Here is a 57,671-nt window from a genome sequence, read left to right on the forward strand (position 1 = left end):
TCCTTCCACCATAGCCCTTTTAAACTGTTGAAACGTCCAGGTGCCCATACCCGTGTCGTGTGGAGTTAAGTTTGCCGCATATGAAACTCCCCAGGAACCCACAAAAGCAGTTAAATCCTGGTTCATTAGTATCTCACTTTATCACCTGATTTTACAATCAATCTTTTATATTCTCTATTCGGTTATAAGCTACCTTAGTTTAGGATAAGTAGCTTTAAACTTTTTGATGTTTTTTAATATGGCGAGAATATCCAGTTTATGATATCAATAGGGCCAATTTTTTGTGTATATTCGAAGAAATGATGCTATTCCTATATATTTTTATTGAAAACGATTAAAAACATTATTTGTCTGCTAATTTTATTCAGTTTTGTGCTCTTAGAGGACTTAGCTGCTCAGGATATTACGAGAAAGGATATATATATTCAATTTGATAAGCTTATTGGGATCGAAAACTCTGATCTATATAATGGTATTGCATATAATGAATTACATCAAATAGATCCTGAGGAAAATAAGTTTCTTTTTCCCTATGAAATGCATCCGGGTGATATAGTATATGATGGTAAAACCTACTATAACATATTACTAAATTACAATATATATAATGACGTTGTATTGGTGAAATTAAAAAATGACCTAGCTACTCATGTCTTTCAACTAATAACCGATAAGATTGAAGCTTTTGAAGTAAACAACTCAAAATATAAGCGAATTTCAGGAAATCAATTAAAGAAGATTCCTTCAGGAATTTACAAGATCTTGTATACTGATGAGAATCGAGATATCGTATTGATGGAAAAACATAGGTTAAAGGAAAGGAAGAATCTGAATGATAAGGTTACTGTTTATATGTATAAGAAACAAAAAAGCCACTTTGTTTTAAGAAAATATGGCGAACTTTTCTTTTTACAGGATAAAATAGATTTTCAGAAGGTATTTCCAGGTTCTAAAAAAGAGATTGTTAACTTTTATAAGGAGTATAATTCTTTGCGGAAATCCAATCAAAGTGAGTTTATGACTAAATTGATCGAACTTTTAATTTTAAAAAAATAATCGGGTTGAAGCAACAACTATTATTTCTTTCTTTTATGATTATTCCTTTTGTTTCGTTCTCTCAGGAAGAAACATTTTCTATTAATGCGGAAGGTATTACACTAAAAGAAATTCTTTTAGAGATTGAATCTCAAAGCAATTATACTTTTTTCTTTGTAGATAGCTGGTTGGATGCCGATCCTATTTCAGTAAACTTTCAGAATAAACCTCTAAATACAATTCTCACAGAAGTTTTTAAGGATACTTATTTGAATTATTATGTTTACAAAAATCAAATTATTCTAACTCCTAACAATTTGGTTTATGATGCGTTGCCCGAAGGATTTTTCGGGAGTGTAAATGATACTATAGGTAATAGTTTAACGTCTGGAGACAAAGCCGGGAAAAGGAATATGGAAAATATTAGCCCTATTTTTTATAAAGGAATACAAAATAGGAACTTAAATAAACCCATAAAAACCCTAAGTATCGGAAAAGAAACTACCGCAAAAAGTAACAAGAAATATTCTCTAAGTGGAGTGGTTACAGATAAGGTAAGTGGGAAGCCTATTTCTAATTTAGCCATTTTGGTTAAATCTAAGAATATTGGTGCTATAACCGATAGTCTTGGATACTATGAAATTAAATTGCCTCAAGGTGCAAATCTTCTCGAAACCCAGTCATTAGGTTCTGAAAACCTCAGAACTAGGGTGGTAATGTATAATAATGGAAAGCTTGATATTAGCTTAAATGAAACCTATGAAGAGTTAGGCGAAGTTTTTTTAGAAACAACTAATAATAACAATGTTTCTGATGCTATTGTAGGGTCTGAAACAATTAATGTAGAACAAATAAAGAATATTCCATTGGTATTAGGTGAACGTGATATTTTGAAAGTGGCCACTACTTTACCGGGAATTACAAAGGCAGGAGAGGGTGCGGCAGGTTATAATGTTAGAGGAGGGAGGGCAGATCAAAACCTTATTTTACTTGATGACGCGGTGCTTTATAATCCTTCACATTTTTTCGGGATATTTTCTGCTATCAATCCTTTCACTTCAGGAGATGTAAATATTTATAAGGGAAGTATTCCGGCTAAGTATGGAGGCCGGCTATCATCGGTTTTTGACATACATACCAAAAATGCCAATACACAGAAATTTAGTGGAGAAGCAGCAATTGGACCGGTTACTAGTAACTTATCTTTAGAAGTTCCGGTAGTAAAGAATAAATCTGGGCTTATAATTGGTGGACGTGCAACCTATTCAAACTGGATATTGAAAAATCTTGATGAAGAATCCCTTAATAATAGTGAGGCTTCTTTCTATGATATTATTGGCAAATACCACCATAGTTTTTATGATAAAAATAAAATTCAGGCTACAGGATATTTTAGTAAAGATAAGTTTAGTCTTACTTCCGATTCTTTATTCAGTTATCAAAACAGGTTAATGTCCATAAATTATGAACACAAATTCACCGAAGCCCATAAGGCAAATATCATTTTCTCTAACAGTGATTATAAATTCGATATAAGTTACGAAAACGACATTAGGGATAATTTTCAATCAGGATATAATATTAACGAGAGTGAATTAAAAATGATACTTGATTATGAGTTAAATGAAAATCATAACTTTATTTATGGATTATCCAGTAAACTCTATGTGGTAGACCCCGGGGAAATAAAACCTATAGGAGGGGAATCAGAAATAACTAAATTAAAAATACCCCGGGAAAGGGGACTGGAATCTTCAGTGTTTATTTCAGACGAGTTTAAAATAAGTGAGAAATTGCTCTTAAATGCTGGGGTGCGATATTCTATATATGCTGCATTGGGAGAAAGAAGTCAGAGAATTTATGAAACCGGGCTCCCAAAAAGCACAGCTACTGTGCTAGATACTTTAAATTATAAGAATAATGAGGTGATTGAAACCTATGGAGGGGCAGAGGCCCGCCTATCGGCTCGTTACTTTCTAAAGCCAAATTTATCAGTAAAAGCTTCCTATAATAATACTTATCAATACATTCACACATTAACAAACAATACTACCATCTCTCCTACAGATATTTATAAATTATCAGATTTAAATATAGCCCCTCAGAAAGCAAATCAATACTCTTTAGGTCTTTATAAAAATATAGATAATAATTTGTATGAATTAAGCGCGGAAGCTTACTATAAAAGGTCTAAGGATTTATTGGATTTTAAAACCGGCGCAAAATTATTTTTGAATGAAAATGTAGAAACCGAAGCACTTCAGGGAGTTGGTAAATCTTACGGTATCGAGTTTCTTGTTAAGAAAACAAGAGGTAAATTAAATGGATGGCTGGGGTATACTTACTCCAGGTCCCTAATTAAATTAGATAGTGAATTTAACGAGCAGATTGTAAATGCAGGAAGATATTTCCCTTCAAATTTCGACAAGCCACACGATGTAAGTTTGGTAGCCAATTACAAGATTACTAAAAGGTTTAGTTTTTCGGCTAATTTTGCTTATCAAACCGGTCGCCCGGTCACTTACCCTATTGGTCAATATGATTTTAATGGCGCAGAATACGTTTTTTATAGTGACCGAAATAAATATAGAATCCCAGATTATTATAGACTGGACTTAAGCTTTAATATAGAGGGAAATCATAAAATTGATAAGCTGGCACATAGCTTTTGGAATATCTCTATTTACAATGTATTAGGAAGAAATAACCCATATTCTGTATTTTTTGTAACTAAAGATGGAAAAGTCGAAGCTTTACAAAGTTCTATTTTTTCTGTGCCTATTCCCACAATCACTTATAATTTTAAATTTTAAGTAATGAGAAGTTATGCTATAAAATACATAGTGGTTTTTAGTCTTCTCATAAGCGTTTTTGGCTGTGTAGAGCCGTTTGATATAGAAACTGAAAACCTGGAAAGTGCTCTGGTAATTGAGGCAACCATTACTAATGAATATAAGAAACAGGAAATTAAACTTTCCCGAACTTATGCGCTTGGTGATGAAGGTCCAAATCCTGAATCTGGGGCTCAGGTGAAAGTTGTAAACCTATCTGGAGATTTGTATCAATTTCAGGAAGAAGAACCTGGAGTTTATAGATCATCTCAAGAATTTTCTGTTGAGAATAATAGTTCATCTTATCAATTAGAAGTTATTACCAGTGACGGAAAAACCTATGCCTCAGAACCTGTAAAACTCGATGCCTCTAGTGAAATTATGGAAATGGATATTGTGAAATCAACACAACCTATTAACGGTGTGGAAAAAGAAGGTTTGGCACTAACCGTAAACTCTGGAGAAAATGATTCGAAATTTTATCGTTATACTTATCAGGAAACCTATGAGTTTCGTTCACTTTATAGAATACCATTTAAGTTTATTCTTGAGAACGGGGTTATAGATACAGCTCCCAAAACAGAAGAAGAATATCTTTGTTATGTTACAAGAGATTCAGAAAGTATCATAATTTCCAGTTCCTCAAATATAGTTAATGAAGCTGTAAGTGATTTTCCTGTACGATTTCTAAGTAAGGAAAATCCGGCTATTTCTTACAGATATAGCTTACTTGTTAAACAATATAGTCTATCCAGGGAAGCTTATACTTTTTACGAAGTTCTAAATGAATTATCTGGTTCTGAAAGTCTTTTTTCACAAAATCAGCCGGGTTTTGTGAATGGAAATGTCTTTTCGGTAGATAATCCTAACGAAAAGGTGCTTGGTTATTTTAGTGTTTCTGCCGTAGATTCACATAGAGTTTTCTTCAATTTTACAGACTTTTATGATAGGACAGAAAGACCTCCGTACCCTTATAATTGTACGATTACCAGGCCAGAATATCCTGTTCTTTTAAATGCTGTTGAAAATGATGCAGTAAGCCTTATAAGCCAGGCTAATGGCGGTGCCGATAGTGAAGGAATGGGGCCCTATAGAGTGGTGCCGAAGCCTTGTGTTGATTGTAGGGTTTTTGGAGTTAATGTTAAACCCGATTTTTGGGAAGATTAAACTATGGGAATGAAAACAATTTATTTCTCACTTTTATTTTTATTCTTAGCCTCTTCTGCTTTTGGTCAGAAACCTGAGGCTAAGTTTAAAGAACAGCAGTTTAAACCAGAAGAGAAAGTTTTTGTGGACTACAATTCTTCTCTTGTTTTTCCTGGTGAATATCTTTATTACAAAGTTTACGTGCTTAACGATAAAACCAATAGAATAAGTTCTTTAAGTCAAATAGCTTATGTGAAAATGGTGAGCGAAAATGGAGAAACAATTTTTACTCATAAAATAAATACAGCTTCAGGCACAGGCAATGGTGATTTTTTTGTGCCCACAAATATTGCCTCTGGGACTTATAAATTAATTGCATTTACAGATTGGATGTATAACAAAAGTGACACCAACTTCTTTAGTGGGACTGTATTTGTTATTAATCCTTATACCACCAAAGGCGAAAAAAGTTTAAAACGTGTTGCTTCGGCTCAAGTAGATGATATAAATACAATTTCAGAAAAAGAAAATTCAGCAACAGGAATTATTAAGTTATCAAATAAAGCAATATTCAATAAAAGAGAAGAAGTAAAGCTTCTTTTAGATTCATTAAAACTTAAAGAGGGGAACTATTCCCTGTCTGTTTATAAAAAGAATAAATTAAAACTTCCCGATAAACTGAATATTTCTAATTTTCAGAAGATATATACAAAGGAAGATAACTATTCAAATTCTACTTCAAGTCAACCTTATCTTCCAGAACTTCGGGGGGACTTATTTAGGGGAACGATATCAACAACTAATAAAAATCTTTCTGTTTCAAACCAAAGTTTGGCGGTCTCAGTGCCCGGAGATAATTTTCAGCTTAAAATAAGTAATACTAATGAAGAAGGGATGTTTTATTTTAACCTGGATGCCAGCCAGAGTGTAGATAATTTAGTAGTTCAGATGATGGGAGAAAATGCGCACGACTTTGAAATTGAATTAGATTCGCTTCCAAAATTTAACTATTCTTCACTTTATTTTCCACCATTGGAGATAAGTCCTGATATGGAATCGGAAATTGTAAAGCGTAGTGTATTTAATCAAATAGAGAATAGCTATTATAGTATTAAGCCCGATACATTAAAGACTCAGGGAAAAAAGGAACCATTTTTTGGCTCTAAAAACATAGCAGTTTATCCTTTAGATGACTATACCAGGTTTCCTACTGTTAAAGAGACTTTTATAGAAGTAATTAGTGCTGCTAAGATTAGAGAAAATAAAAAGGGCGAGAGTGTATTTGGAGTATACTCCAGAAATAGTGATTTAGAATTTATTAGTAGTGCACTTCTTCTTGTAGACGGACTTTATATAGAGAATACTGAAGCTTTAATGAATTATAGCGCAAATAAAATAGATGTAATTAAAGTGGTGAGGAATGAATATTATTATGGTTCTAAAATTTTTGGTGGAATAATCTCTATCGAAACCAAAGAGAATGATTTTGTAGGTAGCTACCAATCAGGTTCCTTGAAAAAATTTGATATAATACCAGTAAGAGCTGCCAAAAATTATTATGTGGTTAATTATAAGAAACAGGAGCTTGATAGGATTCCCGATTTTAGAAGGCAATTATTATGGGAGCCTAGGCTTACTAATAATTTTCAAAATATAAGTTTCTTTACCTCAGATGTTGAGGGTGATTATATAATCACGCTTCAGGGTATTAGTAACGATGGACGTATAATTTTTGATCAAATATGCTTTGAGGTGGTAGATTAAAACTGTATTTATTGGCACCGCCAAAGGCTGTAATACCCTGAGGTAGTTTACTAGTAAGTTAAAATGTTAATTAGGAGTATGTTAGAAATTGTATTTATAAATTATAAAGCTAATATTTTAGCGCTTAAGGCAATCTTTTGTTTGCTTATCTTATTACTTAATTAACTGAACAAAATATTATATTTCTTCTAGTCAAAAACAGCCTTTACTATTGTCATTATTCCTTTAAATAATAAAAGCATAGCCGCGATTAAGGCTATGATTCCCAGAATTAAAACCGGGATATAATAGGGGTGTTCCTGGTTATTAAAGGCCGTGAAAAGCACAGAAGGGCCTATTAATATTAATGGAAGTGCAAAAGCCAGGTATTTAATTCCTTTACCAAGTATTTTTTTATCGGTGTGTTTCATCATTGCACAATATAAGTAGTAGAATCTGCTTCTGAAAGTCTAAAATAACCAAAAGGATAATTTTCTGGATTGGATTGGTTAATAATATTTCCTTTTACCGTTGCGGGTTGAGACTGGAAAGGCCCCCCGCCGTTATCTCCACCTTGAGAGCGTAATATAAATAAATAGTTATAAAATGCTTTAGATATCCCTTCCATAGTGATAAATACTTCATCACCAGGCACCAAATCTTCGTCGGAATAGGAAGCTGAAAACTGATTACCGTCTGTAAATTTATCTTCGTAAATTTCCAGGGAAAGTTTAGAAATTGAGAAATCTTTAAAAGTAAAAAGATAAAAATTTTCTTCACCTTTTGGATCAGTAAAAAAAGGTTCAATCTCCAGGTCTTCGCGGGTAAAGCCACCTTCGTTATTCTGTTCAATAAAGTCTATTCCAGAAACAGGTACAAAATTGGAACTGGCGGTATATATTTCTTCTTTATACTTTATTTCTAAAGTATATTCTTCTTCAAGTTTGGGCTTGAAACTAGTATTGGTGTAAATGCCCTGTTCCTGATGTTTAAAAATAAATTCTTCTCCATTTTTGGATCTAATAATAATTTCGGCATCACTCACGGTTGCTATTTCGTCTTCATAGTAACCAGTAGTTTCTGTTAATATAATTTTCTGTTCATTGCCAGGGGTGTCCATATACCAAAGCAAGGATGCATCTACTACAAGCCTGGGGGAGCTTTCTTCTAAATTCAACTCTATAACTTCCTCGCAAGAAATTAAAACTGAAGTAAGGAATAAGAGGCTTAAATACTTTATTGGCAGCACCAAAGCGTATAACACCCCAAGGCTTGCCTCTAAATTAAAAATTTGTTTCCAACGTATGCCTCTTAGGCTTGCCCCTAGGTAGTTTACTTTTTTCATCTTAAAATTTAAAATTATAGGTCACAGATGGTATGATTCCGAATAGGCTTAATTTTGCTGCTTCATTACGTCCGGTTTCGTCATTCTCTCTAAAACTTATAGAATTGGCGTTTTTTCTATTGTATACGTTGTAAATTCCAAAATTCCAGGACGATTGCAAGCCATCTTTTTTATTTGGTTTGGGTACGTAGGTTGCAGAAAGGTCTAACCTATGGTAGGCAGGTAATCTATTGCTGTTTCTATCACCGTAAACCGGTACATTTATTCCGTTAAAGTTATATTGCCCGGTAGGGTAGGTAACCGGTAAACCTGTTTGAAACGCAAAATTTAGGCTAAAATCCCATTTAGAATTGTAATCGTAGGTGCCGGTTAGGTTTATATCGTGGGTTTTATCATAACTGGTAGCATACCATTTTCCATTATTTATGCCGCTTTCAATGGGGGTTCTACCGGGAGTTTGTTGTTCAGATTTAGATAAAGTATAGGCTAACCAACCGGTTAGGCGGCCTTTGTTCTTTTTAGCTAAGACTTCTAAACCATAGGCCCTGGAGCGTCCGTTTAAAATAATAGTTTCAATATTATTGTTCGCAATAAGATTTGCGCCATTTACATAATCTATTCTATTTTGAATGTCTTTATAAAAAACTTCAGATTCTAGGGTATAAGTTCCCTGTTGAAATTTACGAAAATAGCCTAGTGCATATTGGTCTAAAATTTGAGGTTGAATAAAAGGACCACTTGGAGCCCAAACATCAAGGGGAGTAGGGGAACTGGTGTTGGAGATTAAATGCAGGTATTGAGCCATTCTGTTATAACTGGCTTTTATCGATTGGGTAGCGTTGAAATTATAGGCTAAGGCAAGTCGGGGTTCTAAATTAGAATAAGTTTTTATTACTTCAGATCGGGAATATGTTTTTTCATTCATAGGTTCTGCTTCCTCATATATATCTAAACTTTCATTATAAATAATAGGGTTGTCGTCCCGGTATTCGTTGAAGCTGTCCTGCCCCAATCTAAAGAAGTTGCTAAACCTTAAACCATATTCTGCCGAAAAACTATTAGATATTTTGTGCTCTACAGAAAAGTAAGTGGCATTTTCAAAAGCATATTTATTGGTGAGTTTAAAATAATTAATTCCTGATTTTTCATCTATAGGTTCAATCTCACCGGGGTTAAATTCGTGGTAAGTATTATGAATGCCATATTCCAGTTGAAACGTATCGTTTAAATAGTGATTAAAATCGTATTTGATATTTAGATTTTTAATGCCACTATCCCAATTGAATCCTACAAAATCAAGGGTAAGTCCATAATAGTAATCGCTATAAATTAACGACAAATTGGTAAAGATATCATCTGAAACCAGGTGATTCCATCTAAGGTTAAAAACCGAATTTCCGTAGGTATTTATAAAATTCTGATTTATATCAAACACATCACGACCAAAATAACCTGAAAATAATAATTTATTATCGTCATTTATGGAGTAAGTAAGTTTTGCATTTAAATCGTAGAAGTAAGCTATGTTTGGATTATTGGCTAATTTTAGAAATAAATGTGCATACGAACTACGGCCACCAACCAGGAAGGAACCTTTATCTTTTACAATGGGTCCTTCGGCCAGTAATCTACTTGAAATAACGCCAATTCCCCCCTGGGCCTCAAAAGTTCTGCTATTGCCATCGCGTTGATATATGTCTAGTACAGAGGAAACCCGGCCGCCATATTTTGCAGGAATTCCTCCTTTATATAATTTAAGGTCTTTAATGGCATCAGGATTAAACACCGAAAAGAAACCAAAAAGATGAGAGGAATTAAAAATAGTGGCTTCGTCAAGCAAAATAAGGTTTTGATCTACCGCCCCACCGCGAACATTAAAGCCTGAAGCTCCTTCTCCTGCATTAGAGACACCCGGTAGTAATAAAAGCGATTTTATAACATCTACTTCCCCAAAAACTACCGGTAACTTTTGAATACTGTTTATAGAAAGCTTGTTAACACTCATCTCCGGATTTTTTAGATTAAAGCCTTCGTTGGTAGAAGTTATTACTACTTCATTTAAATTTTCTGAACTCGCAGTAAGTGCGGTGTTAAATGTGGTATCGCCATCTATACTAATCGTCTCTTTAATACTTTGAAAACCCAAATATGAAATCTCTATAGTATAGGTGCCTTTAGGTAATTTTATGGAATAGAAACCATATTCGTTGGTAATTACGCCTTTTTTCTCTTCAGGAATAAGAATGTTAACCCCAATTAAAGTCTCATTGTTGGATGTATTGCTAATTGTTCCTTTTAGAGTGTACTTTTCCTGAGCATTTAAACCCAGGCTGATAAAAAAGAAAACTAATATTAAAGAGGAGGGAAGTGAGAGTTTCAATTTTTTAAGTAAATATAGTGTAGAAGCTTATTATTTAAAAGCTTAATTACATTATTAAGAATTGTTGAAGGATTGCGGTTATAAAAATAAAGCCGGAAAACACTTTCCGGCTTTAAATTCAATCTGTTCAATGTTAAAGAGGTTGAAACTTCAAGGCCTGGAGCCGAAATTCCATTTTCTTTTTTTTATAGCTAGTGGATATACCGTGAGCATATAAAATTAGAAAAAAACTACCCTAAAATATCGTTCAAAAGCTTACTTGGTCTCATAGCTTTAGAAGTAAGCTCTTCTTCGGGTTTGTAATAACCTCCAATATTTACCGGAGATCCCTGTGCATCTATAAGCTCTTTATTAATTTGCTCTTCATTTTCTTCTAACTTCGAAGCAATAGTTTTGAAATGTTCTTTTAGGTCGGTGTCTTTATCCTGAGCGGCTAAAGCTTGTGCCCAATATAAAGCCAGGTAAAAATGACTTCCGCGGTTATCAAGTTCATTTACTTTTCTGGATGGAGATTTACTATTCTCCAAAAATTTGTTAGTTGCTTCATCTAAAGCTTCAGAAAGAACAAGGGCTTTTTTGTTTTCATATTTTTCACCTAAATGCTCTAAAGAAGCCGCCAGGGCAAGAAATTCGCCCAGCGAATCCCAACGTAAGTGGCCTTCTTCCAAAAACTGTTGTACGTGTTTAGGGGCAGATCCACCGGCACCGGTTTCAAACAAACCTCCGCCATTCATTAATGGAACTATAGAAAGCATTTTGGCACTGGTTCCTACCTCTAGAATCGGGAAAAGATCGGTTAAATAATCTCTTAAAACGTTTCCAGTAACCGATATGGTATCTTTTCCGGCTTTTACACGTTCTAAAGTATATTTAGTAGCTTCAGCAACCGACATTATTTTAATCTCCAAACCTTCGGTATCGTGGTTTGGTAAGTAATGATTTACTTTTTTGATAAGTTCTGCATCGTGAGCACGGTTTTCGTCTAACCAGAAAATAGCCGGCCATCCGGTTGCTTTTGCTCTGTTAACTGCTAATTTAATCCAATCCTGTACGGGTGCATCTTTAACCTGGCACATTCTCCAAATATCACCTTCTTCAACCACATGTTCTGTTAGTACTTTTCCACTTTCATCTACTACACGAACAGTTCCGGCAGCCGGAATCTCAAAAGTTTTGTCGTGAGAACCATACTCTTCAGCTTTTTGAGCCATTAGCCCTACGTTTGGAACAGTTCCCATAGTGGTAGGATCAAAAGCACCATGTTTTTGGCAAAATTCAATGGTTTCCTGGTAAAGAGGAGCATAACTACTATCTGGAATTACCGCTTTGGTATCCTGGGTTTCGTTATTTTTATTCCACATTTGGCCAGAGGTTCTAATCATTGCCGGCATAGAGGCATCAATAATAACATCACTTGGTACGTGAAGATTGGTAATTCCTTTGTCAGAATTTACCATCGCTATATCGGGCCCTTGTTCAAGGTTAGATTCAATTTTAGACTCTATAGCGGCTTTTTTATCGGCAGGAAGTTTTTCAATAGCGTTTAAAATATCTCCCAATCCGCTGTTTGGATCACCACCTGCATTTTTAATTTCTTCGCCATATTCATTAAAAACGTCTTCAAAAAATACTTTTACCGCATGGCCAAAAATAATGGGGTCAGAAACCTTCATCATAGTAGCCTTCATATGCAATGAAAAAAGGATTCCTTTTTCTTTGGCGTCTTTTACCTGTTCCCTAAGAAACTTTAAAAGAGCGTTTTTACTCATTAGGCTGGCATCAATAACTTCACCTTTAAGTAGCTGCAGGTTATCTTTAAGCACTTTTTTATCACCACTTTCTGAGGTGAATTCAATTTTTACACTAGTATCTTCGCTAAGGGTTAAAGACTTTTCGTTGGCCTTAAAGTCTCCACCATTCATAGTAGCAACATGAGATTTGGAGCTTGAGCTCCATTTACCCATAGAATGAGGGTGATTTTTAGCGAAATTCTTTACTGCTTTAGGAGCTCTTCTATCAGAGTTCCCTTCACGAAGTACCGGGTTTACGGCACTACCCTTAACCTTGTCATAGGTAGCCTTTATTTTCTTTTCCTCATCATTAGATGCTTCGTCTGGATAATTAGGTAGTTTATATCCCTTCTCTTGAAGCTCCTTAATAGCCGCCTTAAGCTGCGGGATAGAAGCACTAATATTAGGTAGTTTAATAATGTTGGCCTCAGGCTTCTTGGCGAGCTCTCCCAGCTCGGTTAAATCATCGCTTACTTTTTGTTCTTCTGACAGGTATTCAGGAAATTGTGATAAAATTCTACCGGCCAGGGAAATATCTTTGGTTTCCATACTAACGTTGGCCGCTTTGGTATACGACTTTACGATTGGGTAGAAAGAGTAAGTGGCTAAAGCAGGGGCTTCATCTGTTTTTGTATAAATTATCTTGCCAATTTGTGTCATTATGTAATTTTTATAGCTAATTAATTATGAAATGTCTAAATTCACTGAACGCCCAATTTTTACTGGGCGTTCGAGTACTGCGCAATATAATATTTTTCAAGCTTTTATCATAGCTGAAGCAACATGAAAGCTTGTTAATTATTAGTAAAGAAACATAAAAAAGCCATTTCATCTTAATAGCTAAAATGAAATGGCTTCAACTGAAATAATACATGCTCACTGAATTTTCGAAATTCTTTAAGGAAAAAATCCCGGTGTGTACTATTTCAATGATTCAAAAATAAAAACTCAAAACAGTTATATTCCTGAATCTAAAGGTTCTTATCCTTCAAACTTCTTTTGACCTGGCAAAAATGAGCGTTATATAGAAGATAAAAACCATAGGTAAAGGTTTTTAAGCTTTACCGGGAATTCGTTGATTAGAAATCCTTTTGTCATTTCTTTTTTCGACCAATTCCTAGATTAAATATACAAACAAATATAAGTTTCTGCAAGAAATTTAACATTTTAATACACAGTTGTTTACGTGGTTTTTTGCTTTGATTTTAATTTTTTAAAAAGAAGCTGTCTGAAAAGGTTCTAAACCCTTAGCTTGAAACAAGCTAAGCTTGAGGAAAGTACACTTTTTTGGGCAGCCCCTTTAATTTTTAATAACTACCTACTCTGTTACTGCACGATAGGCGTTTATTCTTCCTTTTCCAAAGTATAAGCTCTTGCCATTTCCATCAATCTTGTCGGCTGTCTTTTCAATTTGTTTCTGAACTTCTTTAGGGCTCATTTTTCCGTTTTTAGCAATAATTAATGCAGCGATCCCTGAAACATGTGGTGCAGCCATGCTTGTTCCTGCACTCCAGTATGCGCTGTTGTTATTACCGGTACTTAGAATCATATCTTCAAGAGCAACGTCAAAATCACCTCCTGGAGCAGCAACATCTACTAAAGATTTTCCATGGGTGGTATAACTGGCCGGAATATCAAAGTTGGTATAATCTGCTGTTGCATCATAACCATTAGGTGCGGTTGCCGATACCGTAAGCACATTATTAAGTCCTCCTGGTATTTTTATATAGGCTGAATTCCCATCATAATTAATGCCATCATTTCCTGCAGTGGCTATTATGACACTACCTTGTTTTGCAGCGAAATTCAGGGCTCGTTGTTGGGCATTTACAATTTCCATAACGTATTTACCCGGTATTTTGAAAGGTACACCATTGGCGTCAATCAGTTTTCCATTTTTATTTAAGGTTGCACCCAGGCTCATGTTAATTACATCTGCTTTATTGGCACCGGCATAAATAATACCTGCGTTAATAGAACTAAAAGCACCTCTACCAGTAAACTCAGAAAGCACTTTTACTGCAACAAGTTCAGCGTTTGGTGCAACCCCTATAAGTCCTAAACCATTTTGGGCGGCAGCAATAGTTCCTGCTACGTGCGTGCCGTGGTTGTTAAATGGGGTGCTTTCTAAAATATTCCAGTCTTCTCCAGGTACAAATGAAGCCGAAAGTGTTGTGTTTAAATTGGGAGCCAGTTCTACATGTTCAGCATCTATCCCCGAGTCAAGCACAAATACGTTGGCCCCGCTTCCCGTAAATCCGGCATTCCAGGCTTGTGGTGCATCAATCGCCTCCAGGCCCCATAGGTAATCGTAGTAATAATAGGGCTCTGTGCTTCCAATGCTTGGCGTAGCATCAGGGAGGTTAGATTCTATATTTTCAGAAGTTGGTATCCAGGCTATTTCATAATCTGGAACAACAGAAGTAACGTTTCTTTTCTTTATGGTATTCTGAATGAAATTTGCATCTTTTGAGCTTACAATAGAAATTCCAATTTCAGGAATTGAACTTACAATCTTCCCGCCGCTTTTTGTAAGATCTTCCTCCACACTTTTTGTTGAATTGCTTGAATTTGAAATAACCATGTAATTTGTAAATGGAGGCTCTTTTAGTTCTGTAAAAGCATTTTCCTCCTTATTAGGTAAATTCTCTTCTTTTTCACAAGCGCTAAATAAAGCTCCAAGAAAGAAAATACATGCCAGTGTTCTCCATACCTGAATTGTTGTTTTTTTCATAATATATGTTTTAGTTTTTTAATGCGCTTTAAATTACATGATTACATGTGTTTAATGAAATATTAGTAAAATATTTTTAGTTAAAATATCTTAAGGGTTAGGTTTTTATTGTTTTGTAGTGTAATTATTGATAAAAACAAAATATCAAGGCATTGTGTGAAAATAGGTGTGAAAAAATATAAATAAAAAAAGCCCCGAATTCTCGGGGCTTTCTATAAATTTAATAAGATGCGATTTATCTTTTAGCTTCCTTAATACGGGCTTTTTTCCCGGTAAGTTCTCTAAAGTAATAAATACGAGCTCTTCTTACTTTTCCTCGCTTGTTCACTTCAATTTTTTGAATTGCAGGAAGGTTTAGAGGGAAAATTCTTTCAACACCTACAGTACCACTCATTTTTCTAATGGTGAATGTTTGTGAAGAACCGCTTCCTCTTTTCTGAATTACAACCCCTTTAAAAAACTGGGTACGGGTTTTTTGACCCTCTTTAATTTCGTAATACACAGTAATGGTATCACCTGCAGAAAATTGAGGTAAATCTTTTCTTTCAACGAATTCGTCTTGTACGTACTTAATTAACGATTCCATAATTGTCTTTATTAATATAAAATCTAAAACAACATACACGGACCTCGCCAGAGGTTATTTTAGAACGAGTGCAAAAGTATTAATTTTAATTTATAATGCAATTGTGAAATTGCAATTATTTTTCTGTTTCATCCAAAAGATCAGGTCTTAAGCGTTTGGTTCTTTCCCAGGCTTTTTCCTCCCGCCAGGCTTCTATCTTTGGAAAATTGCCAGAGGTTAATACTTCCGGAACTTTCCACCCTTTATATTCGGCCGGCCTTGTGTAAACCGGTGGCGCTAACAGGTTATCCTGAAAAGAATCGGTTAAGGCCGAAGTCTCATTGCCTAGTACCCCGGGAATTAACCTGATAATGGCATCACAAACTACGGCAGCACCCAGTTCTCCACCAGAAAGCACATAATCACCAATAGATATTTCTTTGGTAATAAAGTGATCACGTACTCTTTGGTCTACACCTTTGTAATGCCCACACAATATAATAAGGTTTTCTTTAAGGGAAAGTGAATTAGCTGTTTTTTGGTTAAAACGTTCTCCATCAGGACTCATATAAATCACCTCCTCATAATCCCTTTGGCTCTTAAGATTGGAAATACATTTGTCTATAGGCTCTATCATCATTACCATTCCGGCACCACCCCCAAATTGATAGTCATCTATTTGTTTGTAATTATCGGTTACATAATCTCTTAAATTATGCAAGTGGATTTCTACATGGCCGCTATCTATGGCTCTTTTTACAATAGAAGCATCAAAAGGGCTTTTAAGTAAATCTGGAACAACGGTAATTATATCTATGCGCATATTTTAGTATAAAATGCAAAGATGCTAATTAAATATTAAGCTGAAGAAGAATTATTCTTTAGCTTTATTTTTCTCATCTTGTAGCATACGGCCTAAACGTTGTTCTTTTTCCAGGGCTTTCGCACGATAGGCGTCAAATTCTTTTTCGGTTTCGTTTAGCCTATGTCTAGCTTCTTTGGTAGTGGCATTAGAGTTTTTAAACTTATAAATAAAGAAAAGAAGAGCAAGGATTAAAAAACCTACTATTCCCCACATCATGGCCATATAGCTACCTTTGCTAAAAGGCATTCCCAGAAATTTTATCGCGTCCTTTTCTTCGTTTACGCGCTTTAGGTCTTCCTGGGTAGCAGCTAATTGATTTTTAAGGTTTTCAATTTCTTCACTTTGGCTCTCTATTGTGCTTTGCTCTTGCTGTAACTCGTTTTTTAAATCTTGTACGTGACGTTTTGTGTTGTTGCGCAGCTCGATTAAAGCGTCATAATCTACCACTTTATAGCCCTGGTAGTTATTTGATGATTCGATAAGATTATCGAATTCATCTTCAATAAAATTAGATGTAGCTAAAGAATCTTGAGCGGTTAAAGCACCAACTGAAAATATTAAAAGTAAACTTGAAAAAATAATGTTACGCATCATTTGGGTTTTTCTGGTTGAGAATTTATATGCTTGAACGCCTGCATTTTCTACTTATTGTATTGGCCTTCAATATTTTGAAATTTATTTGCTAAATTCCTTTAAATTAATAATTTGAGCGCGCAAATGTAACGTATTTCAACTTAAAAACCCACCGTCTAAGGGTGGGTTTTTTTGTAAAGTTTTGGTCAATAAAGCGAAGCTGCACCAAGTAGAAAGATTTTTGAATATTTTGGAAGCCTTAGCTTTATTGAGATTGCAAATACCTTCTAAAGTTTATAAGCTCTAGTAATAGGTAAACCTCCTTACTTTTGCAATATACTTTGCCAGTCTTATTAATTGATGGCTGTAACCGTATTCATTATCATACCATATATACAGAATAACATTTTTTCCATCTGCAGAAACTATAGTTGCTTTACTGTCATAAATTGCCGGAGCATTAGAACCAACTATATCTGAAGAAACCAATTCATTATCTAACGAATATTTAATCTGCTCTACAAGTTCACCTTCCAGCGCATATTTTCTTAAAACCTGGTTTATACTTTCAACACTTGTTTGGGCTTCTACTTCAAGGTTTAAAATAGCCAAAGAACCATTAGGTACGGGGACTCTAATTGCATTAGAAGTTAATTTACCTTCAAAAACGGGTAATGCTTTGGCTACGGCTTTACCGGCACCGGTTTCGGTAATAACCATATTTAGTGCAGCCGCGCGGCCCCGACGATATTTGCTATGCATATTGTCTACCAAGTTCTGGTCGTTGGTATAGGCGTGAATAGTTTCTAAATGCCCGTGTATAACTCCAAGTGTATCCTGAACAGCTTTTAAAACTGGAGTGATTGCGTTGGTAGTGCAGGAAGCTGCTGAGAATATCGAAATTTTATCTGGGTTATATTCTTTATGGTTTACACCGTGAACAATATTAGGAACGCCCTTTCCCGGAGCAGAAAGTAAAACTTTTGCCGCTCCTTTTGCTTTTAAATGCCTACTTAATGCCTCTTTATCCCTAAAAGCGCCGGTGTTGTCTATAATTAATGCTTTGTCTATTCCGTATTTTGTGTAATCTATATCTTCAGGTTTATCTGCCGATATTACATTTACCGTGGTGCCATTTATAATAAGGGCCTTGTGCTCTTCATCTACGTTAACCGTTCCGGAAAAAACTCCGTGAACCGAATCATTCTTTAGTAAGGAAGCACGTTTCTCCAGTACAGTTCTATTTACCGCTCCGCGCGTAACAATGGCTCGTAACCTTAGTTGGTTACCTTTACCGGTTCTGGCCATAAGTTCTCTGGCTACCAAACGACCAATGCGTCCAAAACCATAAAGTACTACATCTTTAGGTACTATCTTCCCATATTTTTTTGCGTCTTTTAATTTGTCGGAAACAAAAGCCATGGCGTTAAGGTGCCCCTGGTCTTCTAAATGATATTCGTAGGTTAGTTTTCCTATATCCAGTTTTGCAGGTGGTAGATCCATATCCTGGATTGCTTTTGCAATTTCTACCGAATCAAAAATTGAAATAGGCTTCCCTACAAATTCTCCTGCATATTCATGAAGATCAAGAATATCACTAATGTTTCTATCCAGCAATTGATTCCTGAAAAGAACAAGTTCAATAGACTTGTTGTACCAAAGATCGCTAACGATGTTAATGAATTCTACGGTCGTTTTACGCCGATTTGCCTGAAAGGAAAGTTCTTTTTCGTAAACTTTGTTAAAGTTCATGTGTGGTTTGTGTTGTTTTAATCCCTCATAGAGGGCTTAATTCATCGAGACTTATCTCGAATATTTAAAATTATTTTCTATTCATACCTCGTTTGTTTGCATCGAGGTTTTCTGATTAATGCCGCAAAAGTATATATTTCAAACGTTTTCGTAAAGAAAAATTTGTATAAAAAGAGGTTGTCTGAAAAGTTCTTAAAATTGTCATCCTGAATTTATTTCAGGGTCTAAAATATTGATATTCAAAACATCTTAGAAGCTGAAACAAGTTCAGCTTGACGAAACTAGACATTTCAGACAACCTCTTTCCTGTTTTATTAATTCAAGCCTAACGCCAAACCATATGTTGTTTTTGGCCGTTTTTATCAACGATACTGATAATAATTTCTTCCGAAAGATTTTTTCGTCTAAAAATTCGTTCTACATCACCAACATTAGAAACTTTCTTATTATCTATAGCAGTTATAATGGTTCCTACTAGCTCTGAAGCTGGTAGCCTTGGAGATAAAGTTTTGTGAATTTTAACACCATGGTCAATGTTTAAAGCTTGTAGATCTTCCTTGGTGGCATTGGTGACTTCAATTTTTATAGGTTCAATTACATAAGTTTCAAACTTACTGAGTTTTACCTTTACCTGCTTTTCGTCTCCGGATCTTAAGAAGGTAACTTCAACTTCATCATCCGGGCGTTTTGTGTAAATATAACCGGTAAGATCTGAGAATTTATTAATTTGTATGTTATCTATTTTCTTGATTACATCACCTTCCTTTAAACCGGCTTTTTCGGCACCGCTGCCACTGGTAACTTCTGCTACCAGAACTCCCTGGGAAGTTTTTAAGTCTAATTCTTCAATAGCAGTTTGGGTAACACTTCCACCTCGAATGCCTAAAATTCCTTTTTGAACATCACCATACTCCATGATATCCTCTACTATTTTTCGGGTATTGTTGGAAGGTACGGCAAAGGCATAACCTACATAACTACCTGTTTGGGAGGTGATAGCAGTATTAATTCCTACAAGTTCCCCATTTATATTAACTAAAGCACCTCCACTATTTCCCGGGTTTATAGCCGCATCAGTTTGAATAAAAGATTGTGGAGTGTTATCAAAGGTGTTTAAGTCTCTTGCTGTAGCACTAATAATACCTGCAGTAACCGTACTTTTTAAGTTAAAAGGGTTTCCAACAGCTAAAACCCATTCTCCAAGCTTTACATTGTTGGAATCTCCAAATGGAATATAGTCTAAATTTTCAGCATCAATTTTTAATAATGCGATATCTGAAGTTTCATCGGTACCAATAATCTCTGCTTTATAGGTTTTGTTGTTGTTTAAAGTAACTTCAACTTCGTTTGCCTCTTTAATCACATGGTTGTTGGTTACAATATAACCGTCTGGAGAAATAATAACCCCAGAACCTGCTCCCTGTAGGGCTTTTCCGCCACTGTGGTTGCCATAAATTAGGTCTCTCATAGTTCTCGGGCCTCTGTAAATAGCAACATTTTTAACGTGAACCACACCATTTACCGTATTTTCAGCCGCTTTGGTGAAATCGGCATTGGTGCCGTAAAGATTTTTGGCATAATTCGCTGAAATTACTTCAGCACCTGTATTGGAAACCGGTGGTAAAGTAGGAGGCACTTCCTCTTCAAAAAATATCTTATAACTCCCTAAAGTTAGGGCGCCTCCAAGTATAGAAACGAGAAGTAGTTTTGATAAATTTTTCATTTTGTAAAACGTGTTTTTGTATAATTCAACTTTAAAATTATAATATTAATATTTTCAGTTTTTAACTTTAACGGCCATTTAACAACCTAAAAAATCGTCTATTTTATAGTATCTTTGTAGCCCTTAAAATTTACGTAATGAAAATTCCATTTTACAAATATCAAGGTACGGGAAACGATTTTGTGATGATTGATAACCGTCAAAATCTAATATCCAAAAACAATACCAAATTAATAAACAGGCTTTGTGACCGAAAATTTGGCATTGGGGGGGACGGGTTAATACTTTTAGAAAACCCTGAAGTGGCCGGAGACGATTTTAAAATGGTGTATTTTAATGCAGATGGTAATGAAAGTAGTATGTGTGGTAATGGAGGTAGGTGCCTTGTTGCTTTTGCTAAATTCCTTGGAATTATTGAAGATAAAGCAACTTTTACTGCTGTAGACGGGCCGCACAAAGCAACAATTACCGGCGATGAGGTAAGTTTGCAAATGCAGGATCTTACCGAAATAAAACAATCGGGAAATATGGCATTTCTGGATACCGGGTCACCGCATCATGTTGTTTTTACAAAAAATGTAGCTCAACTAGATGTAAAAAAAGAAGGTGCAGAAATTAGATATTCTGATGCTTATATAGGTAACGGTGGCACCAATGTAAATTTTGTAGATATGCAGGAGAATAACACCTTTCTTGTGAGAACCTACGAAAGGGGGGTGGAAGATGAGACGCTTTCCTGTGGAACCGGTGTAACTGCCGTTGCCCTTGCGGCACATGCCTCGGGAAAGGCAAATAGCAACACCGTAAAACTTATTGTTCCGGGTGGGGAACTGTCGGTTTCTTTTAAAAAGGAAGGCGATACCTATAGGGATGTTTGGCTTACCGGCCCGGCAGAACAGGTTTTTAAAGGGGAAATAATATGCTAAGTTTAAAAGGAAATAAGGTTTATTTGCGAGCACTTGAGCCTGAAGATCTCGACTTTGTTCACAGGATTGAAAATACTGAAGAGTTTTGGGAAGTAAGTGCGACACAAACTCCTTATTCCAGGTATATGATTAAGCAATATCTTGAAAATGCACATCGGGATATTTATGATGTGAAGCAATTGCGGTTGGTAATATGTGATCTTCAGAAAAAAGAGGTGGGTTTAATAGATATTTTTGATTTTGAGCCAAAAGATCGCCGTGCGGCCATAGGTATATTAATAGCCGATGCAGCAGACCGCGAAAAAGGCTATGGTGCTGAAACGCTTAATCTTATTTGTAGTTATTGTTTTAAACATCTGGCCCTGCACCAGGTATATGCGAATATTACCCAGGGAAACGAAACCAGTATAAAGCTTTTTGAAAAGCAGGGGTTTCAAAAAGTTGGGGTGAAGAAAGATTGGACCTATTCTCAGGGGCAATTTAAAGACGAAATTCTATATCAATTGATCAATAAATAATGTACATAAAAAAAATTCTCCTTGCCATAGCCATTCTTGGGCTGGTGGCTCTTTCTATTTTTAGTTATTATATCTATAACAGTATCTTTTCTGCCAATACTTCTTTTTCAGAAGACAAATTGGTTTATGTGCCTACCGGTGCAAATTATCAAACTGTAATAGATAGCCTGCAACCTTTTGTTGAAGATATGAATTCTTTTGATTTGGTAGCCAGAAAAAAAGGCTATGCTTCAAATATTAAAGCAGGTAGGTTTGCGATTAAACCCGGTATGAACAACAATGAGTTGGTAAACGCTTTACGACGTGGCAATGTGCCGGTTAAATTAACCTTCAACAATCAGGAGCGTCTTGAAGACCTGGCAGGAAGAATCGCTCAGCAAATTGAAGCCGATAGCATTGCTTTAATTAAAGCATTTAAAGATGAAGATTTTTTAACTGAAAACAATTTTACCGAGGCTGATGCCCTGGCTATGTATATTCCAAACCAGTATGAGGTGTATTGGAATACCTCTGCTGAAGAATTTAGAAGTAGAATGAAGCGCGAATATGAACGTTTTTGGACAGAAGAGAAAAGAAAGAAAGCCAGAGAAATTGGGTTGAACCCTAAAGAGGTGTCTACTTTAGCTTCAATAGTACATAAAGAGACGGTTAAAGTTGACGAGAGACCAAAAGTAGCAGGAGTTTATATGAATAGGTATAAAAATGGCTGGAAGTTGGATGCCGATCCTACCGTAATCTATGCCCTTAAGAACAAAACCCAGAAATGGGATACTGTTATAAAAAGAGTGCTGTATAAAGATTTAGAACTCGATTCGCCTTACAATACATACAAATTTAAAAACTTGCCTCCCGGCCCGATTTTTATGGCAGATATTTCTGCAATAAATGCGGTACTTAATTATGAAGATCATGATTACTTCTATTTTGTAGCCGATGTAGAAAATTTTGGCTATCATAAATTTGCTAAAAATCTGGCGCAACATAACAGGAATAAGCGTGAATATGTGCGTTGGATTAATAAGCAGGGTATAAAAAGATAAATTAAATTTTTAGGTCCTGGGCTTAAGGTTTATCTAACACTTTGAATAGCTGTTTCTTATAGCGATGTTAAGTAGGGGTGAAACTTTATAAATTGCTTAACAGGCTGGTCTTTAGATTTTTAAAATTTGTTGTACATTTGCACGGCGAAATTGAAAGGGGTGTTAGCTATATTATTTAGCCAAAACCATTAACCTTTCAGAAACAAAATCTAATGAGAAAGAAAATTGCAAAATTTTCAATCTTGCCTGTTTTTGCAGGCTGCATGTTTTTCAGTTTTTCGACCAGAGAAGCAGCGAATTTGGAAATTGAAGGTTATTCAACTTCCAATCTTGAACTAAATTATACTGTGGCTCTTTTAGAGGAGAGCGAATTAGTAGAAGATTTGAGCCTAAAAAGGCCTTTGCCTAAGCTAGGTAAGTCTTATGACGGATTCAAAGAAGCGCTGGGATTTAAAGAGTCTCGCGGAAATTACCAAAGTGTGAACGAGTTTGGCTATATGGGAAAATACCAGTTTGGTATTGGAACATTAGAATTGTTGGGAATATACAATGCTGCCGAATTCCTTAACTCTCCTGCTTTGCAAGAAGCGGCCTTTTACACAAATTCATCAAGAAATAAGTGGATCTTAATTCGTGATATTGCTCGCTTTGAGGGTAAGGTGATCAATGGAGTAAAAGTAACTGAATCTGGTATTCTTGCGGCTGCCCATCTTGCCGGTCCCGGAAGTGTGAAAAAATATCTGAGAAGTTGGGGTGCGCAATCTTTTAGCGATGCTTTTGGAACTTCAATTAGAAATTATATGAAAAAGTTTGGCGGTTATGATACTTCGTTTATAAAACCGGAGCAAAACCCCAGGGTAAATATAAAAGCCTATAGAGCTTAAATTTCTTTCTGAAATACAAAAATAGCAGGCCTCTTGTGGAGGTCTGTTTTTGTTTTCTTCCATTCCGAAGCCGGTTTGGTTACAATGTATTCTGTAGGCAGGGTAATGTCGCAAGCTATACATAGCCTTGTTGTGGGGTGTAAAAACTGAAGCAAATCTTCAAGTAATTTGTTGTTACGGTATGGGGTTTCAATAAAAATTTGAGCTTCGTTCTTTTCAAAGGAAAGCCGCTCTAAATCTTTTATTTCCTTTTTACGTTCTTTTTTGGCTATGGGTAAATATCCATTAAAGGTAAAACGCTGCCCATTCATGCCGCTGCCCATCATTGCCAGTAAAATTGAAGAAGGTCCAACTAGTGGGATTATCTGTATACCTTCAATATGGGCAATTTTTACAATTTCGGCACCCGGGTCGGCAACACCGGGGCATCCGGCTTCACTTAATAAACCAATATTTTTTCCTTCTTTACAATCTTTTAAGAAAGAAGGAATTTCACTAGCTTCGGTAAACTTGTTTAGGCTGTAAAACTTTAAAATAGACTGCTGCTTTTCTGGAAGTAGTTGTTTGATATGCCTGCGGGCTGTCTTTTCATTTTCAACAATATAAATATCCAGCTCCTGCATAATTTCTTTCACCTGAATGGGTAAAACCTGCATTGGGTTTGCCGCTCCCATGGTAGTAGGGATAAGATAAAGTTTTCCGGAGTATTTAAAGCCTGGCATTATGCTTTCTGTTCTTCCTTTAATTGTTCAGCTATTTTATCGCAGGCCTCATCAAGCATTTGGTATACGTTTTCAAAGCCGTGGTCGCCGCCGTAATATGGGTCGGGGACGTCCACATTTTCAGCGGGGAAAATTTCATCCAGAATTAATTGCACCTTTGTGCGATCGTCGTCGTTTCTTGCCAGGGAAATTACATCTCTAAAGTTGGAATTGTCCATAACATAAATAAGATCGAACTTATAGAAATCTTCTACTTTAAATTGTCTTCCGCGTTGATAAGTGATATCCAGCTTATTCTTTTTTGCTATGGCAATAGACCGCGGATCGGGAGTATCGTTAATATGATAACCTGCGGTTCCAGCCGAATCTACAAAAACCTGAGATTCATCTACTTTAGACTTTAAAATTCCCTCAGCAAGCGGTGATCTGCATATATTGCCAAGGCACACCATTAATACCTTAGTTTTCATAGATACTTTTTATATAGTAAGTTTTTTGTTGAGGTCTTCAACAAATTTTTTGAATTGTTTGTCGGTGGTAGATAAGTTATCTACGGTTTTGCATGCATGTAAAACAGTGGCGTGGTCACGTTTGCCAATTTGAGATCCAATACTGGCTAAAGAGGCTTTGGTGAATTTTTTAGCAAAAAACATAGCTAGCTGTCTTGCCTGTACAATATGTCTTTTACGAGTCTTAGATTGTAAGGTTTGTATATCCATTTGGAAATAATCGCTTACTACCTTCTGAATATAATCTATAGAAACTTCTCTTTTGGTATTTTTTACGTAGTTGTCTACAATTTTTTTAGCGAGTTCTAAGGTGATATCCTTTTTGTTGAAAGAAGAGTGGGCTATAAGCGAAATAATCGCCCCCTCCAATTCGCGAATATTCGTTTTAATATTATTGGCTAAAAACTCAACAATCTCCTCAGGCATCTCTACACCGTCTCTGTAAAGTTTGTTTTTAATAATAGAAATCCTGGTTTCAAAATCTGGATGTTGCAGTTCGGCAGAAAGCCCCCATTTAAACCTGGAAAGCAGGCGTTGCTCAATATCCTGCATATCTACCGGTGCCTTATCACTGGTTAAGATAACTTGTTTACCGTTTTGATGTAAATGGTTGAAAATATGGAAAAATACATCCTGGGTTCCCGCTTTACCTGATAACAATTGAATATCATCAACAATTAGAACATCAATAATTTGATAAAAATGAATAAAATCATTTCTATTATTTTTCTTGACTGATTCTATGTATTGCTGGGTAAACTTTTCAGCCGAAATATATAGAACGGTCTTTTCGGGATATTTATCTTTAATTTCAACCCCAATGGCATGTGCTAAATGGGTTTTTCCTAATCCTACCCCGCCAAAAATAAGCAGTGGGTTAAAAGAAGTTCCTCCCGGTTTATTGGCCACAGCCAGTCCGGCCGATCTTGCTAAACGGTTAGAATCTCCTTCCAGAAAATTTTCGAAATTGTAGCTCGGGTTTAATTGTGATTCAATTTTTACATTTCTAATTCCCGGGATTATAAATGGGTTTTTTAATTCTGGGTTTTTATTCTTTATAGGTACATCTACTTCCTGGGAAGTCATATTACTGCGCTGTGTACTCGGAATCTTTTCGGTAAACGGCATTTTGTTTCCGTAAGTATTTTCCATCTTAATCACATACACCAATTTTGCTTTTTCTCCAAGCTCTTTGGTAAGTGAAACTTTTAAAAGCTTTACGTAGTGCTCTTCCAGCCACTCATAAAAAAACTTTGAAGGCACTTGAATACTTAGGGCACAGTCTGTAAGTTTTACTGCTTGTATGGGTTCAAACCACGTTTTATATGCCTGTGGAGTAATATTATCTTTGATAAAAGCCAGACAGCTATTCCAAACTGATTGCGCAGTTTTTGACATGCTTTGTGTTGTATTATTTTAGGTTAGTAGTGGTTTATTTGTAGTTAAAAAGATATAGGGGTCTCTTAACTTAAGTGGAACAAATATGTGAACAAATTATCTAATAAAAAAACCAGTTTGGGCTTGACTTTTAAGAAAAATTTACGCATACTTAATTCCGCCAATGAAAATACAAAACCTCATTCACATTACCTGTTAAATTCAGTATGAAAAGTCATGTCTCTTATGTTAAAGTCCGTTATGCAGAAACCGATCAAATGGGGGTGGTGCACCACGGAAATTATGCTCAATACTTCGAAATAGCACGTCTTGAGTGGCTTATGGCCTTCGGGATTTCGTATAAAAATATGGAAGAAACCGGGGTGATGTTACCTGTTTATGAGCTTCAAACAAAATTTTTAAAGCCAGCCGTTTTTGAAGATGAACTTAAAATTGAAGTAAAATTGAAAGAACTTCCGTCTGTGAAGATAACTTTTGAATATGTAATTTATAATCAAAATAAAGAACTACTCACAACCGGGGCTACTACACTTGTTTTTATGGATGCTATTTCTAAAAAACCTATTCGATGCCCAAAATATATTTTAGATAAGTTGAAATAATAATTAAACAAATTCTTATACTTTTAGACCTGTAGGGTTTGCGCGATTAAACGTCATTTAAAATGATTTTAGGAATGTATGCTGTTTAAATTTTAATGCTCCATTCTTTTTATTCCTACCTTGTAGGTTGAATTGAATTTTTCAAAAATTGCATCTGCTTCTTTTTTTCTAACAGAAATATAAATTTTGCAATCCAGGGCCAGTTTTTGCTCTATAACTGTAAGGTTATTTTCCTTTATTAAGCGCATTACAATATTCATTTCGGGATAATCAAAACTAATCTCAAATACTTCGTCTATAGTGTATGTAATTATATTGGCTTCTTCCAGAGCCATTTGTGCGGCGGTTTTATACGCATTTATAAGTCCGCCAACACCAAGTTTTACACCACCAAAATACCTTACCACAACAATTAAAATATTGGTAACTTCAAACGACTGGATTTGCCCGTAAATGGGCATTCCGGCAGAATTTGAAGGTTCTCCATCGTCGTTGGCCCGATATTGAAAATCAGATTTTCCTAATTGCCAGGCATAACACCAATGCCGGGCTTTGTGGTGTTTCGATTTTAATTCTTCTAAATGAAGATTAGCTTCGTCTTCAGTTTTGACCGGAAAAGCATAACCGAAGAATTTTGAGTTTCGGTCTTTAAATAAAACTTCGGGAGAAGCTTTGGTTATGGTTTTATAGGTGTCTTTCATTTTAAATTGTTTTTAGGCCTAAAGTATTTGAAACCCACGAAGCCTTCTTCTTGATAGATTTATTGGCAACGCCAAAGGGTGTACCCCGAGGCTTGCCCCGACTTAGTTTACTGACTACTTGCCACCAGGATAATACTTAGCACAGCCAGTGCAATACCAATCCAGTTTTTCTTCAGTAAAACTTCTTTAAATAATACAATTCCCAAAATAGTAGAAGCCAAAACAATTCCTACATGGTTTAATGTAAAAATCACCGAATTTTCAAATCCCGGAGAACGGAGGGCCATTACTAAAAAATAGATCGAAAAATAATTGGGAATTCCTAATGCGATTCCGCCGGCAATGTTTCTCCAGGTAATTTTTAATTTTCCTAAAAATGCCTGGCCAATTAAAATAAGTGTCCCAATTATTCCTGCAATACCAAAAATACTGGACGAAAAAAGTCCTACATCATTTTCTGAAACATAAAAGTTTTCCAGGTAATTTATAGTGGTATCAATAACTCCACTTCCAATAAAAACCAGTAAGGGAAATATGAGGTTTTCTCTTTTTATACTTATGCCTTTTTTTGTTTTTATTGAGCTTAAGTATACCGCCAGCAAAGCAAGGATAACCCCCGTAATTTTTAAGAATCCCAGACTTTCATTATAAATAAATATTCCGCAGAAAACCGGGATGGCAAGCGACATTTTGGTAGCTACCGAAACCACCGATAGCCCGCTGCGCTGTGTGGTGATAGCTGCAAGATTAAATACAGTAATAAACAGGGCACCTAAAATGATAATACCCATAAACCATGATTCAGAGGGAATCCTTATCAGGTCTTCCGTACTTTCAATATACCCAAAAAAGCCTACGGTACATGCTATAAAATAATTAATAATTATAGCCTGTAGTGTGTTTACACCATATTTTTTATAAAGTCTAAAGACTACAAAAATTATGGTAGAAGAAAGAATGCTTAGCAGTAGGTAAATCAAAACAATTCCTTTCTGGCAGTAAATAAATCTATAATGTCTTCCTGCTGCGGATTAATATTCCAGGTGTGTAGCCCTAAGCTTTTGGCGGCTTCGGTGTTTTCTTTGGTGTCGTCTATAAAAAGGCATTCCCCGGCTTCTAAATTATGCTCTTGTAGTACAAACTCATAAATCTCGGTATCGGGTTTTCTAAAATTTATTTCGTGCGAAAGATAAAATGCATCAAAACAAGCTTTAAAATCTTCAAAAAACGCTACATTTTCTTTTATCCAATCTATATGAATTTCATTGGTGTTGCTTAGAAGAATTAACCGGTAATTTTTTTCTTCAGAAAGTTTCTTTAGAAATCGGTAGCGGTATTCGGGGAAGTCTATTAAAATGGCATTCCAGGAATTTTTAAACTGGTGTTCCTGAAGCTTAGGATATTCGGTTTGGTAAGATTTTATAAAAGCTTCTGATGAAATAAGCCCCTTTTCATATTGCTGATTTACTTGCAGTAAATTTTCTGAAAGTGCTGGGATTTGATGTTTACTCATTTCACGCATAGTTGCCGGTTTGTCCAGGTTTACAAATACGTCTCCAAAATCGAATATTAGGTTTTTAATCATTTTTGTAAATTTTTAAAGTATCTCGTTCCAGGTTGGTTTTTAAAATTGTCTTGCCTGAAAATCCCGGTGCTTTTACACCTTCATGAAACTCTGAAATTCCCGAAAAAACCCTGGCTTCGTCCCAAAGATTAAAATTTATAAATTCCTGAAGCGTTTTTGCTCCTCCTTCAATAATAAGCGACTGTAAGTTGTGCCTGTGTAGCACCTCGCAAATTTGTGCCGGGAGCTGTTCCTTAAAATTTAAGGTTTCAAATACTAAATTAGGGGTAGATGTTTCGGTTTTTTTGGTGAAAACAATAGTTTTTATACTACTATCAAATAAAGCTGAATTTTCTGGAATTTTTAATTCCCTGTCTATCACTACCCGCACAGGATTTTCGCCTTTCCAAAGTCTTGTGTTTAATTTAGGGTTATCTGCAATGGCAGTGTTTGTACCTACTAAAATAGCTTGTTCTTCACTACGCCATTTGTGTACCAATTGCTTAGAATATTGATTGGTAATCCAAACCGGCCCCCTTGTTTCCTGAATTTTTGGAGCGATAAAACCATCGGCGGTATGGGCCCATTTCAAAACAATATAGGGGCGCTTTTTTTGATGAAAGGTGAAAAAGCGCTTGTTGAGATCCCGGCATTCTTTCTCTAAAACCCCAATTTGGACATCACAACCTGCTTCCATCAATTTCTTAATACCACGCCCGGCTACCTTAGCAAAAGGATCTATGGTGCCAATTACCACCTTTTTAATACCTTTTGCAATAATTAAATCGCTACACGGAGGAGTTTTTCCATAGTGGCTGCAAGGCTCCAGGCTAACATATATTGTGGCGTGCTTTAAAAGCGATGTGTCTTTAACAGAATTTACCGCGTTTACTTCAGCATGGGCTTCCCCTGCTTTTTGATGCCAGCCTTCACCAATAATTTTATTTTTATGAACAATTACGCTGCCTACCAATGGATTAGGGTAGGTGGTTCCCAGGCCATTTTTGGCCAGTTCGATACAACGTTTTATGTATTTTTCGTGTATATTCACACCGCTAAAATAGGATTATTTACCAAGAATGAGCATACTAAAAATACGCGAGATTCAAAAGGAAGACAACCAGCAAGTTGCCAAAGTGGTGAGAAAGGTTTTATTAGAAATGGGCGTTCCCAAAGTTGGTACTGCCTATGAAGATGAAGCCCTGGACAATATGTTTGCTACATATCAAAAGCCACGAATGGCCTACTTTGTGGTAGAAGAGAAAGGAGAAATTCTTGGTGGTGCGGGTATTGCCCCACTGGTGGGACTGGAAGAAAACATCTGTGAATTACAAAAAATGTATTTCCTGCCCGAGGCCCGTGGCAAAGGTTTAGGAGCAAAAATGATGGATGCCTGCCTGAAATTTGGTAAATCCCAGGGTTTTAAACAATGCTATATTGAAACTTTGCCTTATATGCAAGACGCAAGAAAACTTTACGCCCGTAGCGGATTTAGATCTTTAGAAAAACCGCTGGGAGAAACAGGTCATTATAATTGTACAATGTGGATGATTAAGGATATTTAAAAGTGAAGAGGAGGTGTTAAATACTTTTCCTAACCCACAAACAGAAATAACTGAAAACTTACACAGGAGAACTGATAACTCATAAATTTAAATGAAATTAAAAGCACAAAAAGAACTTTTTCTAGAAACGCTGGAAAAAGATTATCCGGTTGAAGAAGTGCTTTCATTTTTCTTTTTGCTCACTGAAGCATTTTTGGGAGTAAGGCGCTTAGACCTGGCTTTAGATCCGGATCTTGAAATAGAACCTGCTAATATAGGTAGGTTTGAAAATGCTTTAGCAAGGTTAAAAAATCATGAGCCTATTCAGTATATTATTGGGGAAACCGAGTTTTTCGGATTAACTTTTAGTGTAGATAATAATGTGCTGGTGCCAAGACCGGAAACAGAAGAACTAGTGCAATGGGTTTTAGAGGATTTTGCTCTGGAAGAAAAATCATTGAAAATTTTGGATATAGGGACCGGGAGTGGCTGTATTGCGATTTCCCTGGCAAGACATCTTCCTAAAGCTAAAGTTTCGGCCCTGGATATTTCTGATAAAGCCCTGGAAATTGCTAAAGCCAATGCAAAAAATAATGAGGTGGAAATTAGTTTTATTCAGCAGGATATTTTAAAAACCGAAACATTATCGGGCCATTGGGATATTATAGTATCTAACCCACCTTATGTGCGCGAGCTGGAAAAAAAGGAAATGCAACGAAATGTTTTGGACCATGAGCCTGAAACAGCTTTATATGTTAAAGATCAAGATCCTTTACTTTTTTATAATAAAATCACGAAATTAGCTAAGAAGGCCCTTAATCCTAAAGCAAAACTTTACTTTGAGATTAATCAATATCTCGCCGAAGAAACCAAAACAATGATGCAGAAGCAGGGTTTTATCTGTGAAAAGCGAAAAGATCTCTTTGGGAATTTTAGGATGTTAAAGGGAGTTGCATCAACTAATTAAAGTACTATGAGAAAATTTATTGGTTTGCTCATTTGCGCCTTTATCATGAACTCGTGTAACTTGTTTGAAGGAACCGGTGTTGATTTTGAAATAAAAAATAATACTAATGTTGTGTTACATAACGTACAGCTTAAAACAAACAAAGGTTCTAAAACTAAAATTTTTAATAGACTCGAGCCCGGTAAATCGGTTTCGGGTTTTTTGAAAATGAAAAAGGGCAAAGGTAATGGGGGTTATGTTCTGCAATATGAAAGGGAGGAGGAGAAAGCTGAGAAAATCATCAACGAAAAATTTTCTGATGGAAACGCCATGAGCCATAAATTGATTTTTGAGATCGAAGCAGATACTGTATATCTTGATATAGAGCATTATTATTAGTAATACCCTTGAGGCTTATTTCTATTAAATTGGGATGAGTTTACGCAAGGCTTTTGGTTGGGAAGGTTAGAAGTTTATCCCGGTAATTTTTAAACAAGAAAACATTTATTTTGGAAAAAAGCACTAAAAATAATCTTAAGAGTATTGCCGTTTTTTGCGCAAGTAGCGACGGAAATGATGAAAAAATATATGCCGAATCTTACCGCCTGGGCAAAACTTTAGCTCAAAAAAACATTCAATTGGTTTATGGAGGAAGTAAACTTGGTTTAATGGGGCAGGTAGCTACCGGCGCATTACAAAATAACGGAAAAGTAATTGGGGTGATTCCAGATTTTCTGAAAACAAAAGAATTGGTGCACACAGGTTTAAGCCGGTTAATTACCACGCGCGATATGCATGAGCGCAAGCTTAAAATCCATGAACTAAGCGACGGTTTTATAGCTCTTCCTGGTGGTTTTGGTACTTTTGAAGAACTTTTTGAAATTGTTACCTGGGCGCAGTTAGGACTGCATCAAAACCCCATTGGCTTATTAAATATCGACGGATTTTATGATGATTTAATAGCTATGCTTAAAACTATGGTTAGAAAAGGTTTGCTTAAAAAAGAGAATTTTGATCTTCTGATAATTGCTGAAAATACTGAAGAATTGTTGGAAAAAATGTACCACTTTAAGCCTATGCCTGTGCCTAAATGGATGCGTAAAGACCAGACTTAAAAAGGATTCTTAGAAATGAAAATCCAGAAGCTTCAAATATATTTATAATGTAGCTAGACAATTGCTGTTTTATAGGGAGCTATCAAATTTGAAACTTGCCGAATATAGATGATGGATTTAAAAGGAGATGCTTGGCATGTTTTAAGCTTTCCTGTCTATAGCTAAAAATCGATTAATTTCTGTGGTGGCGCCACTTTAGTGTAACAATCACTTTTCTTAATCGTCTTTAACAAAAACATAATTTATGAGGAAAATATTATTTTTCGTGCTTTTAATCATTTCTGTAGGCCAAATTAACGGACAGGAAAAACCTAGTATCTCGGAAATCATTAACGAGGCTAATACGCTCTATAAAGAGAAAAACTACAAGACCGCCAAAGACAAATATTTAAAAATAGTAGAACTAGCAGATTTTGAGTGGCAAAAAATGAATGCTACTTACAATGCTGCCCGTTGTTTAGCTTTGCAAAAAAAAGTAGATAGCGCTTTTGTTTTACTAGATGATGTTGTGAAGTATGGGTTTAAATATAAATCTTACCTTATGAAAGATTCCGATTTAGCTATTTTGCATAAAAATAAAAAGTGGGAAAAATTAGTAGATAAAATCCCTGAACCTAATTTGCCTAATAACGACCCAAATCGTGCTCAAATTGTTACGAGTGATATTCATAATTTTTGGCAAGCCTATAATTTAGTGCGAGAAGACTCTTTAAATGCAAAGAATATTTACAAAAAATACTATTTCGAGAAGGCTAGTGATGGTATGCAAGATTATATGGGTGTAAAAGTAAGTTCCATCGATTATTTTGTAAAACACGTTGAATCACATCCAAGATTATATAAAACGATAAAAGAGAACACTTTGATGGTCGATGAATATAAAAAAGGCATTCAAAGCAGTTTTAAGAATCTTAAAGAAATATACCCCAAAGCAATATTTCCAGATGTATATTTTATAATTGGTGCGTTTACAAGCGGTGGAACAGTTACACCTACAGGTTTGCTAATTGGTGTAAATCAAATGAGTGATGGAGAGGGAGTGGATACAGGAGAACTTGATTTTGGCGATAAATTATTGATGAATAAATCTAAATACCTCCCTAATGTGGTTGCTCATGAATTAATTCATTTTCAACAGGACGGAATGAAAAAAGATACAACCACTCTTGGATATGTAATACAAGAAGGGATGGCCGATTTTATTGGTGAATTGATTAGCGGGGAGACGCCCAATCGCAAAATTTTTGAATGGGCAAAAGGGAAGGAAAATAAAATATGGAGTGAATTTAAAAAGGATATGTATTATGATAGATACAATAATTGGATAGCTAACTATAAAACAGCTTCTGAAGATAGTTATCCAGATTTGGGTTATTGGGTTGGTTATGAGATTTGTAAATCTTACTATGAAAAATCAAAAGACAAAAGGCAGGCAATAAACGAAATGCTGAATATTCAAGATTATAAAGAATTTTTGAAGGACAGCAAATGGGAACACAAACTGAAAATAATAAATCAACGCGAAGAGCGTATATAAGAAATAGTGGTTTAAGGGCTTAAAATAAGGAGGTTTTGGTGAATATATTGCCAGTGCCAGGGCTGAAATTCACGCCAGGAATCTGCTGCTTTTTATTTACAATTAGGAATAAGGATAAAATATAATTGAATTTACCTCTTGCTAGGACTTCCGTAAACCTAAATCGGCCATTTTCTCGAATAAAAATTTTTTTAGTATTAGTGAAGTTTGACTTGCACCTAAAAATATTCAGAGGAAATTCAATTTTCTAAATATTAATTGTAAACTTGATATATGTGATGGCAGTTTTAAGCTGTTTTGTGTAGTTGGTGAAGATGAAAGCTTGTCTGTAGGTATTTTTCAAAACCTTAAAAACTGGTTTCCCGCCAAAAGTCCCAATGGTAAATTTCAATTTGAAATAAAATTTACACAGCATGGAAAAAAACATTGCCTTATTTTTGAAAACGATAAACTAAAAACTCAGCAATAATTTAGCAGTTCTCCTTTTTATGACTATCCAGGAAAAGATTAAACAATTACGAGAAGAATTACATAGGCACAATTACCTATATTATATTGAAGATAAACCTGAAATAAGCGATTATGACTTTGATATGAAGCTAAAAGAGCTTCAGCAACTGGAAGAGCAGCATCCCGAATTTGAGGATAGCAACTCGCCAACAAGACGTGTAGGGGGCGCGATAACTAAAAATTTCAATACTGTTGTTCACGATCATAGAATGTATTCGCTTTCCAATTCCTATTCGAAGGAAGAGTTAGAAGACTGGGAAAAACGTATTGAAAAAGCTATTGGAGGGAAAGTGCAGTATGTTTGCGAGTTAAAATATGATGGTGCTTCCATTAGTCTTACCTATGAAAATGGTATGTTAAAACGTGCTGTTACACGGGGTGACGGTTTTCAGGGAGACGATGTTACCAATAATATAAAAACAATAAAATCTGTACCCTTAAAATTAAAGGGCGATTTCCCTAAGAAATTTGATATTAGGGGAGAGATTGTTTTGCCGTATGAAGGTTTTGCGAAGATGAATGCAGAAAGAATAGAAGCAGGCGAAGAACCTTATGCTAACCCCAGGAACACCGCCTCTGGAAGCCTGAAACTTCAGGATAGTGCCGAGGTTGCCAAAAGACCTTTGGATTGCTTGTTGTATAGCCTGGTAGCCGATAGCTTACCGGTAAAATCTCAATTTGAAGGCCTTGAAAAAGCAAGGGAGTGGGGTTTTAAAGTTCCGGCTGAAGCGGAATTAAAAAACAGTATTGCCGAGGTACTGGAGTATGTGAATTACTGGGATCAGTACCGCCACGATCTTCCTTATGAAACCGATGGCGTGGTGGTAAAAGTAAATAGTTTTGATCAACAAGACGAGCTGGGGTATACAGCTAAATCACCTCGTTGGGCCATGGCCTATAAGTTTAAGGCAGAGCAAGAAAGTACAAAACTGAATAAAATTACCTACCAGGTAGGCAGGACAGGTGCAATAACCCCCGTGGCTAATCTCGATCCGGTGCAATTGGCGGGAACTACGGTAAAGCGGGCTTCTTTGCACAATGCCGACCAGATTGAAAAATTGGACGTAAGGGAAGGGGATATCGTTTTTGTAGAAAAAGGAGGTGAAATTATTCCAAAAATTGTAGGTGTAGATTTTACACAAAGAGATCCGGCAACCCCCGAAACCCAGTATGCTGAAACCTGCCCTGAATGCGATAGCGAGTTAGTTAGAAAAGAAGGGGAAGCACAACATTACTGCCCTAATTATCATGGTTGCCCCCCGCAAATTATTGGGAGGATTCAACATTTTATTTCACGAAAAGCAATGGATATTGAAGGCCTGGGCGGGGAAACAGTTGCTTTATTAGTGAATGCTAATTTAATTGCCAATTACGCCGATTTATATACGCTAAAAAAAGAGGATGTTCTTCCCCTGGAACGAATGGCAGAGAAATCGGCTGATAACCTAATTAATGGTATTGAAAAGTCTAAAGAAATTCCCTTTGAACGTGTTTTGTTTGCTCTTGGTATTAGGTATGTAGGGGAAACAGTAGCTAAAAAACTGGCGATATATTATAAAAGTATAGATGCATTAGCTTCAGCGAATATCGAAGACCTTACCTCAGTTGATGAAATAGGGGAACGCATTGCACAAAGTGTCACCGACTTCTTTGCTTCAGAAGAGAATAAAGTAATTATTGAGCGTCTTAAAGATTACGGGCTTCAATTAGAAATAGCTGTTGAGGAACTGGAAAACCAGAGTGATAAACTGGGAGGAAATACTTTTGTAATTTCGGGGGTTTTTGAAAAGGTTTCCAGGAATGAACTCAAGAAAATGATAGAAGATAACGGAGGGAAGGTCTCCGGATCTATTTCGGGAAAAACAAATTATTTAGTAGCCGGGGACAATATGGGGCCTAGTAAACTCACAAAAGCAGAAAAATTGGGGACTACAATTATAAGTGAAGATGAGTTTTTGGAGATGCTTGATTAATTTTTTTTGAGTTCGTTTTTCCATCAATAGAAAAAATGAGCTTTAGTATTAATAGGTACGAAGTTTTTATAAAACCCATAGAAAAGCCTTTGTTTATTGGCAACGCCAAAGGGTGTAATACCCCGAGGTAGTTTGCTGAGGTTTAAGCTTTAAAGCTTAAACCTCAATTTTTAATCCATTAGCTTCAATATTATTTTTATCGTCTAAATAAAAATCAATTCTTCCCAGGTAAAGGCCATAACAGCCTACCTGATTTACCAGGACTTTTTTACCTGCTTTATTTGTTTCAACAGTAGGTTTTTCTAAAAAAGTATGGGTGTGACCGCCAATAATAAGGTCAATGTTTTCTGTGGCTTTTGCTAGTTTAAGGTCAGAGACTTTGTCGCTATTGTATTTGTAGCCTAAGTGCGAAAGGCAAATTACCAGGTCGCATTTTTTTTCTTCTTTTAAAATTCGGCTTTGATCTTGTGCAATTTCTATAGGATCCAGGTATTTAGTTTCTTTGTAAAGACTATCGTTTACCAGCCCTTGTAATTCAACCCCCAAACCAAAAACGCCAATTTTAACTCCGTCTTTTGTAAAAACTTTATGTTGGTGGGTATGGCCATCCAGTACAGTATTGCTGAAGTCGTAATTAGAGGAAATAAAACTGAATTTGGCATGTGGGAGTTGCGCAAGCAACCCATCTATACCATTGTCAAAATCGTGGTTTCCTATGGTAGCAGCATCGTATTGCATTTTACTCATTAGTTTGAACTCCAATTCACCCCCATAGAAATTAAAGTATGGTGTGCCCTGGAAAATATCTCCCGCGTCTAACAATAGCGTATTTGGATTTTCATTTTTAATCTGCTCAATTAAAGTTGCCCGCCTGGCAACACCACCCATATTTGGATTTCTGGAATCATCGGGGCCAAAAGGCTCAATATGGCTGTGAACATCGTTGGTATGCAGAATGGTAATATGCTTTTTATAATTTGGCTTAAAAGAAAATGTGCTTAAACCACCAATTCCTATAAACGCGGTTGCTGCCGAGGTTTGTTGAATAAAATTTCTTCTTTTCATTATTTCCTTCTCAATAATCGAAATTTAGATAGCTGTATGTGAATTTCGAAATTAAAAACTTAATTAATAGACTTTTATAAAGTCTCTTTGTTGGCACCGCCAAAGGGTGTAATACCCCGAGGTAGTTTACTGTCTAATAAACCTATTGTCTTTAGTTACTTTTAAGGTGTCTACTTTTTTAAAATAATCTATAATAGCATTACGTAACTTATAATTTATTTTAGTTAGGCCTACCGGATTCTTAAAAAACAGCATATTATCGCCCCCTTGCTGTAAATAGTCTGAGGTGGCTACAAAATAAGTCTTGTCTTTTTCTATTTTTTTTCCTTTTATTTCTGCGCTTTTAACTTTATAATTTTTATTCATTATAATTTGAATGCCACTTACAGGATGGGCAGTTTTTGCACGCTCAAGATAAGTAAGCATTTCTTTGATTTTTGCTCCAGAAATTTCAGCAATCACAATTTCATTCTCAAAAGGCATTAGTGCGTAGGCGCTTCTGGTAGATATTTTTCCTTTATTTAAGCCAGCTCTAATTCCGCCGTGATTAAGCAGAACCATATCTATCTCGTTTCCTGTTCTGCTTTTAAAAACAGGACCGGCTTGTTCCATAACCACATCGGCCATTAAATTACCAATGGCAGTATTTAAATCGCCGTCGCTTTTTACCATAGCTCGCGGATTATAAGCTAATGTGCTATCTAAAGTTTTATTTAAATGCTCTTTAAAAGGAGTTATAAACTCTTTAATTTCAGCATTGGATTCAATCTTGTTATCTATAGCGATACGCTGCCCTTTAACTTTAGCCGTTTCAATAGAATCGTCTTTACAGCTCAGTATAATTAGGGCAAAGAATACGCAATTAATCAATTTGAATAATTTCATCTTTATTTTATTAAAAATGCAAAGATAAATAGATTATCTGTGTAGTTAAGGTTTTGTCTTTTAAAACTATAGCGGTAATTCAGCGAGGAAAATAGATGTTTTGTCGAAAAATGGGAGACAAGCTTAAAAATGAGCCTTGCTATCCCTCTAAAAAAGAAATTTAACAATATTATTTTTTTATTTTCGGCAGGCAAATGAATGAAAATGAGTTTTTTTCAATATTTATTACTTCTTTTCCTTCCGGTATTGAGCGTAAATATATATGCTGCAATAGGGGATTTGAATTGGTTGATGCGGCTAACTCAGCTTCTATTTATTGTAGGTGTTTTTGTTATATACGTAAGGCGCAATAAAAAAATCGGCTTTAATGCATTGTGTTTTTTTGTTTTTTTCTTCCTGGCTCAGCTTGTAGGGCTCTTTTTTCATTCAGATACCTTTTCATTTCTTTTACTTCTCTTCTATATAGGTGGTTATTTTTGCTTGTGTAGAGAGGCTTTTCAAAACACTCAAAGACAGGCTGCCACTAAAAGTATGCTTATATACTTTCTGCTTTTAATAAGTGTAAACACCTATCTTTTGTTTACCCATGTAACAGAACTCAAAGATTATATGAGTAATGATTTAGAGTTTGCGGTATATATACTTTATTATCTTAATTTATTGATTCTGGGGATAGTTGGACTTATCTATTACCTGAATTCCTACTCAAGAAAATCGGTATACTTTATTACCCTGATGCTTTCATTTATTTTTTCTGATGTTTTAAGGGATGGAGCACATTTTTATTTAAACGACTCTGCAATTTTAATCACCGGTAATTTATTATGGTTTACGGGTTTAATATTTTGCTTGCTTTTCTTCCTTACCCCAGAGCGTAAGCTTAGGCTAATGAACCTGGTTTAAATGATATAAGAAACATTGTATTCTGTTCATTTTTTAACAGAAAAAATAAAGCTGTTAAATATGTGCTTCATTTAAAAACCGAAGCTAAGTTTTGCTTTTAAACATATACAAAATCAATACATTTGTCTCCCAAAAATCTTGCGGTTTTAATTTAAAAATGGCAAGCCTTTTGGATTATCATCAAAATAAAAAAATATAATGAAATCATTTATTGGTACCGGTGTAGCTTTAATAACTCCTTTTAAGGAAGACTTATCGGTAGATGTACAAGCACTGGAGAACCTGGTAGAGAGCCAGATTGAGAACGGAGTAGATTACCTGGTGGTTTTAGGAACAACCGCCGAAAGTGCCAGTCTTGATAAAGAAGAAAAGCAACTAGTAAAAAATACCGTAGTTAAGCAGAATAATAACCGACTTCCTCTGGTTTTAGGCCTTGGTGGAAATAATACCCGTTTGGTATGTGAAGAGTTGAAAGCTGAAGATTTTACAGGTTTTGACGCCATACTTTCTGTTTCTCCTTTTTATAATAAACCAACCCAGGAAGGAATCTATCAGCACTTTAAAGCGGTGTCTACTGCTTCTCCTTTGCCCATAATTCTTTATAATGTACCGGGGAGAACTGCATCTAATATGCTGCCGGAAACTATAAATCGTATAGCAAGGGATTTTGAAAATGTAATCGGGGTTAAAGAAGCTGCCGGAGATATGGTGCAGGCAATGAAATTAATAAGTTTGGTACCGGAAGATTTTTTCGTGATTTCAGGAGACGATATGCTTACCCTGCCTATGACCTTGGCCGGGGGTAAAGGAGTAATTTCTGTGATTGCACAGGGCTTACCTGCCGAGTTCTCTAAAATGGTGTCGCTGGGCTTAGATGGTAAATCGGCCGAAGCTTATAAACTTCATTATAAAATACAACACTCTATAGATTTAATTTTTGCCGAAGGAAATCCGGCCGGAATTAAAGCCTTGTTGGCCCAAAAAGGGAGCATTGAGAATTATGTGAGATTACCTTTAGTAAAGGCTACACCTGAACTTCAGCAGCAAATTCAGGATTTTCTTAGCAATTTTAAATAATGTATCTAAATCTCGATTCTCGAGTATCTTTTAAAAACTAATAACAGAGACTGTCTGAAAAGTCTAGTTTCGTCAGGCTGAATCTGCCAATCCATTTAGGCGGACTTTTTTTAGCTTCTAACATGTTTTGAATACCAACATCTTAGATTCTGAAATAACCCCGATAGCTTTCGGGGTAGAATGACGATTTAAAAGCTTTTCAGATAGTCTTACTTTTTTCAGTAATAACTTATTTTTTTTCTTCATAATATAATAAAAAGGGAGTTAGAAGGTTGTTTAAGGCTATAGCACAAAGTTTTTTTTATACTGAAGAAAAATGTACTTTTGCCAGATGTTTTTACAAATGATGAAGAAAGCAATTTTATTAGCAGCAGTTTTAATGCTCACTGTATCCTGCGGGGAATATCAGGACTTACTTAAAAGCGATGATAGCGGAAAGAAATATTCTTATGCTGAACAGCTTTATAACGAAGCCCAGGAAAATGGAGATAAGCGTAAGTATCGCAAGGCCTTAAGGTTGTTTGAACAAATTGTTCCGCAATACCGTGGAAAACCTCAAGGGGAGAAGCTTAGTTTCTTATTTGCCAATACTTATTACGAATTAGGTGATTATTACCTTTCTTCTTATGAATTTGAGCGTTTTCAGCAATCTTACCCTAATAGTGAAAAAGTAGAAGAAGCTGCTTATAAAAAGGCTAGAAGCTTTTATGAACTTTCACCAAGGTATGATTTAGATCAAACCGATACTAATAAAGCTGTTACAGAGTTACAGGCTTATTTAAATACATTTCCGGAAGGGGAGTACGTAGATAGGGCCAATGAGATGGCGACCGAGTTGCGTATAAAACTAGAGAAAAAAGAATTCGAAATAGCTAAGCAATATCATTTAACAGGCGAGGCCAGAGCCGGAAACTACAGGGCTGCTATTACTTCATTTACAAACTTTTTGGCCGATAATCCCGGTTCTCCTTTTAGGGAATCTGCCCAATATTATAGATTCGATTCTGCCTATAGATTAGCAATTAATAGCTTTAGGAGTTTAATGGAAGAACGCCTTAATGAAGCACTCGAGTTTTACGAAACCTATAAAAAATATTATCCGGAAGGCGAATATATGGCGCCAATGGAAGCTTCGGCAGAAGATATAAAATCACGCTTACAAAATTTTTAATAGTAGAAGAAAGATGGATATTAAAAAGACAGACGCACCAATTAACACAATTACCTTCGATAAAAACAAGGTAGACGAGCCAACAGGTAATATATACGAGGCTATTTCGGTGGTTGCTAAAAGAGCTAATCAAATTAATTCTGAGATCAAAAAGGAATTATTGGAAAAGCTTGATGAGTTTGCTACGTACAACGATAGTCTTGACGAGATTTTTGAAAACAAAGAGCAAATAGAGGTTTCTAAGTTTTATGAAAAACTTCCAAAACCACATGCGCTTGCTATGCAAGAATGGTTAGATGGTAAAATCTATTACCGAAACACAAAAGATTCTGAAGCAGAAGCTTAAGCAAGATGTCTGTACTAAAAGGCAAAAAAGTACTTCTTGGTATTAGTGGCGGTATTGCTGCTTATAAATCTGCTTTTTTAGTACGTTTATTTATTAAGGCCGGTGCGCAGGTAAAAGTTATCATGACGCCGGCTGCCAAAGAATTTGTAACCCCGCTCACCTTATCTACTTTATCAAAAAATGAGGTGTTTTCTTCTTTTACCGAAGATGATGAAGATGAGCAATGGAACAATCATGTAGAACTCGGCCTTTGGGCCGATTTTATGCTTCTAGCCCCTGCAACAGCCAATACCTTGTCTAAAATGGCTTCGGGCAATAGCGATAATTTTTTGCTGGCAACCTATCTCTCGGCCAAATGCCCGGTGTTTTTTGCGCCTGCAATGGATTTAGATATGTTTAAGCATCCTTCCACAACCAATAGTTTTGAAACCTTAAAGTCTTACCAAAATATTATGATTCCGGCAGGAACAGGTGAACTTGCCAGTGGTTTAACAGGTGAGGGGAGAATGGCAGAGCCTGAAGTGATTATAGATTTTTTAGAAAATTATTTTTCTGAAAGCCTACCCTTAAAGGGGAAGAAGCTGTTAATAACCGCCGGGCCAACTTACGAGGCTATAGATCCGGTACGCTTTATAGGAAATCATTCCAGTGGTAAAATGGGCTTTGAATTGGCTAAAAAAGCCGCCGATTTTGGTGCTGAGGTAATTCTAATTTCTGGTCCTACTCACCTAGAAATTAATGATTCAAGGATTAATTTAATACGTGTGGTGAGTACAGGCGAAATGTATACCGCCGTGCATAATTATTTTGAAGATGTTGATGTGGCTATTGCAGCTGCTGCGGTTTCAGATTATACCCCAAAAAATGTAGCTACACAAAAAATTAAAAAGGCCGATGAGAATTTAAGCCTGGAGCTTACCAAAACCCCGGATATTCTCTTATCTATGGGTAAAAAGAAAACCCATCAAAAACTTATTGGCTTTGCCCTGGAAACCAATAACGAACTTGTGCATGCAAGAGAAAAGCTGCTTAAGAAAAATCTAGACTTTATTGTGCTTAATTCTATGAATGATGCCGGTGCCGGCTTTAAAAAAGACACGAATAAAGTTACTTTGGTCTATAAAGATTCAGAAAAAGCCTTTGATCTTAAATCCAAGGCAGAAGTGGCTGCTGATATTATAAATGAAATTGTACATTTGTTAGATGCGTAACTTTCTGTTTTTTATTTTTTTACTTGCCGGGATGACTTCTACCCGTGCCCAGGAGCTCAATTGCGAAATAGTAATAAATACCGAACAAACAGGTCAAAGCAATCTTTCTGTTTTTAGAACTTTAGAGAACTCACTACGGGAATTTGTAAATCAAACTTCCTGGACCAGTAAAGAATTTGAACCGGGAGAACGTATTAATTGTAGTATGTTTATTACTATAAACGAGTTTGAAGGCGAATCGTTTAGTGGTACCATCCAGGTGCAATCTTCAAGGCCGGTATATGGTACTAATATGGTTAGCCCTGTTTTTAATTTTAACGATAATCAATTCAGTTTTAATTACAGGGAATATGAGCCGTTAAATTATAGTCAGAACTCTTTTTCCAATAATCTGGTTTCTGTGGTTTCTTTTTATGTGTATACTATTTTAGGTTTGGATGCCGATACTTTTGCTAAAGAGGGCGGAACCGATTATTACCAGGAAGCTAATCAAATTGTAAATACAGCGCAACAAAGCGGAAGGACAGGCTGGAACGGTGCCGATGGCCAAAACTCGCGTTTTAGGTTGAATTCCGATTTGCTTTCTAATATGTTTACCGAATATCGTACTGCTTTATACCAATATCATCGCCAGGGATTAGATGTAATGCATAAAGATCCTGAAGCCGGGAAAATAGCTATTGCCGATGCGATAGAAAGCTTAAACACTATGAATTCCCGACGGGCAAATTCTTTGCTACTAAGGAGCCTTTTTGATGCCAAAGCCGATGAAATTAGTCAGATTTTTAGTGATGGGCCAGATATTAACCGCCCTGGCTTTAAAGAAACTTTAAGTGGTCTTGCTCCGCGTTATTCCAGAAATTGGAGAAACCTGCAATAGGCTTTTTAAGTTTATAATCTTAATTTAGGTAGATTTTTATTTTTAAAACCTGTTTAATTCAAATTCTTAGAGTTACCAAAACTTATGGAATCAATCCAAAAGTTTATTGTTGATTGGGAATAATTTCTCCCTTATATTTAGCCAAAATTTAGTTTACATTGCTTACAGCTCTATCTATAAAAAATTACGCCTTAATTGAAGATATAAATATTAGGCTTCAGGAAGGTTTTACGATAATTACAGGCGAAACAGGTGCCGGTAAATCTATTATGTTGGGTGCACTTGGCCTCCTTTTAGGAAACCGCGCCGATTATGGTAGTATTAGGGACACAGATAAAAAGTGTGTAATAGAAGGCTCTTTTAATATTGCTAATTACAGATTAAAAGATTTCTTCGAGTCGGCAGATCTGGATTATGAGGAAAATACAATTATTAGGCGCGAAATTTTGTCTTCGGGAAAATCCCGGGCCTTTGTAAACGATACGCCGGTAAAGTTAACTTCGTTGCAAAAACTTGGGCAGTATTTAATAGATATTCACAGTCAGCACGAAACTTTAAGTTTGGGTAATAACGATTATCAATTTCAGGTAATTGATACCATTGCCCATAGTGATGCTTTATTATTGGAGTATAAAACCGAACGTAGATCATACAAAGACCTTCAAAAAAAGCTTGAGGATTTAAAAGAGCAGCAGGCGCAGGCCACCAAAGAATATGATTATAACCTGTTTTTGTTAAACGAGCTTGAAGAAGCGCGCTTAGAGGAAGGAATACAGGAAGAACTGGAAGCCCGCTATGAAGAATTAAGCAATGTGGAAGAGCTAACCGAAAACCTAAGTTCGGCCTTAAATTTATTAGAACAGGAGGAAATTGGAAGTTTAGATAGTTTAAAACAGACGCGAGCTTCCCTGTCTAAAATAGCCGGTTTATCTTCAAATTATGAAAATTTTCATCAGCGAATTGAAAGTGTAATTATTGAATTAGATGATCTTTCAGGCGAACTAAGCCAGGCTTTAGAAAATATAGAGGCTAATCCTGAAGAGCTTGAAGCAACCAACCAAAAACTTCAGGTGATCTATAATTTACAGAAAAAACATTCCGCAGAAAATATCGCCGAATTATTACAGATAAAAGAGGAATTGCAGGAAAAAGTAGCTGTAAGTGAAAATGCCGAAAATGCGCTTTCTGAAATAGAAAAGGCTATTGTTAAGCAGGAAAGTAAATTGGGCGCTATTGCCGATAAGCTTCATGAAAAACGAAAAGCCATCGTTCCTACTTTTATTAAAGAAGTAGAATTTTTATTAAACGACCTGGGAATGCCAAACGCACGTTTAAAAATAGAACTTAAAAAAGCAGGCGGTTTTCTAGCGAATGGCAGGGACGAATTATTCTGGTACCTGGCAGCTAATAAAGGTGGTGATTTTAAAGAAATTAAAAAAGCAGCTTCCGGAGGGGAACTTTCCAGGATTATGTTGGCGGTAAAAAGTATTTTGGCGGCCCAAAGTAAACTTCCTACTATTATTTTTGATGAAATAGATACAGGGGTTTCCGGTGACATAGCGCAAAAAATGGCCGGTATTTTACAGCGTATGGGGAATTCTATGCAGGTAATTGCTATTACTCACCTGCCGCAAATTGCCGGTAAGGGAAATAGTCATTTTAAAATTTTTAAAGAAGATTCAGTCAATGCTACAACCACTAAAATTAAGGAATTAGAAGCTGAGCAAAGAATTGAAGAACTAGCCCTTATGCTTGGTGGGGCAACAATTGGAAAGTCGGCAATGGCACATGCAAGAGCACTTCTGGATTAAAACTATGGGCTGATTGTAATTTTGCTATCTTTACCGCAAAATTGGGAGCTAAAGCACTTTGAGGCTTGCTTCGAAATTTAATATTTATCATTACAAATACCTTTTTGAGTTTTCTCTGAGGTAATTAAGCTAACAACCACGAAAAAATATATCACTATGTCATACAACCTGTTAAAAGGAAAAAAAGGAATTATTTTTGGCGCTTTAGATGAAAATTCCATTGCCTGGAAAACCGCCGAAAGAGTGAAAGAAGAAGGTGGGGAATTTGTGCTTACCAATGCTCCTATTGCGTTAAGAATGGGCACTATTGATAAACTGGCCGAAAAGACCGGTTCGCAAGTTATTCCTGCTGATGCTACTAACCTGGAAGATCTGGAAAACCTGGTTGAAAAATCTATGGAAATCCTGGGTGGGAAAATAGACTTTGTACTTCACGCTATTGGGATGTCGGTAAACGTAAGAAAAGGAAATCATTATACAGAGCAGAATTACGATTTCACCCAAAAGGGGTGGGATATTTCTGCGGTGTCTTTTCATAAAACCATGCAGGTACTTTACAAGAAAGAAGCGATGAACGAGTGGGGAAGTATTGTAGCACTTAGCTATATGGCCGCACAGCGTGTATTTCCCGATTATAATGATATGGCCGATAATAAAGCCTTTTTAGAGTCTATTGCCCGCAGCTTTGGTTATTTCTTTGGGAAAGATCACAAAGTAAGAGTGAACACTATTTCACAGTCCCCAACCCCAACCACTGCAGGACAGGGTGTAAAAGGATTTGACGGATTTATCGCCTATGCCGATAAAATGTCTCCACTTGGTAATGCAACCGCGTTAGAGTGTGCCGATTATACCGTGAGCCTTTTCTCTGATCTTACTAAAAAAGTTACTCTTCAAAATCTTTTCCACGATGGTGGTTTTGCCAATATGGGCGTAAGCCAGGAAGTTATGGAGTCTTTTATTAAAGGACAGGAGGAAAAATAAAATTTATTCGCGCTGAACTTGTTTTATGTATGGGTTTTTAACTAAGCCTATACCCTGAAACAAGTTCAGGGTGACTTTTTTTTCATGTCATGCTGAACCTACCCGATGGGTCAGGTGGGCTTGTTTTAGGGTCTAATATGATGGGAACTCCACTCAACCTGGATTCTGAAACAAGTTCAGAATGACGAAAAAAACAACGTCATGCTGAACTCATTTCAGCACCTATTGTGATATGCGCTTTTGCTCAACTTAGACCTCCGATGAAATCGGAGAAAGCACTGAAACCAGTTCAGGCTAAGTAGAAAAGTAGTTTCAGCGTAATATTGATTTAGAATAAAGAGTTCACAATTAAGGTCACGCTGAATTTATTTCAGCGTTTAGTTTGAATAAAAGTTCTCACAACTTATACCTCCGATAGAAATCGGAGCAGGTTCTGAAAAAAGTTAATGGTGACGTTAAGAAGAAATATTTAATTAAAAATCTTCAAATTCTATTTAAAGCATGGCCCCGGATTATTCTTTTGTAATTCCCGTGTACAATCGCCCCGATGAGGTGAGGGAGTTGTTGGAAAGCATGCTTAAGCTTAAATTTTCACGAGATTTTGAGATTGTTATTGTGGAAGACGGCTCTAATATTTCTTCCCAAAAAATCGTAGAAGATTTTCAGGATAAGCTGTCTATTAGTTATTATTTTAAACCGAATTCCGGTCCCGGCGATTCCCGAAATTTTGGAATGAAAAAAGCCAAAGGGAATTACTTTCTTATTTTAGATTCTGATGTTTTATTACCACAAAATTATCTGCAGGAAATAGATAGTTTCCTTAAGAAAAATTATTGTGATTGCTTTGGTGGACCAGACGCTTCACACCCTTCATTTAGCAAAACCCAAAAAGCCATAGATTATGCCATGACCTCCTTTTTTACTACCGGGGGGATTAGGGGTAAAAAATCTTCGGTGAACAATTTTCAGCCCAGGAGTTTTAATATGGGAATTTCCCAAAAAGCCTTTAAAGCATCAGGCGGATTTGGACAAATTCATCCGGGCGAGGATCCCGATCTTTCACTTCGGCTAAAAAAAATGGGCTTTAAACTCTGTCTTATCCCCAAAGCTGTGGTTTTTCATAAACGCCGTATAGACTGGTCTAAATTTTATATCCAGGTGAAAAAATTTGGCCTGGTAAGACCAATCCTTAACCAGTGGCATAAAGGTTCTGCCAGGATTACCTATTGGTTCCCGGCGGTTTTTGCATTTGGGCTTTTGTTTGCTATTTTGATTTTAAAATTCGGATTTTGGTGGTTATTTCTATTATATGTTTTATATTTTGTACTTATAGCCACCCACGCTGCTATTAAAAATAGAAGTTTAGAAATTGGCTTTTTGGCTGTTTATGCTACATTGGTACAATTTCTTGGTTATGGGTACGGTTTTATAACGTCGGTTTGGTATATTCAAATTTTAAAAAAAGACCCTCAATTAAAATTTCCGAATTTATTCTTTAAAAATGTTTAAAAACATAGAATTTAAACGAATTTCTGTAAAAAAATCTAGCCTAAAGACCTTTGGGTTCTTTTTGCTGTTCTCTTCTTTTATATGGTTTTCAGTGCAAATTTCTAAAGAGTATACGCAAATAATAGACATTCCGGTTTCTTATGTAAACATTCCTTTAGACAAGAGTATAACTAAAGAAAGACCCGGCTTTTTAAAATTAAGGATTCAGGATAAGGGTTTTGCTATTTGGTATTATAAACTTTTTAAGCCCAGGGTAGAACTGGATCTTGGAAAAGCCTTAGAGCAGAATGGGGCCCTGGTTTATAACTTTGAAGCTAACCGGGAGACACTGGAAGACCAGGTTAATATTAATTTCGAAAAAGCCCGGTTTTTACAGGAAAGTATCGCCATAGCATATCAAGCTAAAAAAGTAAAAAAGATAAAGATAAAGCCCAGGATAGACTTAAGTTATGCAGTAGGTTATTCGGCTAGCAGAGAGATAAAACTAACTCCTGATTCTATAAAAGTAAGCGGCCCCGAAAACATTATTGATACTTTACAGAGCCTGCAAACGGTGAAATTACAGGTGAGCAATATTAAAACTGATGTTTCGGGTAGTGTGAGAGTAGATACTTCTAAGCTTGGGATGCTTAGCTTTTATACCACAAAAGTGAACTATAGCCAGGAGGTAGAAAAATTTACGGAAGGCAGCGTTAAAGTTCCGGTAACAGTCTTAAACCTACCTGAGAATACCAATATCTCTATATTTCCCAAACAGGTTCTGGTATATTTTCAGGTAAATTTAAAGCAATATGAAATGGTAAAACCCGAAGATTTTAGCGTGGTTTGCGATTTTAATGATATAAGTGAGGGAGATGACTTTATAATTGCCAGTATTGCGAAGTCCCCCTCTTTTGTTAGAAACCTTAGACTTAACGAACGTAAAATTCAATTTGTAATAAAAAGATGATGGTAGTGGGGCTAACAGGCGGTATTGGTAGTGGGAAAACTACAGTGGCGGGTTTCTTTAAAGAGAAAAACGTGCCGATTTATATTGCAGATGATGCCGGGAAACGCCTGCTGGAAACTTCAGCAGAAATAAGGGAACATGTAATAAAATTAATAGGAGAAAAAGCTTACACCGATACTGCTCCCAATCGCAAGTACATTGCTTCTGTAGTATTTAAGGATTCAGAAAAATTAGAAGCTTTAAATAAAATAATCCATCCGGCGGTAGCAAAAGATTTTGAAAACTGGCAACGTAAACAAAAGGCCGCTTATGTAATTTACGAAGCCGCGATTCTGTTTGAAGCAGGTGGATATAAAAAATGCGATATAAATATTTTGGTTACCGCAACCAAAGAAGAAAAGCTTAAAAGATTGCAGGAACGTGACCAAAGTACTATTTCTGAAATTGAAGCACGAATGGAGAAACAATGGAGCGATGAGCAGAAGAGAAAACTGGCTGATTTTGAAATTGAAAACCACGATTTAACCCTTACCAGAAGCCGGGTTGACGAATTACATGAGATTATCTTAAAACGAGGTAAAAATTAGCAGAAGTTTTGTTAACATTTGGTTAAACGATTGACGCCCTAAATGTTAAAATATTACTTTTGGGCACATGAATAAGAAGCTTTTTTTACTGCTTGTAATCTTAATGAGCCTGTCCCTAATAGGTATTATTTTCGTACAGGGATACTGGATTAAGAGTACTGTAGATGATAAAGAAGCACAATTTACCTACGACGTTAAACAGGTGCTTTTGCGCGTGGCAAACCAAATTCAAAATCAGGAAATTGAAGATTACTGGATTAAATTTAAGGATGCCGATAGCACCAATAGTCGGTTAGAATCTTCTACCGTTACCGAATATTCTTACGTAAATCAGAATAAATTAAGAAACCAAACCCTTTTTCATTCAGATGCTATTTTAGAGGAAGATTATAAGGTTTCTTCCAGCTTTATAGAATCGGCAAGGGATAGTATTCCGTTCACCAAGCTTATCAATAAAAAAGTGACCAAAATTGTAAACAGTCGCAATAAAATAGATGGGCGGGAATTAAGTTCACAGCAGCAAATAGAGCGTATTATTCGAATGGACGAATATGAGAAAAATTTGTTGAAAGAATATATAGCCGATCATACCAGTAAGTTGCCTTTGCACCAAAGGGTAAGTGAACAAACTATAGAAAGGCTACTTGCCCAGGAGCTTAGCAATCGTGAGATAGCATCAGAGTTTGAGTATGGGGTTTATAGCAATAGTATTTCTACAAATTTGCATAGCGATGATTTTTCGCTTAGCCACCCGGCCACCTATGGTGTGCCACTTTTTGCAGACGACCTTGGGAATAGCAATTACCAGTTGTTGGTTAATTTCACCGAAAAGAAAAAAGTAGTGCTCTCTTCGGTAACTTTAATGGCATCACTTTCTATAATTTTTACCCTAATTATTGTAGTTGCGTATTCCAGCGCATTATCGCAATTGATAAAACAACGGCAAATCTCCCAGATAAAAACCGATTTTATCAATAATATGACCCACGAATTTAAAACACCTATCGCCACGATTAACCTGGCTTTAGATGCGATAAAAAACCCTAAGATTAGCGAAGATGAAGAAAAGAAAAGGCGCTATCTTAAAATGATTCGTGACGAAAATAAACGTATGCACGCCCAGGTAGAAAATGTTTTGCGCATTTCCAAACTTGAAAAAAACGAGCTGGACCTTAAAAAAGAAAGGCTGCAGTTACATGAAATTGTGGAAGATGCCATTACCCACATAGAACTTATAGTAGAAGATCGCGGCGGTTATGTACAAACCCATTTTGGAGCCTTACGCTCTTCAATTTTGGCCAATCAGGATCATTTTACCAATGTAATGGTTAATATGCTGGACAATGCTGTAAAATACTCAGACGATCGCCCCAAAATTGATATTTATACCGAAAATGTTAAGAACTACATCATTCTAAAAATCCGGGATCAGGGAATAGGAATGTCTAAGTTGGTTCAAAAGAAAATATTTGAAAAATTTTATCGCGAACATACCGGAGATATCCATAATGTAAAAGGCCACGGCTTAGGTTTGGCGTATGCCAAGCGAATTATAGAAGACCATCATGGACAGGTTTGGGTGGAAAGCGAAAAAGGAAAAGGAAGCACATTTATAATTAAATTACCTCTAATATCTTAAATATATGGAAACTGAAGACAAGAAAATTTTGTTAGTAGAAGACGATCCAAACTTTGGAACGGTCTTAAAAGATTATTTGGCGATGAACGATTACGAAGTAACGCATGCCAAAAACGGAATGGAAGGATTTGAAAAGTTTAAAAAAGACGATTTCGACCTTTGTATCCTGGATGTAATGATGCCTTACAAAGATGGTTTTACCCTGGCTAAGGAAATAAGGGAGAAAAACGAAGATATTCCAATTATTTTCCTAACCGCTAAAGCGATGAAGGAAGATGTACTTAAAGGTTATAAGGTAGGAGCAGACGATTACCTAAACAAACCTTTTGATAGTGAAGTATTGCTTATGAAGATTAAAGCCATTATGCAGCGCAAAGCTACAGATAGTGTGGCAGACTCTAAGCAGTTTGAATTTGAAATTGGTTCGTTTCATTTAAACTCTAAATTAAGGTTCTTAACTTTTAAAGAGGAAGAACCACAAAAACTATCTCCAAAAGAGAACGAGTTGTTGCGTTTGCTGGCCCTGCACGAAAACGATTTGATGCCAAGGGAGCTGGCACTTACCAAAATTTGGAGAGACGATAATTACTTTACTTCCAGAAGTATGGATGTATATATCGCCAAACTGCGTAAATACCTTAAAAAAGACGAGAATGTTGAAATTTTAAATATTCACGGCGAAGGATTTAGGTTGGTGGTAAAAAACCAGGAAAACGCCGAAGCATAAGGCAAGGCGGTTTTTTCAGTTTCCGGGAATAATGAGAGTGGCGTAAATGTATATTTTCGTCCATTTAAGATTTATCGTAATGCTGAGTTATTTCGGCGTCACATGTTTCGTTCTATCGTCTTGCTGAATTTATTTCAGCATCTAAGTTGATAGGGATTCTAACATGTTAGATCGCCGAAAGAATTCGTGGTAGGCTCTGTAACTAGCATGCCTGAACGGATATGCAATTAAGCATGACGATATTTAGACGAAGAGTCTTAAGCAAAAAGGCTGCTCTCATTGTTTTCCTCCCCGGGATTTTTTGTTAAACTTTACGCGCTATGCCCGGAGAGCGGTTTTCGGCTGCTTTTAAATTACGGAAAGCCGTAGAATTAACGTTATTTTTTAAGCTTTCCCATTACAAGTTTTATCTTTACTGCCGGAGGTGCTAATACCCGGCTATGAAACACGATTACTTTACATTACCCGGCTTTTCTTTTCGGCTAAGGCCGTGCAGTCTTTCTATAGCACTTTTTTTACTTATTTTTTTATTGAATGTTAGTTTTGGCTTTGGGCAGCATCCTGAAACTACACCACCCGAGTATGACTGGTATGATGATATAAATCTACCAAGTATAGGTTTGTCAAATCTAATTACAGACGATATTGTAGTTGCTTCAGATATAGATTCTTCTGGGATTATTTATATTTTAACTTTTGGAAACGGTGTAAAAAAAAGAAATCCAGAGGGTGGAAGTCCTGAAGTATTTATTCCAGGCAATCAATTTGAAAGTCCACTAGATTTAGAAATTGATAGTCAAGGTAATGTTTATGTTGCGGATTACTTTGCTCAAGATGATGGAGAGGATAATGGGAAAGTTAAAGTTTATAGTCCTGAGGGAAATTATCTTCGAACGATTTTTACGGATTTTTACAGACCAGTTGGTTTAGCTATAGATAATGAAGATAATATTTATGTTGCCGAATATAATGATGCAAAACAGGGGCCAGAACAAGATCAAGTTTTAAGTAGATTAAGTATTTATGATTCTATCGGAGGAATAATTGATAGAACTGATGAAAATCTTGAAGCACCATATCGCGTAGCTGTAGATTCTAATCAAAGAGTTTTTATAAGTCAGGCGGGGGATGGTAATCCGCAGGTTTTAATTTTTAATTCTGATCTAGACTATCAAGGTGTTATGCCCGGGATAGATTCTCCAGGTAGCATTGTCATTGATAAATTTGATTTTATTCACATAGTTGAATATTCTGGGAGAGTTGATTTTATTGAATTTTTGACAATTTCTGATGCGGGCGATGCAATTGCAATTGCAGGAGATATTTATGAAGGGATTCAGAAAGAAGTTTTTTTTATTAGAATATTCGATAAATCTCTAAATGCAGTAGGAATTGAAAAAGATAGATTAGAATTTCCTCTTGACATTGCTTTCAATGATTGTGCGAAAATGATTGTGCTGAATTCGGATGTGGAGGGTGTAAGTCTTGGATTCTTTATACCCACTAATTTATATTTCTCACTAGAATTTTTTAATCGCACTCCATCTTTCGATACAGAAAATCCAATCGCATTATGTAAAAGCGGATTAGATTTCACTTTAGAGAATGGAGAAGTTACGATTACAGCCGAAGAAATTGATGGCGGTTCTACCGATAATTGCGAAATAGCAGAAATGGATATTTCTCCTTCTGTTTTCACCGAAACCGGAACTAAAAATGTTACTTTAACTGTTACTGACAATAATGGCAATACGAATACTTGTATTGCTCAAGTAAACATTCTTCCGGGGGATGAAGTAGATCCCGAAGTAACTTGTCCTTCTAATTCTGAACTTGACCCTCTTTCCTTAGACCAGAACTGCGATTATCGATTACCGGAGTTTGAGGCAATTATTGAAACTAAAAATTTTGATGATCTAAACTTTCAAATAACAGAAAATCGAATTGATAATATTTTAAATGTTGAAGTTGAGGTTTTAGAGGGAAGTCAACTTATTGAAACTTGCGAGCTTCAGTTTGAATTAGTTGATAAAACGCCGCCAATAATTACTTGTCCCCAAAATATTACTGGGAAAATTCCAGCTGGAGAGGATTCGATAGAGATAAATTACACGTTACCTTCGGTTTTAGATAATTGCAGCCAAAACCTTGTTCCAGAATTGATTTCTGGGCCTGAGTCTGGAAGTGAATTTCAGGAAGGAACTTATAAGATTGAATTTGAAGTGACAGATGAAGCAAATAATACGGAAACCTGTGATTTTACAATTACGGTAAGTCAGGCTGAGGCTCAGCCCGAAGTAACTTGCCCTTCGAATGCAGAATTAGCACCTCTTTCTTTAGACCAAAACTGCGATTATGAATTGCCCAATTGGACCGATATAATTGAAACCGAGAATTTCGATGATTTAGATTTTTCGGTAAGTGAAAACCGAATTGATAATATTTTAAATGTTGAAGTTGAGGTTTTAGAGGGAAGTCAACTTATTGAAACTTGCGAGCTTCAGTTTGAATTAGTTGATGAAACGCCGCCAATAATTACTTGTCCCCAAAATATCACTAAGAAAATTCCTGAAGGAGATACTTCAATAACTATATATTACAATTTACCTGTAGTTTCAGATAACTGCAGCCAAAACCTTGTTCCAGAATTGATTTCCGGGCCTGAGTCGGGAAGTGAATTTCAGGAAGGAACTTATAAGGTTGAATTTGAAGTAGTTGATGACGCAGGCTTAAGTGTAACCTGTAACTTTACGATTACGGTAACTCAAGTAAACCCCAACGCACCGGAAATAGATTGTGTAAACCACGAGCTTTTCCTTGATGAAAACGGACAGGCAGTTTTAAATCCCGGGGATCTTTTGGTTGGCGAGCCCGGTAACTTGATAATAACTGCAGATAAAGTGAATTTTGACTGTACTAATTTAGGAGCAAATGATGTTATTTTAACAGCAACCGATCCTGAAACCGGTTTAAGCAGTACTTGTTCCACCAATATTTTTATAATAGATGATATTTTTCCGGTAGCAAGCTGTAAAATAGATTATAAAGTGTATCTGGACAATAGCGGCAATGCCACTTTAGCTCCCGAAGACCTAAATAACAATTCTACCGATAATTGTGGGATTGTTTCCATGGCCTTAAGTCAGACCGAATTTACCCGCGCCGATCTTGGTGAAGTACCTATAATTTTGACTGTACGCGACGAAGCCGGAAATATGGATTCCTGTGAAACTACCGTAGAAGTAGTAGAGGAAGCTTCGGGCAATTTTGAATGCCGCGAGAGCATAGTGGTTTATCTAGATGAAAACGGAGAGGCCGGCCTAGGCTTGGAAGAGCTTTATACCGGAGATACAAGTGGAATAACCCTGGAAGCAAGTCAGTTAAGATTTAACTGTAAGGATGTGGGGAAGGTTTCTGTTCAACTGGATTATTCTGGTGCACAAACCGGGAATTGTAGCATTAGTGTAGAAGTGCGGGATGAAATCGCCCCAGAGATTATTACAGACGTGGTAGAACTTAGTCTGGATGCTGAAGGTTTTGCTTATTTAGAAGAAAACGATGTTTTAGTGCAGGATAATTGTAGCCGGGAGTTTGTTTATCGTTTCGGGAAATCGGTTTTTAGCTGTGAAGATGTAGGCTCCAACACTATAAATGTTGAGGTGGAAGATATAAACGGTAATATCGCTACTAAAAATATTGAAGTGAGGGTAAATGGAGAAGCTTGCAAAACTCCAGACGATTTAAAGTTTTTATTTATCTATCCAAACCCCAATAACGGTATTTTTACCATTGTGACCCCCGATGGTATGACGGTAGAAAAGGTACGTGTTTTCGATTCCCGGGGGCGTTACATTCTACAGCAAAATTATAATGTGAGTGGCCGATTTTACCGAATGAGCATCGAAGCAGTGGCCGAATCGGTTTACACCCTGCAAATTTTCACCAACAAAGGCATTGTTGTAAAACGAGTGATTGTTAGTAGGTAGGGCTCGGTAAGCGGTAAGTAGTTGGCAGTTACAGTTTGCAGATTACCGTGATTGCGAACACGCTGTTACTTCTAGTTTCTAGACGTGAGTCGGGATATATCGAGAAGTGTTTTTAGTTCCCACTTCACAAGATTCTCGGTACGCCGTTATTTTCGTTTGCACGCAAATACCGCCACTCGAATTGACGCTCTCCACTTAGTAACAAACCTGGAATTATAAAAGCACAGCTTGCCACAATGGCTAACGCTGCTTCGCATTGAAGAAACAAAAAATTTTCGTGTATTCGTGGCAAAAAACAACAAACCCCAGACTTGACAAACCGTCAACCCATAACTCACAACCGACAACTCAAAACTAAGAACCACCAACTTATTTTACCAAACCAACAACAAACTCTTAACGCTTTTTTGGCAGTGAAAATTAAGCTTACTGCCTAATTTCGTTAAGTGTCCCAAAGAGATATCCTACCGGGAACCTGAATTAAAACTATACGAATTGAAGCAAAAATACATAAAACCAAATTGGCTCTTTTTGGGCCTTTTTATCATCATTGTTGAGGCCTGTAATCAACATAAACAAGAAAAAATAGAAGAAACGGCACCTGTTCAATTAGATACTATTTCTTTAGAACCACCGGTTTTTAAAATAACTTACAGTTTAGACTCTATTTCCAATCAGCAACATTTAGACAGTCTTAAATCTAGCCTGTCTAAAACAGAAAGAAAATTGGTGTATGCACTAAATAGAATTGATGAACACCGAATAAAACCGGGTTCAAAATTAATAATTCCTGATTCGCTGATAGCTGATATAAATTTGTATTCCCCATTTCCCTCAACTTTAAGTTTGCTGGATTCTATACAAAAAACGGTATTGATCTCGCAGCGTATACAAGCGTTTGCGCTTTATGAAAATGGCGATTTATTGCGATGGGGTCCGGTTAGTACCGGCAAACAAAGCACAGGTACAC

General features: G+C 36.1%; 49 protein-coding genes (1 of these 49 running past the window's edge). 30 read left to right on the forward strand and 19 right to left on the reverse strand.

Annotated elements, in window-relative coordinates; translation table 11 throughout:
- Positions 1-372: 372 nt before the first annotated feature.
- Genes I6U49_RS06665 through I6U49_RS06680 form a run of 4 tightly spaced genes read left to right on the forward strand, consistent with a single transcriptional unit; the run spans position 373 to position 6,776 of the window.
- Entirely contained in the window at positions 373-1,056 is a 684-nt protein-coding gene (locus tag I6U49_RS06665; RefSeq protein ID WP_198628071.1) for a hypothetical protein, read from the forward strand.
- A 5-nt stretch (positions 1,057-1,061) separates the two neighbouring features.
- Positions 1,062-3,848: a TonB-dependent receptor gene (locus I6U49_RS06670; protein ID WP_198628072.1), complete on the forward strand. Its 2,787-nt coding sequence runs from the start codon at positions 1,062-1,064 to the stop codon at positions 3,846-3,848.
- Between the two features lie 3 nt (positions 3,849-3,851).
- A complete protein-coding gene (locus tag I6U49_RS06675) occupies positions 3,852-5,033 on the forward strand; it encodes a DUF4249 domain-containing protein (RefSeq protein WP_198628073.1) in 1,182 nt (393 codons plus the stop codon).
- Positions 5,034-5,042: 9 nt separating this feature from the next.
- Positions 5,043-6,776, forward strand: a complete 1,734-nt coding sequence (locus I6U49_RS06680) for a hypothetical protein (protein ID WP_198628074.1) — start codon at positions 5,043-5,045, stop codon at positions 6,774-6,776.
- A gap of 188 nt (positions 6,777-6,964) precedes the next feature.
- Here I6U49_RS06680 and I6U49_RS06685 read toward each other — a convergent pair whose 3' ends face one another.
- From I6U49_RS06685 to I6U49_RS06730, 10 genes are all read right to left on the reverse strand, one after another.
- On the reverse strand, positions 6,965-7,186 hold the full coding sequence (locus I6U49_RS06685; RefSeq protein ID WP_198628174.1) for a DUF6095 family protein: 222 nt from the start codon (positions 7,184-7,186) through the stop codon (positions 6,965-6,967).
- On the reverse strand, positions 7,186-8,100 hold the full coding sequence (locus I6U49_RS06690) for a DUF4249 family protein (protein WP_232804651.1): 915 nt from the start codon (positions 8,098-8,100) through the stop codon (positions 7,186-7,188). Before I6U49_RS06690 ends, I6U49_RS06685 begins: the two co-directional genes overlap by 1 nt.
- A 1-nt stretch (position 8,101) precedes the next feature.
- Complete coding sequence (locus I6U49_RS06695) at positions 8,102-10,480, reverse strand: TonB-dependent receptor (RefSeq protein WP_198628075.1); 2,379 nt, start codon at positions 10,478-10,480, stop codon at positions 8,102-8,104.
- 230 nt (positions 10,481-10,710) lie between these two features.
- On the reverse strand, positions 10,711-12,930 hold the full coding sequence (locus I6U49_RS06700) for an NADP-dependent isocitrate dehydrogenase (RefSeq protein ID WP_198628076.1): 2,220 nt from the start codon (positions 12,928-12,930) through the stop codon (positions 10,711-10,713).
- 658 nt (positions 12,931-13,588) lie between these two features.
- Positions 13,589-15,004: a S8 family peptidase gene (locus I6U49_RS06705; protein ID WP_198628077.1), complete on the reverse strand. Its 1,416-nt coding sequence runs from the start codon at positions 15,002-15,004 to the stop codon at positions 13,589-13,591.
- A gap of 235 nt (positions 15,005-15,239) precedes the next feature.
- Positions 15,240-15,590 (reverse strand): 50S ribosomal protein L19, encoded by a 351-nt coding sequence (gene rplS, locus I6U49_RS06710; RefSeq protein ID WP_193711867.1) that lies wholly within the window; start codon positions 15,588-15,590, stop codon positions 15,240-15,242.
- Positions 15,591-15,705: 115 nt separating this feature from the next.
- Positions 15,706-16,392, reverse strand: coding sequence for a tRNA (guanosine(37)-N1)-methyltransferase TrmD (gene trmD, locus I6U49_RS06715; RefSeq protein ID WP_198628078.1), 687 nt, complete (start codon positions 16,390-16,392; stop codon positions 15,706-15,708).
- A gap of 51 nt (positions 16,393-16,443) precedes the next feature.
- Positions 16,444-17,028: a hypothetical protein gene (locus I6U49_RS06720; protein ID WP_227740399.1), complete on the reverse strand. Its 585-nt coding sequence runs from the start codon at positions 17,026-17,028 to the stop codon at positions 16,444-16,446.
- A 282-nt stretch (positions 17,029-17,310) separates the two neighbouring features.
- Positions 17,311-18,759: a glyceraldehyde-3-phosphate dehydrogenase gene (locus I6U49_RS06725; protein WP_193711865.1), complete on the reverse strand. Its 1,449-nt coding sequence runs from the start codon at positions 18,757-18,759 to the stop codon at positions 17,311-17,313.
- Between the two features lie 325 nt (positions 18,760-19,084).
- The gene (locus I6U49_RS06730) at positions 19,085-20,482 is read right to left on the reverse strand and encodes a S1C family serine protease (RefSeq protein WP_198628079.1); all 1,398 of its coding nucleotides are present in this window, start codon (positions 20,480-20,482) and stop codon (positions 19,085-19,087) included.
- Between the two features lie 137 nt (positions 20,483-20,619).
- On the opposite strand from I6U49_RS06730, the gene dapF reads away from it, so the two are divergent.
- The 4 genes from dapF (at position 20,620) to I6U49_RS06750 (ending at position 23,850) form a co-directional block, all read left to right on the forward strand.
- Positions 20,620-21,408, forward strand: coding sequence for a diaminopimelate epimerase (gene dapF, locus I6U49_RS06735; RefSeq protein ID WP_198628080.1), 789 nt, complete (start codon positions 20,620-20,622; stop codon positions 21,406-21,408).
- The gene (locus tag I6U49_RS06740) at positions 21,402-21,926 is read left to right on the forward strand and encodes a GNAT family N-acetyltransferase (protein WP_198628081.1); all 525 of its coding nucleotides are present in this window, start codon (positions 21,402-21,404) and stop codon (positions 21,924-21,926) included. The genes dapF and I6U49_RS06740 overlap by 7 nt, the downstream gene beginning before the upstream one ends.
- Positions 21,926-22,966 (forward strand): endolytic transglycosylase MltG, encoded by a 1,041-nt coding sequence (mltG, locus tag I6U49_RS06745; protein WP_198628082.1) that lies wholly within the window; start codon positions 21,926-21,928, stop codon positions 22,964-22,966. The genes I6U49_RS06740 and mltG overlap by 1 nt, the downstream gene beginning before the upstream one ends.
- A 212-nt stretch (positions 22,967-23,178) precedes the next feature.
- Positions 23,179-23,850 carry a peptidoglycan-binding protein LysM gene (locus tag I6U49_RS06750; protein ID WP_193711860.1) on the forward strand — a complete coding sequence of 224 codons (672 nt, stop codon included), beginning with the start codon at positions 23,179-23,181 and terminating at the stop codon, positions 23,848-23,850.
- On the opposite strand, the gene I6U49_RS06755 is transcribed toward I6U49_RS06750, so the two are convergent.
- The 3 genes from I6U49_RS06755 to dnaA are packed head-to-tail and all read right to left on the reverse strand — an operon-like array spanning position 23,847 to position 26,479.
- Positions 23,847-24,572, reverse strand: coding sequence for an SAM-dependent methyltransferase (locus I6U49_RS06755; protein WP_198628083.1), 726 nt, complete (start codon positions 24,570-24,572; stop codon positions 23,847-23,849). The genes I6U49_RS06750 and I6U49_RS06755 overlap by 4 nt on opposite strands.
- Positions 24,572-25,042, reverse strand: coding sequence for a low molecular weight protein-tyrosine-phosphatase (locus I6U49_RS06760; RefSeq protein WP_198628084.1), 471 nt, complete (start codon positions 25,040-25,042; stop codon positions 24,572-24,574). Before I6U49_RS06760 ends, I6U49_RS06755 begins: the two co-directional genes overlap by 1 nt.
- A gap of 9 nt (positions 25,043-25,051) precedes the next feature.
- The gene (gene dnaA / locus I6U49_RS06765) at positions 25,052-26,479 is read right to left on the reverse strand and encodes a chromosomal replication initiator protein DnaA (RefSeq protein WP_193711857.1); all 1,428 of its coding nucleotides are present in this window, start codon (positions 26,477-26,479) and stop codon (positions 25,052-25,054) included.
- A gap of 206 nt (positions 26,480-26,685) precedes the next feature.
- Between dnaA and I6U49_RS06770 the strand changes: the two genes are divergently transcribed.
- Positions 26,686-27,081: an acyl-CoA thioesterase gene (locus tag I6U49_RS06770; protein ID WP_193711856.1), complete on the forward strand. Its 396-nt coding sequence runs from the start codon at positions 26,686-26,688 to the stop codon at positions 27,079-27,081.
- Between the two features lie 92 nt (positions 27,082-27,173).
- Here I6U49_RS06770 and I6U49_RS06775 read toward each other — a convergent pair whose 3' ends face one another.
- From I6U49_RS06775 to ribD, 4 genes are all read right to left on the reverse strand, one after another.
- Positions 27,174-27,782, reverse strand: coding sequence for an IMPACT family protein (locus I6U49_RS06775; protein WP_198628085.1), 609 nt, complete (start codon positions 27,780-27,782; stop codon positions 27,174-27,176).
- 107 nt (positions 27,783-27,889) lie between these two features.
- Positions 27,890-28,762 carry an EamA/RhaT family transporter gene (locus tag I6U49_RS06780; protein ID WP_198628086.1) on the reverse strand — a complete coding sequence of 291 codons (873 nt, stop codon included), beginning with the start codon at positions 28,760-28,762 and terminating at the stop codon, positions 27,890-27,892.
- Positions 28,759-29,367 (reverse strand): HAD family hydrolase, encoded by a 609-nt coding sequence (locus I6U49_RS06785; protein ID WP_198628087.1) that lies wholly within the window; start codon positions 29,365-29,367, stop codon positions 28,759-28,761. Before I6U49_RS06785 ends, I6U49_RS06780 begins: the two co-directional genes overlap by 4 nt.
- Complete coding sequence (gene ribD, locus I6U49_RS06790; RefSeq protein WP_198628088.1) at positions 29,360-30,397, reverse strand: bifunctional diaminohydroxyphosphoribosylaminopyrimidine deaminase/5-amino-6-(5-phosphoribosylamino)uracil reductase RibD; 1,038 nt, start codon at positions 30,395-30,397, stop codon at positions 29,360-29,362. Before ribD ends, I6U49_RS06785 begins: the two co-directional genes overlap by 8 nt.
- Before the next feature lie 28 nt (positions 30,398-30,425).
- On the opposite strand from ribD, the gene I6U49_RS06795 reads away from it, so the two are divergent.
- The 6 genes from I6U49_RS06795 (at position 30,426) to ligA (ending at position 36,971) form a co-directional block, all read left to right on the forward strand.
- Positions 30,426-30,911 carry a GNAT family N-acetyltransferase gene (locus tag I6U49_RS06795; RefSeq protein WP_198628089.1) on the forward strand — a complete coding sequence of 162 codons (486 nt, stop codon included), beginning with the start codon at positions 30,426-30,428 and terminating at the stop codon, positions 30,909-30,911.
- Between the two features lie 91 nt (positions 30,912-31,002).
- Positions 31,003-31,857 carry a peptide chain release factor N(5)-glutamine methyltransferase gene (gene prmC / locus I6U49_RS06800; RefSeq protein ID WP_198628090.1) on the forward strand — a complete coding sequence of 285 codons (855 nt, stop codon included), beginning with the start codon at positions 31,003-31,005 and terminating at the stop codon, positions 31,855-31,857.
- 6 nt (positions 31,858-31,863) lie between these two features.
- Positions 31,864-32,235, forward strand: a complete 372-nt coding sequence (locus tag I6U49_RS06805; protein ID WP_198628091.1) for a hypothetical protein — start codon at positions 31,864-31,866, stop codon at positions 32,233-32,235.
- A 107-nt stretch (positions 32,236-32,342) separates the two neighbouring features.
- Positions 32,343-32,951 (forward strand): LOG family protein, encoded by a 609-nt coding sequence (locus I6U49_RS06810; protein WP_193711885.1) that lies wholly within the window; start codon positions 32,343-32,345, stop codon positions 32,949-32,951.
- A 244-nt stretch (positions 32,952-33,195) separates the two neighbouring features.
- Positions 33,196-34,488 carry a gliding motility protein GldB-related protein gene (locus I6U49_RS06815; RefSeq protein WP_198628092.1) on the forward strand — a complete coding sequence of 431 codons (1,293 nt, stop codon included), beginning with the start codon at positions 33,196-33,198 and terminating at the stop codon, positions 34,486-34,488.
- Between the two features lie 488 nt (positions 34,489-34,976).
- On the forward strand, positions 34,977-36,971 hold the full coding sequence (gene ligA, locus I6U49_RS06820) for an NAD-dependent DNA ligase LigA (RefSeq protein ID WP_198628093.1): 1,995 nt from the start codon (positions 34,977-34,979) through the stop codon (positions 36,969-36,971).
- Between the two features lie 156 nt (positions 36,972-37,127).
- Here the strand turns inward: ligA and I6U49_RS06825 are convergent, their stop codons facing one another.
- Entirely contained in the window at positions 37,128-38,036 is a 909-nt protein-coding gene (locus I6U49_RS06825; RefSeq protein WP_198628094.1) for a bifunctional metallophosphatase/5'-nucleotidase, read from the reverse strand.
- Positions 38,037-38,162: 126 nt separating this feature from the next.
- Positions 38,163-38,921, reverse strand: coding sequence for a 5'-nucleotidase C-terminal domain-containing protein (locus I6U49_RS06830; RefSeq protein WP_198628095.1), 759 nt, complete (start codon positions 38,919-38,921; stop codon positions 38,163-38,165).
- A gap of 531 nt (positions 38,922-39,452) precedes the next feature.
- Here I6U49_RS06830 and I6U49_RS06835 point away from each other — a divergent pair.
- The 15 genes from I6U49_RS06835 to I6U49_RS06905 form a co-directional block, all read left to right on the forward strand.
- The gene (locus tag I6U49_RS06835) at positions 39,453-39,824 is read left to right on the forward strand and encodes a hypothetical protein (protein WP_198628096.1); all 372 of its coding nucleotides are present in this window, start codon (positions 39,453-39,455) and stop codon (positions 39,822-39,824) included.
- Between the two features lie 198 nt (positions 39,825-40,022).
- Positions 40,023-40,901 (forward strand): 4-hydroxy-tetrahydrodipicolinate synthase, encoded by an 879-nt coding sequence (dapA, locus tag I6U49_RS06840; protein ID WP_198628097.1) that lies wholly within the window; start codon positions 40,023-40,025, stop codon positions 40,899-40,901.
- A 343-nt stretch (positions 40,902-41,244) separates the two neighbouring features.
- A complete protein-coding gene (locus I6U49_RS06845) occupies positions 41,245-42,072 on the forward strand; it encodes an outer membrane protein assembly factor BamD (RefSeq protein WP_317191850.1) in 828 nt (275 codons plus the stop codon).
- 13 nt (positions 42,073-42,085) lie between these two features.
- Entirely contained in the window at positions 42,086-42,418 is a 333-nt protein-coding gene (locus I6U49_RS06850) for a DNA-directed RNA polymerase subunit omega (protein WP_193711841.1), read from the forward strand.
- A 5-nt stretch (positions 42,419-42,423) separates the two neighbouring features.
- Positions 42,424-43,629, forward strand: coding sequence for a bifunctional phosphopantothenoylcysteine decarboxylase/phosphopantothenate--cysteine ligase CoaBC (gene coaBC / locus I6U49_RS06855; protein ID WP_198628099.1), 1,206 nt, complete (start codon positions 42,424-42,426; stop codon positions 43,627-43,629).
- Positions 43,622-44,509 carry a type IX secretion system protein PorD gene (gene porD / locus I6U49_RS06860; RefSeq protein WP_198628100.1) on the forward strand — a complete coding sequence of 296 codons (888 nt, stop codon included), beginning with the start codon at positions 43,622-43,624 and terminating at the stop codon, positions 44,507-44,509. Before coaBC ends, porD begins: the two co-directional genes overlap by 8 nt.
- Before the next feature lie 158 nt (positions 44,510-44,667).
- Complete coding sequence (gene recN, locus I6U49_RS06865; protein WP_198628101.1) at positions 44,668-46,320, forward strand: DNA repair protein RecN; 1,653 nt, start codon at positions 44,668-44,670, stop codon at positions 46,318-46,320.
- A 156-nt stretch (positions 46,321-46,476) separates the two neighbouring features.
- A complete protein-coding gene (locus tag I6U49_RS06870) occupies positions 46,477-47,304 on the forward strand; it encodes an enoyl-ACP reductase FabI (protein WP_193711837.1) in 828 nt (275 codons plus the stop codon).
- A gap of 501 nt (positions 47,305-47,805) precedes the next feature.
- A complete protein-coding gene (locus I6U49_RS06875; RefSeq protein WP_198628102.1) occupies positions 47,806-48,813 on the forward strand; it encodes a glycosyltransferase in 1,008 nt (335 codons plus the stop codon).
- Complete coding sequence (locus tag I6U49_RS06880) at positions 48,806-49,762, forward strand: YbbR-like domain-containing protein (RefSeq protein ID WP_193711835.1); 957 nt, start codon at positions 48,806-48,808, stop codon at positions 49,760-49,762. Before I6U49_RS06875 ends, I6U49_RS06880 begins: the two co-directional genes overlap by 8 nt.
- Positions 49,759-50,349: a dephospho-CoA kinase gene (coaE, locus tag I6U49_RS06885; protein WP_193711834.1), complete on the forward strand. Its 591-nt coding sequence runs from the start codon at positions 49,759-49,761 to the stop codon at positions 50,347-50,349. The genes I6U49_RS06880 and coaE overlap by 4 nt, the downstream gene beginning before the upstream one ends.
- A gap of 67 nt (positions 50,350-50,416) precedes the next feature.
- Entirely contained in the window at positions 50,417-51,988 is a 1,572-nt protein-coding gene (locus I6U49_RS06890) for a sensor histidine kinase (RefSeq protein WP_193711833.1), read from the forward strand.
- A gap of 4 nt (positions 51,989-51,992) precedes the next feature.
- The gene (locus I6U49_RS06895; protein WP_193711832.1) at positions 51,993-52,715 is read left to right on the forward strand and encodes a response regulator transcription factor; all 723 of its coding nucleotides are present in this window, start codon (positions 51,993-51,995) and stop codon (positions 52,713-52,715) included.
- A 440-nt stretch (positions 52,716-53,155) separates the two neighbouring features.
- Positions 53,156-56,701 (forward strand): HYR domain-containing protein, encoded by a 3,546-nt coding sequence (locus tag I6U49_RS06900; RefSeq protein WP_198628103.1) that lies wholly within the window; start codon positions 53,156-53,158, stop codon positions 56,699-56,701.
- A gap of 495 nt (positions 56,702-57,196) precedes the next feature.
- Positions 57,197-57,671, forward strand: partial view of a L,D-transpeptidase gene (locus I6U49_RS06905; RefSeq protein ID WP_198628104.1) — the 5' portion only. 434 nt of this gene lie beyond the right edge of the window; the window shows 475 of its 909 coding nt (coding positions 1-475); the start codon lies at positions 57,197-57,199; the stop codon falls past the right edge of the window.

The organism is Salegentibacter maritimus (genome assembly GCF_016236915.1).
GTDB lineage: Bacteria > Bacteroidota > Bacteroidia > Flavobacteriales > Flavobacteriaceae > Salegentibacter > Salegentibacter maritimus.

Bases quoted from the DNA above. Each gene is read 5' to 3' on its own strand.
- I6U49_RS06675 (WP_198628073.1), top strand. From the start codon at position 3,852: ATGAGAAGTTATGCTATAAAATACATAGTGGTTTTTAGTCTTCTCATA.
- I6U49_RS06680 (WP_198628074.1), top strand. From the start codon at position 5,043: ATGAAAACAATTTATTTCTCACTTTTATTTTTATTCTTAGCCTCTTCT.
- I6U49_RS06685 (WP_198628174.1), bottom strand. From the start codon at position 7,186: ATGAAACACACCGATAAAAAAATACTTGGTAAAGGAATTAAATACCTG.
- I6U49_RS06690 (WP_232804651.1), bottom strand. From the start codon at position 8,100: ATGAAAAAAGTAAACTACCTAGGGGCAAGCCTAAGAGGCATACGTTGG.
- I6U49_RS06700 (WP_198628076.1), bottom strand. From the start codon at position 12,930: ATGACACAAATTGGCAAGATAATTTATACAAAAACAGATGAAGCCCCT.
- I6U49_RS06705 (WP_198628077.1), bottom strand. From the start codon at position 15,004: ATGAAAAAAACAACAATTCAGGTATGGAGAACACTGGCATGTATTTTC.
- rplS (WP_193711867.1), bottom strand. From the start codon at position 15,590: ATGGAATCGTTAATTAAGTACGTACAAGACGAATTCGTTGAAAGAAAA.
- trmD (WP_198628078.1), bottom strand. From the start codon at position 16,392: ATGCGCATAGATATAATTACCGTTGTTCCAGATTTACTTAAAAGCCCT.
- I6U49_RS06720 (WP_227740399.1), bottom strand. From the start codon at position 17,028: ATGATGCGTAACATTATTTTTTCAAGTTTACTTTTAATATTTTCAGTT.
- I6U49_RS06725 (WP_193711865.1), bottom strand. From the start codon at position 18,759: ATGAACTTTAACAAAGTTTACGAAAAAGAACTTTCCTTTCAGGCAAAT.
- I6U49_RS06730 (WP_198628079.1), bottom strand. From the start codon at position 20,482: ATGAAAAATTTATCAAAACTACTTCTCGTTTCTATACTTGGAGGCGCC.
- dapF (WP_198628080.1), top strand. From the start codon at position 20,620: ATGAAAATTCCATTTTACAAATATCAAGGTACGGGAAACGATTTTGTG.
- I6U49_RS06740 (WP_198628081.1), top strand. From the start codon at position 21,402: ATGCTAAGTTTAAAAGGAAATAAGGTTTATTTGCGAGCACTTGAGCCT.
- mltG (WP_198628082.1), top strand. From the start codon at position 21,926: ATGTACATAAAAAAAATTCTCCTTGCCATAGCCATTCTTGGGCTGGTG.
- I6U49_RS06750 (WP_193711860.1), top strand. From the start codon at position 23,179: ATGAGAAAGAAAATTGCAAAATTTTCAATCTTGCCTGTTTTTGCAGGC.
- I6U49_RS06755 (WP_198628083.1), bottom strand. From the start codon at position 24,572: ATGCCAGGCTTTAAATACTCCGGAAAACTTTATCTTATCCCTACTACC.
- I6U49_RS06760 (WP_198628084.1), bottom strand. From the start codon at position 25,042: ATGAAAACTAAGGTATTAATGGTGTGCCTTGGCAATATATGCAGATCA.
- dnaA (WP_193711857.1), bottom strand. From the start codon at position 26,479: ATGTCAAAAACTGCGCAATCAGTTTGGAATAGCTGTCTGGCTTTTATC.
- I6U49_RS06770 (WP_193711856.1), top strand. From the start codon at position 26,686: ATGAAAAGTCATGTCTCTTATGTTAAAGTCCGTTATGCAGAAACCGAT.
- I6U49_RS06775 (WP_198628085.1), bottom strand. From the start codon at position 27,782: ATGAAAGACACCTATAAAACCATAACCAAAGCTTCTCCCGAAGTTTTA.
- I6U49_RS06785 (WP_198628087.1), bottom strand. From the start codon at position 29,367: ATGATTAAAAACCTAATATTCGATTTTGGAGACGTATTTGTAAACCTG.
- I6U49_RS06795 (WP_198628089.1), top strand. From the start codon at position 30,426: ATGAGCATACTAAAAATACGCGAGATTCAAAAGGAAGACAACCAGCAA.
- prmC (WP_198628090.1), top strand. From the start codon at position 31,003: ATGAAATTAAAAGCACAAAAAGAACTTTTTCTAGAAACGCTGGAAAAA.
- I6U49_RS06805 (WP_198628091.1), top strand. From the start codon at position 31,864: ATGAGAAAATTTATTGGTTTGCTCATTTGCGCCTTTATCATGAACTCG.
- I6U49_RS06815 (WP_198628092.1), top strand. From the start codon at position 33,196: ATGAGGAAAATATTATTTTTCGTGCTTTTAATCATTTCTGTAGGCCAA.
- ligA (WP_198628093.1), top strand. From the start codon at position 34,977: ATGACTATCCAGGAAAAGATTAAACAATTACGAGAAGAATTACATAGG.
- I6U49_RS06825 (WP_198628094.1), bottom strand. From the start codon at position 38,036: ATGAAAAGAAGAAATTTTATTCAACAAACCTCGGCAGCAACCGCGTTT.
- I6U49_RS06830 (WP_198628095.1), bottom strand. From the start codon at position 38,921: ATGAAATTATTCAAATTGATTAATTGCGTATTCTTTGCCCTAATTATA.
- I6U49_RS06835 (WP_198628096.1), top strand. From the start codon at position 39,453: ATGCTTATATACTTTCTGCTTTTAATAAGTGTAAACACCTATCTTTTG.
- dapA (WP_198628097.1), top strand. From the start codon at position 40,023: ATGAAATCATTTATTGGTACCGGTGTAGCTTTAATAACTCCTTTTAAG.
- I6U49_RS06845 (WP_317191850.1), top strand. From the start codon at position 41,245: ATGATGAAGAAAGCAATTTTATTAGCAGCAGTTTTAATGCTCACTGTA.
- I6U49_RS06850 (WP_193711841.1), top strand. From the start codon at position 42,086: ATGGATATTAAAAAGACAGACGCACCAATTAACACAATTACCTTCGAT.
- coaBC (WP_198628099.1), top strand. From the start codon at position 42,424: ATGTCTGTACTAAAAGGCAAAAAAGTACTTCTTGGTATTAGTGGCGGT.
- porD (WP_198628100.1), top strand. From the start codon at position 43,622: ATGCGTAACTTTCTGTTTTTTATTTTTTTACTTGCCGGGATGACTTCT.
- I6U49_RS06870 (WP_193711837.1), top strand. From the start codon at position 46,477: ATGTCATACAACCTGTTAAAAGGAAAAAAAGGAATTATTTTTGGCGCT.
- I6U49_RS06875 (WP_198628102.1), top strand. From the start codon at position 47,806: ATGGCCCCGGATTATTCTTTTGTAATTCCCGTGTACAATCGCCCCGAT.
- I6U49_RS06880 (WP_193711835.1), top strand. From the start codon at position 48,806: ATGTTTAAAAACATAGAATTTAAACGAATTTCTGTAAAAAAATCTAGC.
- coaE (WP_193711834.1), top strand. From the start codon at position 49,759: ATGATGGTAGTGGGGCTAACAGGCGGTATTGGTAGTGGGAAAACTACA.
- I6U49_RS06890 (WP_193711833.1), top strand. From the start codon at position 50,417: ATGAATAAGAAGCTTTTTTTACTGCTTGTAATCTTAATGAGCCTGTCC.
- I6U49_RS06895 (WP_193711832.1), top strand. From the start codon at position 51,993: ATGGAAACTGAAGACAAGAAAATTTTGTTAGTAGAAGACGATCCAAAC.
- I6U49_RS06900 (WP_198628103.1), top strand. From the start codon at position 53,156: ATGAAACACGATTACTTTACATTACCCGGCTTTTCTTTTCGGCTAAGG.